This window comes from Roseixanthobacter pseudopolyaromaticivorans (assembly GCF_043195145.2).
Classification (GTDB): domain Bacteria; phylum Pseudomonadota; class Alphaproteobacteria; order Rhizobiales; family Xanthobacteraceae; genus NCEH01.
Genome location: NZ_CM195539.1, coordinates 738065 through 792436, shown reverse-complemented (window position 1 = coordinate 792436; position 54372 = coordinate 738065). Strand labels below are relative to the sequence as shown.

Genomic DNA, 54372 nt, shown 5'->3' with positions numbered 1-54372 from the left:
CGCCTGGACTTCAAGGGCTAGGTCGCCGCGCCGAGACACCGCCGGCGTGCGCCGCGACGCGCTGGGATCAGGCGGCGCGGCTCGGAGGCTCCGGGCAATCGGCCGCCGCCACCTTGCGCCCGCCGTCGCAGGGACCGGCAGACCCGTCGGAGGCCTGCGCCGCCCCCGCACCTTTGCTTGCCGTGTCCAGAGGCGCCGTATCGTGCGCCACCGCGCCGGGATCGCTGGCCGCCGCCCCTCCCCTTCCCTGCTCGCGTGCGCGATCGGCAAGAAGCGCATATTCCATCCGCAACTTTTCGAGCGTCGCCTCGTCAAGGTCCTCCAGATCCAGCAATGCGTTGCGCGGACCCTCGGTGCGGGCGATCAGCTCGTCTAGCTTGATCTGGAGCGCGGCCGTGTCCCGATTCTGGCTGTTCTGGATCAGGAAAACCATCAGGAAGGTGACGATGGTGGTGGAGGTGTTGATGATTAGCTGCCAGGTATCATTGTAGTGGAATAGCGGCCCGGTCGCACCCCAGACAAGGATAATACCGACCGCGCACACGAAGGTGGCGGGCTTGCCGGCATAGCGGGACACCTCCTGCGCCAGACGCGTGAAGAACGGGCGCGGGGCGTGGCCGCGTTCCACCTGGTGCGCATCGGGAAGCCGGGAGCCGGGAGGCAGAGACGAAGCGGGGAAAGAAGATGAGGCGGGCATGGCTATGTTTCCTGTTCCAGGATGGAACGTGCCGCCGTGCTCGAGGTTCCTCACCATGAGCGGTGCAATGGGGACACAACCGGCGTCCCCCCGCCCCAAGCACGCGAAAGGCCGATCCATGACTGTCGCCATGATCCTGCTTCCCCTGTTCGTGGAAGTGGGCCTCACCTTCCTGCTGCTGTTTGCGCTGCTGCCGGTGCGCATGCGCGCGCTTTCCAGCGGCGAGGTCGCTCGCGCCACCGCCGCCGACGATACCAGCGCCTATCCGGTGCACGCCCAGCGCTTCGCCAACGCCTTCTCGAACCAGTTCGAACTTCCGGTGCTGTTTTACGTCATCACCGTGCTCGCCCTGTTCACGCGCAAGGCGGACATCGTGTTCGTCATTCTCGCCTGGGTGTTTGTGCTTTCCCGCATCGCCCATGCCCTGATTTTCACGACCGCAAATCAGCTGACCACCCGCTTCGCCGCTTATGCGGTGGGCGCCATCGCGCTCGCCATCATGTGGGTTCTGTTCGCGCTCGCCATCCTGCTCAATGTGTGAAGCCTGGGTGATTGACAGGACCGCCGCGCCAGCCGAGGAGTGCGGCTCACGCATTTCCTGGATTGTCCTGCGATGGAAGACCCGTCCCGCCATGTCCGTGCCGTCGGCGATCTCGACATCCTGTTCGTCATGGCAACGCAGATGGAATACGGCCCGCATCTGCGCACGCGCATCAATCCCCTGATCACCGGCGTGGGGCCGGTGGAGGCGGCGATGGCGACCACCCATGCGCTCGCCCACCTCGCCGCCGCCGACGCTTTGCCCGATCTGGTGTTCACGCTCGGCTCGGCGGGCGCCCGTGCGCTGGAGCATGCCGGCATCTATCAGGTCTCGCACCTCGCCTATCGCGACATGGACGCGTCCCCGCTCGGCTTCGAGAAGGGGCGCACGCCGTTCCTCGACCTGCCGGCCCTGGTGGAGATCCCCCACCAGATTCCCGGCATCGCGGCCGCCTCGCTCTCCACCGGCGGCGGCATCATTTCCGGCGCGGCTTATGATGCCATTTCCTGCGACATGGTGGACATGGAGACCTTCGCGGTGCTGCGCGCCGCCCAGCGGTTCGGCGTGCCACTGGTGGGCTTGCGCGGCATCAGCGACGGACGCTCCGAATTGTCCCGCTATGAGGATTGGACGGAGTATCTGCACATCATCGACGAGCGGCTCGCCGCCGCCCTCGACCATTTCGAAGCGCAGGTGAAAGCCGGCGCCTTCCTTCTCGACCCAAGGACCTGATTGAATTGATCCCCTCAGCCCGCCTGTCCGCCGCCATCGAGGTGCTCGGCGATATCGCCGTGAAGCGCCGCCCCGCCGGAGACAGCCTCAAGGAATGGGGCCTCACGCACCGCTTCGCCGGCTCCGGCGACCGCGCCGCCATCTCCGGTCTCGTGTTCGACACCTTGCGTCGGCGCGCCTCGGCGGCCCACGTGATGGGTGCGGAGACGCCGCGCGCCCTGGTGCTCGGCACGCTGGCGGTGATGCGCGGCCTCGATCTCGACGCCATTTCGCGCCTGTGCGACGGCGCGCGCTTTGCCCCTGCACCGCTCAGCGCGGAGGAAACCGCCCGCCTCGCCAATCCGAGCCTTGAGACCGCCGCCCCTTGGGTGAAAGGCGACTACGCCCAATGGCTTGATCCCTATCTGAACGTCGTGTTCGGCGCGGATCGGGTCGACGAGGGCCGCGCGCTTGCCTCCCGTGCACCTCTGGACCTGCGGGTCAACACGCTGAAATCCACTCCCGAAGCCGCGCTGGTGGAACTCTCCCATCTCTCGCCCCAGCCCGGCCAGTGGTCCCCGCTCGCGCTGCGCATCATTCTCGATGCCGAAGGCAAGGCCCCGCCCCTCACCTCCGAGGGCGCGTTCGTGAAGGGCGAAGTCGAGGTACAGGATGAGGGCTCGCAGATCGCGGCGATCCTCGCGAGCCCCCTACCCGGCTCGCAGGTGCTGGACCTGTGTGCAGGAGCAGGCGGCAAGACGCTCGAATTCGCCGCCCTCATGGACAATAAGGGCCAGCTCTACGCGCATGATTCCGACATCCGCCGCCTGAAGCCGATCCACGAGCGCCTCGCCCGCGCCGGGGTGCGCAACGTGCAGATCCGCGCGCCGCGCGGGGATGCCGACGTGCTCGCCGACCTCGCCGGTCAGATGGATCTCGTGCTGGTGGACGCCCCCTGCACCGGAACGGGCACCTGGCGCCGCAACCCAGACGCGAAATGGCGCATGCGCCCGGGCGCGCTCGCCGAGCGCACCGCCGAGCAGGCCAAGATCCTGGAACAGGCCACCCGCTACGTGAAGAGCGGCGGGCGCCTCGCCTATGTCACCTGCTCGCTGCTGGACGTGGAAAACGGCGCCCAGATCCGGGCGCTGCTGGAGACGCATCCGGATTTCTCGGTTGTCCCGCCGATGGAGACGGTTCTGGCCCTCGGCAGCCAGGGCCTCGCCTTGCGCACCGCCGCCCTGGAAAGCCCGGAAGGCCTGCTGCTGACGCCGCGCCGAACCGGAACCGACGGGTTCTTCGTGAGCGTCCTGAAGCGCGCATAAGGCACGGCACCGGCTCCGGACGGAACCTTCCCTCTCCCGCAGCGTCCTTAGCGCAGCGGTTGCGCTCGCGCGCCCATCGGAACCCGGGAGATTGCCATGTTCGTTATCCGCCTGCTCGTGGTGCTCATTCTCGCCGTCGGCGGGTATTGGGCCTATTATGTTTTCGCTGCGCCTTCGCCCTATGACCAGATCGGCGTCGCCATCAATTCCCATCTGCCGGAAGAAGCCCGCGCCTATGGCTGCGGCGAGCTGAAAAAGCGTCATACCTCCGCCACCGCCGCCCCCGAAGGCTGCGAAGGCCATTGGGTTTCGATCTGAGGCGCCACGCGCCCTGCGTCCACGACATGCGAGGGCCGCGCCGCACGGTGCGGCTCGGCTTTTGCAATTCGCGACTTTGCCGTTAAAGGAGGGCGCAATCCTCGCCACTCCCGCCGGAAAGCCGCGCCGCCATGAAAGACACCGTCCTCATTATCGATTTCGGCAGTCAGGTCACCCAGCTCATCGCCCGCCGGGTGCGCGAGGAAGGCGTCTATTCCGAAGTGGTGCCGTTCCAGAAGGCGGGCGAAGCGTTCGCGCGCATGAAACCGAAGGCGGTCATCCTCTCTGGCGGCCCCGCCTCCGTGCCCGATGGCGACAGCCCCCGTGCCCCGCAGGAGATCTTCGACGCCGGCATTCCCGTGCTTGGCATCTGCTACGGCCAGATGACCATGGCCGAGCAGCTCGGCGGGGCGGTCGAAAGCGGGCATCATCGCGAATTCGGCCGCGCCACGGTGACGGTCGAACACGATTCCCCGCTCTTCGACGGCATCTGGAACCAGGGCGAAGGCCACACCGTGTGGATGAGCCATGGCGATCGCATCACCGCCCTGCCCCCCGGTTTCGTCGTGAAGGGCACCTCCCCCAACGCCCCGTTCGCCGTCGTCGAGGACGAGGCGCGTCGCTTCTATGGACTGATGTTCCACCCCGAAGTCGTGCACACCCCCGATGGCGCCCGCCTGCTCTCCAATTTCGTGCGCAAGATCACTGGCCTTTCCGGCGATTGGACCATGGGCGCCTTCCGCGAAAGCGCCATCGCCAAGATCCGCGCGCAGGTGGGCGACAAGCGCGTGCTCTGCGGCCTCTCCGGCGGGGTGGATTCGGCGGTCGCGGCGGTGCTCATCCATGAAGCGATCGGCGACCAGCTCACCTGCGTGTTCGTCGACCACGGGCTGATGCGCCTGGGCGAGGCCGAGCAGGTGGTTTCGCTGTTCCGCAACACCTACAACATCCCGCTCGTGCATGTGGATGCCTCCGAGCTGTTCCTACGGGAATTGGCTGGCGTCTCCGATCCAGAAACCAAGCGCAAGACCATCGGCAAGTTGTTCATCGACGTGTTCGATGCCGAGGCCAAGAAGATCGCGGCCGACGGCAAGGGCGCACCCGATTTCCTCGCCCAGGGCACGCTCTACCCCGACGTGATCGAAAGCGTCTCGTTCACCGGCGGCCCTTCGGTGACCATCAAGAGTCACCACAATGTGGGCGGCCTTCCCGAGCGCATGAACATGAAGCTGGTAGAGCCGCTGCGCGACCTGTTCAAGGACGAGGTGCGGGTGCTCGGCCGTGAACTCGGCCTGCCGGAGAGCTTCGTCGGCCGCCATCCCTTCCCCGGCCCCGGCCTCGCGATCCGCTGCCCCGGCGAGATCACCCCGGAGAAGCTGGAGATCCTGCGCAAGGCCGACGCTATCTATCTGGAAGAGATCCGGGCCGCCGGCCTTTACGACGTGATCTGGCAGGCGTTCGCGGTGCTGCTGCCCGTACGCACCGTGGGCGTGATGGGCGACGGGCGGACCTACGACCACGTGCTCGCCCTGCGCGCCGTGACCTCGGTGGACGGCATGACGGCGGATTTCTATCCCTTCGACATGAACTTCCTCGGCCGCGCCGCCACCCGCATCATCAACGAGGTCAAGGGCATCAACCGGGTCGTCTACGACGTCACCAGCAAGCCCCCGGGCACCATCGAGTGGGAGTGAACTAGGGTGGTTTCAGACCATCCCGCGCCGTGCCGGAAATCGCACGGACTCGTTGACTGACAAGGATTATTTTTCCCACTCCGTATCGCTGCGTGTCACCCCAGCCGAGCCACTTTGTTGGTACCGATGTTGGTATGGCGCAGGATGGTCGAAAAACGGGCTTCCGATACCAACAGGGCCTCTTGATGGTATCCGTTCGCCCCCCGACCGGATGCGGATTTATGAGCGAACTCACTGATAAAGAACTGAAAAATCTGAAGCCGAGGGCCAAGCTCTACAAGGTGACGGACCGCGACGGGATGTACGCGGCCGTCACCGCGACCGGGGTCGTCTCGTTCCGGTATCAGTACCGGGTGAGCGGGCGGCAGGAGGTCTTGACCTTCGGCCGTTATAGCGTCGAGGCGGCGCGCAAGCTGACACGGGCGCCCGACGCGCTGGAATACGGCATGGAGGTGTCGCTTGCGGAGGCGAGGTCGCTGATCGAGCGCGCCCGGCGTCAGGTCGAGCGGGGAACCTCAACGCAAGGCGGGTATGCCGCTTGGCGTGGCGTGGTCCCCGGCGTTGGCCCTAGGTGCGATGTGCTGGCGGCGACGGGTGCCACTCCCTCGGTCGATTGAGGGCCGCTCGGTTAAACTCGGCCGGCGCTGGCAATATCCTGCGCGATGGCCTGCAGGCGCTGCTGCAGGCGCGGGGCGACAAAATCGAGGAAGGCGCGCAATTTCAGCGGCTGCTGCTGGTGTGCGGCATGGACCAGATGGACGGGCATCGGCGGCGGCGCCCGATCCGCCAACAGGGGCAAGAGCGCTCCGGCGCGGACGCTGGCCACCGCCTGGTAGGAAAGCAGGCGGGCGATCCCGACACCCGCGACCGCGCCGCCCACCACGCCGTCCGCGGTGTTCACCGAGAAGCGCGGGGTGATCGTCACCTGATGCTCGGTATTCCCTTCGACAAAGGGCCATTCCCGGTAGCGTTGCAGTCCTTCGAACGCGATGCAGTCGTGATTGGCGAGGGCGGCGGGCGTTTCCGGGACGCCCCGCCGTTTCAGATAATCCGGGCTCGCGCAGACGACCCATCGGATGTCGCCGACCCTGCGCGCCATCAGGGCGCTGTCCGGCAGGCGGCCGATCCTGACCGCCACATCCACATGGTTTTCCACGAGATCGATCACGCTGTCGAACAGGACGAGCCGCACGGTCACCTCGGGATAAGCGGCGAGGAAATCGTGGACGATCGGCGCAACATTAAGCGCGCCGAATGCGATCGGCGCGGTGACGAGCAACTCGCCGCGCGGGGCCCGATATTCGCCCGAGGCCGCGCGCTCTGCTTCCGACAATTCCTCAAGCACCCTGCGGGCCGAGGCGACATATGCCGTGCCAGCCTCCGTGAGCAGCAGCTTGCGGCTGGTCCGGACGACGAGTTGCGAACCGAGAAAGCTCTCAAGGTCGGAAACGCGGCGGCTGACCGTGGGCAAGGGAACATTGAGCGAACGGGAGGCCGCAGAGAGGCTTCCGCCATCGACCGCCGCGACCAGGGTGCGCATCGCCTCGAACCGGTCCATCACCCTCTCGCTTTGTGGAAGCCAGGCTTCCGAAGGTAGCACCTGCTAAGCGATTTCGGAAGGGAGTACTCAAATCCTGCGAGAGCGAAACAACTGACCCAGGAGAAAACACGATGTCCCGAATTCCAACCCCCGCTGTGGAGCAGGCACCCGAAAAATCGCAGCCCCTGCTGGCTGCCGTCCAGAAGCAGCTCGGTACGGTGCCGAACCTGTTTCGCATCGTTGCCAACAGCCCGTCGGCGCTGGAAGCCTATCTCGGCATCTCCGGCGCGCTCGGCAAAGGCGCCCTGCCGGCGCCGACCCGCGAGCGGATCGCCCTTGCGATCGCCGAGGTGAACAGCTGCAGCTACTGCCTGTCCGCCCACACTTATATCGCCCGCAACCGCGCCAAGCTCGATGACGCGGAAATCACCGCCAACCGCAACGGGGCCTCAAACGATATGAAGGCGGACGCTGCCGTGCGGTTCGCCGTGAAGCTGGCCCGCGGGCGCGGACAGGCGAGCGATGCCGATATCGCGGCGCTCAAGCAATCGGGATATTCCGATGCGGAGATCGTTGAAATCATTGCGCACGTCGCGCTCAATACTTTCACCAACTACGTCAATGAAGCCTTGAAGACCGAAATCGACTTCCCCGTCGTGACGGCCCGCACAGCCGCCGCCGCCTGATCCTTCCCGCACGTTCAGCAAGAAACGATGAGGGCGCGAAGCCGTGCCCGCAAACCCTTCCTCACGTCCGAAATCCAGGAACATTCCCATGACCGTTCGTTTCAACACCGTCGATGTCGATGGCCTCAAGCTGTTCTATCGTGAAGCCGGCGATGCGCGCCGCCCGACCGTGCTGCTGCTGCACGGCTTCCCGAGCGCGAGCCACATGTTCCGTGACCTGATCCCCGAACTAGCGGGCCATTATCATGTGGTCGCTCCCGACCTGCCGGGCTTCGGTATGACCGAACAACCGGCCCGCGATCAGTTCGCCTATACGTTCGAGAACATCGCAAATGTCATCGCCCGCTTCACGGAAGTGCTCGGGCTCGCCAAATTCGCCATCTATGTCTTCGACTATGGCGCTCCGGTCGGCTTCCGGCTGGCGGTGAAGCACCCCGAGCGGATCACCGCGATCATCACCCAGAACGGCAACACCTATCTCGAAGGCGTGTCGGGCGCTTTCGCCCCGGTGATGGCCTATTGGAACGAGCCCACCCAGGCCAATCGCGACGCCCTGCGCGGCTTCCTGGCGCCCGAGACGACGCTCTTCCAATACACCCACGGCGTCGACGATCCGAGCAAGGTCTCGCCCGACGGCCGCAACCTGGATGACTTCTATCTGGCGCGCCCGGGCAATGACGAGATCCAGCTCGACCTGCTTCTGAATTACCAGACCAACGTCGCCCTCTACGACACGATCCAGGGGTATCTGCGCGAACACCAGCCGCCAGTGCTGGCGGTATGGGGCAAGAACGACCCGTTCTTCATTCCGCCCGGCGCCGAGGCCTTCAAGCGTGACGTGCCTTCGGCGGAAGTGCGCTTCGTCGAGAGCGGACACTTCGCGCTGGAGACCCACGCCGCCGAGATCGGCGCCGCGATGCGTGCCTTTCTTGCCCGGCATGTCGGCTGATCCCTGGCCGGGCGCCGCCTGCTCGTCGGCGCCCGGATCTTGAACCCATGGGACGGCGTCGACCGTCCGGCACCGGAGAACCACCATGACCAACGCCCGCGAGATTGTTCGCAGTTTCTACGAGATGCTTTCGAAAGGTGACGCGCCCGGCGCGCTTAGCCTGATGTCACCCGATATCGAGTGGACGACGATGTGGCACTACAAGGTCGAGGGCCGAGGCCCCGACCGGGTCGCCGAGGGCCTGTTCAAGCCGCTGATGGCGGAATGGTCGCGCTTTTCCCTGGTGCCGACCGAATTCATCACCGAGGGCGAAACCGTCGTGTCTCTCGGAGATTTCACCGGCGTCCACGGCTCGACCGGCAAGACCTCGAACGCCCGCTATGCCCACGTCTGGACCGTTCGTGACGGCAAGATCGCGACCTTTCGCCAGTACATCGACACGTTGGCCATCGCCGAGGCGCGCGTCTGATGGAGCGCGTGGCAATCATCACCGGCGCCAGTCGCGGTATCGGACGCGCAACAGCCGTTCGGCTGGCGCGCGATTTCAGCGCTGTGGCGCTGGTGGCGCGAACGCCGGACGCCTTGGCTGAGACGGCTGAGCGGGTCCAGGCCGCAGGAGCGACGCCGCTTCCTTTGGTCCATGATCTGCGCCAGCCGGATGCGGCTGGAGCCGTTGTCGCAGCGACGCTTCAGCGCTTCGGGCGGATCGACGCCGTCGCCTGCATCGCCGGCGCGGTTTCACCGGCCGACCTGTTTGCGCTGACGGACGAACAATGGAACGACGGAATGGCGCTCAAATTCCATTCCGCACGGCGCCTGACGATCGCGGCATGGGATGCGCTCAAGGCGACGCACGGCTCGGTCGCGATCATGTCGGGGACAACAGCCTCTACGCCCAAGGCATCGCTCGCCGCAGTCGGTACGATCAATGCGGCGATCCTCGCCCTCGCCAAGGCCTTCGCCGATCGGGGGATAAAGGACGGGGTGCAGGTCAATACGATCCTGCCCGGATCGGTCATGACCGACCGCCGCCTGACGATGCTTCATGGCTATGCCGACACGAACGGTCTCTCGATCGATGCAGCCATCGATCGGTTCGCGACGGAGGCGGGCATCGCCCGCTTCGGGCAGCCGGAGGATATCGCCAACGCCATTGCCTTCCTCTTCGCAGCCGAAAGCCATTGGATCACCGGCACGGCGTTCCGGGTCGATGGCGGCGAAACAAAGGAACTTTGACCTTACGGGTTAAGGCCGGGGGGGCGAGGTTGGCCCCTCGGGCTTCGCCGATATTGCAGCAAGGCTCGCTGACGGTGATCGTCAGCGAGCCTTTTCGGTTTCTAAGCGCCCTTCCGGTATGTCACGCCTCGGCAGACTTCGCCGCCATGGTTGCTTTCGCCCACCAAGCCAGTTCGTCCAGGGACGTCTTCGTCGAGGGCAGGAGGTTCGCCTCGATGTCTTCGATGGGCTTGTTTCCGAACGCCGGATGCACGGCGAAGAAATCGCTGCCGCCGATATGGACGGCGGCATGTGTCGAAACCATCTGAAGTTCGATTGCGATCAAGCGCAGATGCTCGATCGCACGCACGCCGCCGAGGCCGCCGTAGCCGATGGCCGTGAACGGCTTGCGGATCCACTCTTTGTAGGCCTGATCGAGCGCATTCTTCAAAACGCCCGTAATCGAATGATTATATTCCGCGGTGACAAAGATGAAGCCATCGAAGCGGGCAATGGTCTGCTGCCAGCGGATGGCCTCCGGGTTCTGGCTCGGCATCCACATGTTGGAGGCGATCTCGTCGAAGAAGGGAAGCGGATGATCGCGCAGATCGACCAATTCGACATCCATGTCGCCACGTGCCTGAGCCTGCTTCAGGATCCATTGCGCGGGCACGTCGGCAAATCTGGTGGGGCGGGTGGAGCCGACGATGACGGCGATCCGGGGCCTGGAATTCATGCTGTCCTCATATATGCTGGTATCTCGGAGTAACCAGATTACGAGGGGTGGCCATGTCCGAACAAGGAGGCACTTTGGCGAAACCAGATGTCCACGGGGATACCGCACAGTGCGAACACATCAGCCGAATGCTCGCGCGGATCAGCGATAAGTGGACCCTCCTGGTGGTGCGCGTGCTGGGGCATGGACCGTGCCGCTTCAACGCATTGCGGCGGGAGGTCGGTGAAATCAGCCAGAAGGTGCTCGCATCGACGCTGCGGGAGCTGGAGGAAAACGGCTTCGTGTCCCGCACGGTTACGCCGGTCAACCCGCCCCAGGTCGAATATGCGCTGACGGATCTGGGGCGCGAGTTCCTGATGCCCGTGCAGGCGCTGGCGGAATGGGTCGTGGCAAACTCCCCGCGCATGGATGCGGCGCGTGCCGCTTATTTGAAACGGCGCGCCGGCAGCTGATCCTTCGCCGGCGCCACGATCATCGGGCATCAGGTGCGCAGCTTCCGTAAAGCGATAGGAAGGGTTTCGAAGGAAGGGCGTTCTGGCGAATAACGGAAAGTCCTACATAGGTCTCGAAGGAGACAACGATGAAGAACAGCGATTTCATAAAGAACCCCGACGCTCTGGCGGCCCTCTCGCCGGAACAGTATCGGGTGACGCAGGAGAACGGCACCGAGCGCCCCTTTGCGAACGCGTATTGGGACAACAAGGAGCCCGGCCTCTACGTGGACGTGGTTTCCGGCGAGCCGCTCTTCGCATCGGTGAACAAGTTCGAGAGTCGCTCGGGCTGGCCGAGCTTCACTCGCCCGGTCGAGGGCGCGAAAATCGTCGAGCATGTCGACGAAAGCCACGGGATGCGCCGCACCGAGGTCCGCTCGGGCCATGGCGACAGCCACCTCGGCCATCTTTTTCCGGATGGTCCGGCGGCCCAGGGCGGCATGCGCTACTGCATCAACTCGGCGTCATTGCGCTTCATTCATCTCAAGGATCTCGAGGCTCAGGGCTATGGTGAATACCGGCGCCTGTTCGAGAACGAAGGAAAGGCTTGAACCATGACAGACAAGACACAACGCGCCGTTCTGGCGGGCGGCTGTTTCTGGGGCATGCAGGATCTGATCCGCAGGCAGCCGGGCGTGGTCGCCACGCGCGTCGGCTATTCGGGCGGCGACGTGCCCAACGCCACCTATCGCAACCATGGCACCCATGCCGAGGCGATCGAGATCGTCTTCGATCCCGACCGGACGACGTATCGCCAGATCCTGGAATTCTTCTTCCAGATCCATGATCCGACCACGAGAAACCGCCAAGGCAACGATATCGGCACCAGCTATCGTTCCGCGATCTTCTATGCGGACGACGCCCAGAAGGCGGTGGCGGAAGACACGATCGCCGATGTCGAGGCTTCCGGGCTCTGGCCCGGCAAGGTCGTCACCGAGCTCTCCCCCCTCGGGGATTTCTGGGAGGCGGAGCCCGAGCATCAGGATTATCTGGAGCGGATCCCGAACGGCTACACTTGCCACTTCATCCGGCCGGGCTGGAAGCTGCCGCGCCGCGTCGATGCGGCGTGAACCATAAGAAACCGCTGGACTAAAAGATGAGACGGCGCCGGAAGCCCGCAGGAGGGCTTCCGGCGCTGCGTGCGCTTTGCGGGCCGCGACACGCCGAGGACCGTCGGAACATCATGGGGAGCGGCGGCAGCGCAGTGCGCTCCGGTCAACGAGCCGCCACCCCTGCCCTACCGGATCGCACCCGAGGGTCCAAACCGCTCCGTCCGTATGTTGCCCGCCATGTGGCCCATCGCGACGAGATGTTCGGCAATCGTTTCGACGAATGCCGCTGGCCCGCATACATAGACGTCGGGATTTCCCGCCGGGGTGAATTGCCGGCGGGTCAGCATCACGCGGCCGATGCGGCCTCGCTCTCCCGTCCACCCGGAAGGAGAAGTGCGGGTCAGGGTGTGGGTGAGCGTGAAGGCGGGGGTCTCTGCGGCCAGCCGGTCGAGTTCGGCGCGATAGATGATCTGCTCGATGCTCCGCGACGAATAGAGCAGCCGGGCAGGCTGCGTCGCGCCGGCCGTGGCGCGGGACCGCAGCATGGACATCAGCGGCACGATGCCGGAGCCGCCCGCGATGAGAAGCAAGCCATAATCATACTCCGCGGACCACGCAAAATAGCTCCCGATCGGTCCGCGGATCTCAATCTGGTCGCCGACCCGCAGTTCCTCGTGGAGGAAGCCAGAAACCTCTCCATCGGGCACGGCGTCGATGGTCAGTTCGACAAGTGGCCCCGAGCCGGCGCCGGAAGCAATCGAGTAACTCCTCTGCGCGACATAGCCGTCCTCGGCGGTGAGCCGCAGGTCGACATGCTGCCCCCCAAGATGCCCGGGCCAGCCGGGCACATCGAAGCTGATCGTCTTGACCGTGGCGGTCTCGTTGCGGATCGCCATCACCGTCGCGACCCGCCATTGTGCGGTCGCCCTTGCCGCGTCGATCATCGATCACCCGCGTAGCGTTGCTCGCGCCAGGGATCGCCGCGACGATGGTAGCCCTGCGATTCCCAGAAGCCGGGCGTGTCCGCCTCGCGAAAGGCGAGGCGCCGCACCCATTTCGCGCTTTTCCAGAAATAGAGGTGCGGCACCAGCAGCCGCGCCGGCCCTCCGTGGGAGGGGAGGAGCGGCAGATCTTCAAAATGGGTCGCGATCATCGCGCGCGCTTCGATCAGATCGGCGACGAGCAGGTTGGTTGTGTACCCGCCATCGCAATGCGCCATGAGGAAGCCGGTCGGCGGGGCCTCCAGCCCGGCGGCGCGCAAGAGGTCGTCGATGGTGACCCCGCGCCAGCGCGTATCGAACTTCGACCATTTGGTGACACAGTGAATATCCGAGGTGATCTCGGTCTGCGGCAGCGCCTCGAACTGCTCCCAGTTCCATTTCCCAAGCAGCGCGCCGCCATGCTGCAGGGCAAGGCTCCAGCGATCGATCTGCGTGTGTGGCGTCGGGCCCGCGGTCAGCACGGGGAACTCCGGCGTCAGGAACTGGCCCGGCGGCAATCGCAGGCGATCGGCGTCTCCGTCCCGGCGCTTGCCTTTAAAGCCTCTCGTTACGAGCACTGTTTGTTCCTCCAGAATAAATCGTCGCAGAAAAACCCTGAGGCCGAAAGGCTCCGGCGGCGGCTGCAAACATCGCTCCGTGCGCCGAAAAATTGCCCCTCCCGCAATATGAGAGGCGACCGCAAATCCGATTCTTCAGTCCATAAGATGTGAGATCTCATCTGCAACATCAGCAGCTGTCTGCCGGAGGAGCTTCAGCGTCTGCACGGTTCTCCGCGCACCGTTCTCTCCAAGGAAGAACATATGGTTGCCCGGCAGCGTCGCGCTCAGCCGCCGGGCAGCGTTCTCGACATGCTCGACCAGCGATGCCCATTTTCCGGGGGAAAGCGCGGCCAGCTTCTCCGACTGCGAGAAGACGAGACCTTCGCAAAGCTGCTGGGTAATGTAGACGCCCCATGTGGAGCGGTCCGTGAGCGCGTGCCGGGCATCGATCGCAGAGGCGTGCGTCATCAAGGCGAGCGGCGGAAAGGCGCGATACTGCGCGGTGCCGATCTCGCGCGCGTCTTCGGCTGGCTCGTGGATGAATACTCCGTTTTTGGAACGCATCGCCGATGCCGCAAGCCCGACCGGAAAATCGCCGGTCATCTCACGGACAAACTCGTCGGCTTCGAGTGCCGAATGGCCGTCCACGACGTTCTGATCCGCGAGGCATCGGAGCAGCCAGTCGAGATAGGCACCCCGGATCGAGGCCAGGCCGCTTGCGGCCGGCTTCAGGTGGTCGAGGCCAGGCAAGGTATTGGGGAGCGCCGATGCGCCCGCCATCGCGACGAAAAGTTCGATCCCCTTTCCTCTGCTTCGCAGCGCCGCATGAAGCGGCTCCGCAATCCGCCCTGCCATGCTCCAGCCGAGCACGATGGCGTTGCCACGCAGACCGTTCCGGTCCACGTAACGGGCGATGATCTCGGCGCTCTGTTCCGCCCAGTCCGTGACCGAAAACTGTGGGAACGGGGCGTCGAACACACCGCTGTTGTCGATGGGATAGGACAGGACCAGCGAGGGAAATCCTTCCTCATGCAGCCAATGGCACAGGAAATCGGCGGCCCGTCCCCCGGGCGGTCCATAAGCGATGCGGCCGAGCACCCCTCCTCCTGTGACGAACACCACGACGGGAAGATCCGGTCGCCCAGGTTCGAACCGCACGAGAGCCGGATAGCCGGCTGCCTCAGTCAACTCCTCGCCCGGAAAGAGCATTGGGGATCTCGTCTGTGCTTGAGCCGGAGCGCGCCATGTCGTGGCCAAGGCTACGCCGAGCATCGCGACTTGACGACGATTAAGGTCGCAGACAACCACGCTCGAAACCTCCATGTCGCGTCCGCCCCCGGCGCCCGTCAGCCCACGTTCTGGCGCGTCGCGTAGCCCGGAGGCAGATCTTCCGGTGCGCAGGCGATCACGCTCTCGTTGTCGCGCCCGCAATCCTCCACGAAGGTGATATCGGCGAACTCATCGACGAGCAGAGTCGGATAGGTCGGCCCCACATCACGATACCGGCGCATAAGACCGACCTTCGGGTTCTGGAAGCCGATGATCTTCTTCGGCTCTTGCTGGATCCAGTGCGGGAAGAAGGTCGCGCCGTGGGCGCGGTTCTCTTTGAGATTGTAAGCGACGCTCACGCAGGTGCCAGTCGGCTCGTGCCAGGAAACCTTGTACACGTCATCGGCAAGGCGGACGATGTGGACCTCCTGGCCCTTGACCCAGCGCCCGCCGACCATACCGCCATGCACGCGATAATCGATGGTGCGGTCATTCTTGAAATACATCTCATACTGCCAGCCGTTGGCATAAGTATAGATGATGTGCTTGCCCACAAAGGCGGCGATCTCCTCTGGGTGGGTGGATTCGAATGCATCGGGCATGATCTTCCTCTCTCCGGCGCAGGGGTGATCCCTGGACGACCGGCTGTTGACGGTTGGTGGATGGGGAAAGCGGACTTGACCTTAAATGAACCCGTATTCGCTCCAGCGACGCTTGACCCGGTCGACGATCTCCGCCGGGTAGCCGTGGCGGAATGAGGCGCGCACCGGCAGGACTTCGCCCCATTCGTCGGGCGGCAGGCCGTTGTAGACGATCTTCCCGGTGCTGCCGGCCACCTTCTCGGTGGTGCGCAGATAGGCGACCAGCGGGTCCTGGGCCTCGCCGTGGAAGACGGCATGGCCGAGCAGCGGGTGGCAGCGCGTGGCGAAGGCCCAGGCCAATTCTTTGAAATTGTTCGGATCGATGTCGTCGCTCAGCACGATCACTTTCGGGACGATGACGCCGGCCTTGGTCGAGAACATGACCTCGCCAATACGCCGACACAGCGCGTGCGTGGCGTCGATGCCGGTGCGGCGGCGCCAGTCGCGCGGAACCGTCACCACCAGCCAGTGCAGCGCGCTCTGCAGCGGGATCCACGCCGTGGTCGCGGCGATCCCGGCTGCCCTGAGATCGTGCAGAATCTGGGCTGAAATCATGGTTCCCCAGACCGTGTGGTTCTCCTCCGCCGGCTCCCCTGCGGCGACCACCGGCAGGATCGCACTGTCGCGATGGCTGATCGCCGAGACATGGTAGACCGGGCCGTCTTCGGCCGGGCCGATCGGGATGTAGCCTGGATACTCCCCCATGGGCCCTTCCTTCGCCGTCTCGCCGAGATGCAAATGGCCTTCGATGAGGATTTCCGCGCTGGCCGGCGCTTCGAGGTCGACGGTTCGGCATCGCACGGTCCGGATCGGCCGACGCATCAGGGCGCCGAGCCGGCCGCTCTCATCCACATTGGCCGGCAGCGGCATGGCGCAAATGAAGGGAATGGACGGCTCGACGCCGAGCGCAAGAGCGAAGGGCATCGGCTTGCCGATGTCGGCCCAGGCCTTGGCCACCATGCCGATATGCTGCTGGGGCGCGACGAGCCCGGTCATGCGCTTGTCGTCGATCACCATGATGCGGGCGATCGACCAGTTGGTCCACGCGCCGTCCGGCGTGCGCGCGACGATGCAGCCGAATGTGTTGAGATAGCGCCCGCCGTCGCCGTCATGCAGCAGCGGCACCGGCAGGCGGTTCAGATCCACATCGCCGCCAGTCGCGATGTTCTCGAAGCAGAGCGCGCTTTCGACGATCTCGGGGTCGATGGCGGGCAGATCCAGGCTGCCGGCGACAGCCTCGGCGATATCGGTCCCGCTTGATGTCGGCGGCAGTTCGAGCGATGTGGCCGCGCGGACCATCTCGAGGCCGCGCTGAGCGCTGGTCGCGGCGGGCGCCCCGAGGATGCGGAAGCCGGAGGGATGGTCGGAAAAGGCGCGGAAGAGCGGCGCGGGGGAGCCCGTCTCCGAGCAGTGTCGGATGATGGCGCCGAGTTCCAGGTTCAGCGAGACGGGAGCCGCAACCTCCTGAATTTCTCCCAGGTTGCGCAGGGCCTCAATATATTGGCGCAGATCAAGCAGCGGCATAACAGGCTCCTAGGCCGCCGCGTGAGTGGTTGGGATGCCGGCAATCGGCGTGCCGCTCCAGCGGCGCACCAGGCCCGCATGCATGTCGCGGAGGCCATAGATCTTGCCGGTGGCACCGCTGGTGCCGACGATCATGTGCCGGCGTGGCGGCCGAGTGACCTGCTGTTGCATGGGCATATCCAGTCCCAGTTCGATGGAACCGAGCCTAACCAGCCGGGCCCGGCGCCTCATCGTCAGAACTGTCTATGCGGGAAACGAAACGACCGGCGGGCCGGCCCAAGCCCCTTCAGCGCAGCTGCGGGACAAGCGCCGCGAGGGTCGCCATGGTGCGCTCGAAGTCACGCAGGTTCTCCGCTTCAGACTTGCCCAGGATCGAGCGAATCTGGCTGCGGACGGTCATGAGCGAGACGCCCCTCCTATGCGCCACCTCCTCGGCGCTGGCGCCGCCGGTGAGCGCGACCGCGACTTCCGCCTCGGCCCGGCTGAAGCCGAACATCTCGCACAGCGTGTCGGCCTGCGGCGCCACCTTGCGATTGAGCGGTCGCAGGATCAACAGGGCGAGAGCCTCCCTTGCGCCGCAAGCGTCCGTTCCCTGCACGTCATCGGCAAGGCCCTGCGGCGCCGGGGCGACCATCAGGGCCACCACCGCGCCATTACGGGAGCTCACGCGCATCGCGCCGCCGGTGCCCCCGGACGTGGCGGAGGCCACGAGCCGGCGGAGCACGCCGGCCTCCTCGCGGGACATGGCGGCAAGGTAGACGCCGCTGCCCGCATAGGGCCCCGAGCGCAGGGAGAACAGACCCGAATCCGGGCCGGCGAGATACTTGCGGGCGAGCTCGTTGATGAAGCGGATCTTCAATCCCGCATCGACGACGCTCACGCCCAGGGGAAGCGCGTCCAGCGCGGCCCGTGTGAGGGCGACGGACTGGTCGCTCCGCCCGAGCCGCTCGCGCAGCTCGATGGCGCGCTGCACGTGCGGCATCAGGGTCTTGAGCAGGCGGACATGGGTTTCGTCGAACGCCCCCGCATCGTCGCCGCGGAACACCAGCACCGGGGTTGCCTCGATGATGCCGGCCATGCCGCCGATCACGTGGCGACGCTCGTGATGCCGGGCGAAGTCATAATAGAACTCGCTGTGCAGGAAGTCGGTCTCGGCCACCAGCTCGGCGCCGAGCTTCGCGTTCCCGAGGTGATAGGCCCGTGCCGTCGCAAAGTCGTAGCGAGCCTTGGCGGCATAAGGGTCGCTTGCGTGGAAATGGGCCGCATAGGCCGTCTCGCTGCCGTCGGCGGGCATCAAGAGGTTGCGCGGCCCGCCAGGTCCACCGAGGTTCAGGAGAGCCCGCCGGGCATCGAAAATCCGGCAGATGCGGTCGCCGACGTCGAGCCAGCTGCCGTCTCCGACGCCGGCCTGATAGATGGCGCCGACGCAATCGGCGAGATCGCGCTCCGTATTTTTCACGCTGCCGAGCCTCGAAGGTAGCAAGATGATGGCAGAGAGCCCGCCTGTATTCAATACACTGCGGGCCCGCCTCCGGACCTTCCACGCGCTTCCGAGCGCGGCGGAACGCGGGCTGCCCGGCGCAGGCGGAAAAGGCGGCGGCCATCACCAGTTCTGTCGATGCGGCCCGCACCAGGCGAAACTAGGGTCCGGCCTCATGGATCACAGCCGCGCGGCTCAGCACCGCCGGAACCCTTCCAGAGGCGATCATGACGAAGACCCGCGACCTGACCTGCGCTCTGCTCCGCCGGCACTGCGTCACCGCCATCTTCGGCAGTCCTGGATCGAACGATGTGTCCTTCCTGGAGGACTTAACGTTCGATGTGCCAAGCTCAAGTATATGGTATTGAATAACCATCTTGCAGTTCGGTTGCTCGTAGGAGCGCGCGACCACCAGGTCTGTCCGCTTTCCGATCACGCCAATAGTCAGAGCTTACTTTAAAGGGGACCGGTGCCATGGATGCCGCCTTTCTCGACCTGACGGTTCCGGCGAGTCAAACGGCTGCACGCACGGCCGAGACGGCCGAGGATGACGGAACATTCATCGCGGACCTTGAGGACATCGTCGGGCGCGCGCATGTCCTGACCGGTCCCGAAGCGACGCGGCGCTTTCGCACCGGCATCCGCTTCGGCAGCGGCCCGGTGGTCGCCGTGGTGCGCCCGGGATCGCTGGTCGAGCAGTGGCGCGTCCTCAAGGCCTGCGTCACGGCGGACAAGATCGTCATCATGCAATCGGCCAATACTGGCGTGACCGGCGGCTCCACCCCAGACGGGGACGACTACGATCGCGGCGTGGTGCTCATCAACACCATGCGCATCGAGGGCCTCCACCTCATCAATGATGGCACGCAGGTGGTTTGCCTGCCGGGCACCACCCTGTTCCATCTGGAGAAGGCGCTGGACAAGATCGGCCGCGCACCGCACTCGGTGATCGGTTCGTCGTGCATCGGCGCGTCGGTGTTCGGTGGCGTCTGCAACAATTCCGGCGGCGCCCTGATCCATCGCGGCCCGGCCTTCACCCAGCTCGCTTTGTTCGCGCGGCTGGATGAGGCGGGCGGACTGCATCTCGTCAATCACCTGGGCATCGCGCTGGGCAACGACCCGGAGACGATCCTTCGGCGGATCGAAAGCGGCGACTTCACCGCCGCCGACATCGTCAACGACCCCGCCCGCGCCGCTTCCGACCATGAGTATGCGGACCACGTGCGCGACATCGCGGCGGCGACCCCATCCCGCTTCAATGCCGATCCGCGCCGGCTGTTCGAGGCCTCAGGCAGCGCCGGCAAGGTGATGCTCATGGCCGTGCGGCTCGACACTTTTCCGAAGGAGAAGGAAGAGGTCGTCTTCTACATCGGCTCGAACGACACCGGCGAACTCGAAGGCATTCGCCGCCACATCCTCCAAAGTTTCAAGACCCTGCCCATCGAAGGCGAGTACATGCATCGGGACTCCTTCAATTGCGCAGAGGTCTACGGCAAGGACACCTTCGTGGTGATCCATTATCTCGGCACTGACATGATCCCGCGCCTCTACGCTCTAGAGGCGGCGTTCGACAATATCTGCCGGCGCTTCAGCTTCCTGCCGAAGAATCTCAGCGCCAAGCTGCTACAGGCCTTGAGCCACCTCTTCCCGAAGCATCTGCCAAAGCGCATGACCGACTATCGCGACCGCTTCGCGCATTATCTGCTGTTGAAGATGGGAGATGAGGGGATCGCGGAAGCGCGCGTTTATCTGAAGTCGATCTTTCCTTCGAAGACGGGAGATTACTTCGAATGCACGCCCGACGAGGGCGACAAGGCCTTCCTGCATCGCTTCGCCGCCGCCGGCGCTGCGATCCGCTATCGCGCGGTGCATGACAGGGAAGTGGAAGACATCGTGGCGCTGGACATCGCGCTGCGCCGCAACGACGAGAACTGGTTCGAGACGCTGCCGGCGGAGATCGAGGAGCATCTGATCCGCAAGCTCTATTGCGGGCACTTCTTCTGCCACGTCTTCCACCAGGACTACATCGTGGCGAAGGGCAGCAATTGCGAGGAGATCGAGCACGCCATGTGGAAGCTGCTCGATGGCCGGGGCGCCGAATATCCCGCCGAGCACAATGTGGGGCACCTCTACTTTGCAAAGCCCGCAATGGTTGACCATTTCAAGGCGCTCGACCCCTGCAACGCGTTCAATCCGGGGATCGGGCGCACCACGAAATGCGCCCATTGGGTGCCGCGCGGACAAGCACCAGGAAGGCCCGAGCTGCATTGCGACGGCTGAAGATGACGCCCCCCCGCGCGGGGCGTATTCCCAGAATAAACGGCATGCTCTTCTTGGAGGAAACGATGACGACCCGGACCGGTGGTGAGCTTATCCAGGATTTCATCGAGGCGTATGACATTCCCTTCGTCTTCGGCAATCCGGGGACAACGGAGACCACCTTCCTCGCGGCGGTGGCCGCGTCGAAGGCCACCTATGTGCTGTCGCTGCATGAATCGAGCGCGGTCGGCATCGCTGCCGGCTATGCGCTGATCACCGGCAAGCCGTCCATCGTCAGCCTGCACACCTACCCGGGCCTTGCCAACGGCATGTTCAACATGCGCAACGCGCTCATGTCCGGGGTGCCGTTGCTGGTGATCAACGGGCAGCAGGATTCCCGCTTCCTCATCCACAATCCGGTGCTGGGCGCACCCAATGTGCAACTGGCGGAGACCGCCACCAAATACGCTTACGAGGTGACCCGCACGGACGATCTCGCCGTCGCCCTGCAGCGTTGCTACCTGCATGCGCGGCTCCAGCCGACCGGTCCGGTGTTCCTCTCCATCCCCATGAACTTCATGCTGGAGGAGACCGCGCACACCGCGTTCAAGAAGACCCGCATTATCGAAGATGCGGTGCCGCGCGCCATCGGCGAGGTCGCGGGCGCGCTCAAGGCGGTGCCGGCAGGCAAGCTCGCCATCGTCGCCGATTATGCCGTGGGCGCGGCGCACGGCATCGACGCCGTCAGCCGCATCGCGAGCGCGCTCGGCGCCGACATCTATGCCGCCCCCTTCCACGTGCAGGGCACGGTTGATCCCCTGCATCCCAACTTCCGCGGCCAGCTTCCGCCGACCACGAAGGCGATCAACCAGACGCTGGGCCGCTACCACACCGTGCTGCTGATCGGCGAGAAGGTGGATAGCTTCACCTATGACGGCCTCCAGGCGCTGCCGGCGGACTTGCAGGTCATTCAGATCGCCCCGGCGCCGAGCCAGCTGGGCTTCGACTTTCCCTGCGATATGGCCGTGCTCGGCGACATCCATGCGACTCTGGACGCGCTTGCGTCGGCGCTCGGCGCCGACACGGCGCAAGCAACCGCGCGGACGATCGACGGCGCAGCTCTGGATGCGAAATATCCCGCTACGGGAGCGCACGCGAGCGATGCGCTGATCCTGGCGGTGCTGCGCCATCTCGACCGCTCCACGCACGTCATCACGGAAGGCTCGTCCGAGGACGCCATCGTGCAGGACATGGCGGTGAGCCTCGGCTTCCGGAACGTGCATTTCTCGCCGCGCGGCGGCGGACTGGGCTGGGCCATGCCGCTCGGCGTCGGCATCGGGCTGGCGAGCGGCAAGCACGCCGCCTGCTTCGTGGGCGACGGCGGAAGCTTGTTCTCGATCCACGCCCTGTGGACGGCGGCGAAATATTCCATCCCATCCATCTTCATCTGCTTCGTGAACAACGAATACCGGCTGCTGAAGGACCTGTGGTGCAACGTGATGGGAACCACCATCGCCACCACCCATTTCGTTGGCCTGGATTTCACTGATCCGAACGTGGACATGCGCAAGATCGCCGAGGGCTTCGGCGCGCGCGTCGAGACGATCGACGACCTTCAAGCGGTCGGCGGTGTCCTCTCCCGCGCGCTGGCCCATCAAGGCCCAAGCTTCCTGATCATCGATCGCGAGCCGTGAGCATCGCCGCCACCGCCCCGGGTCGCCTTGGCCCCGGCGGAGCCAACCGCAGCAGATTGGAGGAACGCCCATGTCGGGGGATTTCGAACGAGAGCTGACGAAGCGGGTCTGGAGCGACGATGCATTCGCCGCGCAAGCGGAGCGCGACCCCGTCGCGGCGCTCGGATCCATGGGCGTCGCGGTGCCGGCCGGCGTAAAGGTGAAGATCGTGGTGCAGCGGCGCGACCGGGTCTACTTCACCATCCCGCCCGCGCGTGCGCCCAACGCGCCACCCCCGTCGGCGCCGCTCAACCAGATGGACCTGTGGTCCAGCCAGGGGCTTTTCATCTGGCTCGTACCCGTCGCTGCCAAATTCAAGCTGCTGGCCCTGCGCAATGCGGCCCGCACCGGGGGAGATCAGCCGTGAGCAATGCCGATTTCGTCGAGAAGAATTACGAGCGCATCGCCGCCGATCCCGACTATCGCGCGAAGCTCCTCGGCGATCCTGTCGGGGTGGTCTGCGCCGAGTTCGGATACACGCCGGGCCCGGATTTCAAGATCGAGATCATCGAGCAGGCGGAAGACACCATCGTCATCATGGTTCCGCCGAAGCCCGAGGCCGGCGCGGACCTGGCGCAGGCGCTTATCGCGGTGACGGAGCGGGTCTTCGACCTGCTCTTTTCGTCCGGCATCGGCGGCTTCTTCATTCCGGACGACAAGCAGAAATGGGTGGTGCGCGAGATGCGGCTGGCCGCGCAGAAGAAGACCGGCCTCGACATCTCGCAATTGTAGGACGCGCGCGCCGCGCCTTGGCAGGACGAACCGAGACGGGGGGAGAACGCACATGATTTCCAAAAACGGAAGGCCGGGCTTCTGGAACAATCTCATCGCGCCGAAGGGCGGTCTGTTCGGCGCGCAGCTCGCCGGCTGGACGCCCGGCCCCGCCGCGAAGTCGGGGCTCGGCTGCCGTGTCCTCGCGGACCAGATGATCGAGGTCGCGCCCGCCGCCGCGCTCGCGGCCGATGTCTATGTGCCGAAGGCTCCCGGCCGCTTTCCCGCAGTCATCTGCTTTGGGGCCTATTCCAAGGAATTACAGGCCGCCGGCGTGCCTGCGGGCAACAACGAGACCGGCAGCCCGCCGGTCTTCACCGACCGCGGCTATGTGCATGTCATCGTGACCCGCCGCGGCATGGGCCGCTCGGACGGGGCCGACGCCGTCTATCTCAACGACACGGACGTCGAAGACCACGCCAAGGTGATCCAATGGGCCGCAGCGCAGCCTTGGTGCGACGGACAGGTGGTGCTGTTCGGCACCTCTTATTACGGGCTGACCCAGCCGCAGGTGGCGCGCGTGTCGCCGCCGGCGCTGAAGGGCTTCTTCACCAACGAGATGTGCACGGACTATTTCCGCCACATCGCCATGTTCGGCGGCACGCCGCAGCCGGATTTCTTCGCGCTCTGGATGGGGGCGAACTTCACGCCCCTGCAATTCCGGCTGCACGTGCCGCCGCTTCTGCGCGCGGTGGTCAGCCACATCACCAACTCGCCCCTGAAGCACCTGTGGTGGCCGCAGCTGAAGAAGCGCATGACGCGGATCATGAAGGCCTTCCAGCGGATGACGCCGACCCCTGCGACGCGGTCGCTGTTCGCCGGCCTCATGCTCGACGGCAAGACCCGGGCGACGAGCGTCCTACCTACGGGGCCGTCGGGTGCGCTGGGGGAGATCAAGGTGCCGTTCGTGGTGGTGCAAAATGCCGGCTACCTCAACCTGCACCAGTTCGGCGCCTACGATCTGTTCCAGAATGCCGGCACGCCGAAGGATCGGCGCTGGCTCATCATTGGCCCTGCGACCTATGAGCTGCCGGTCTATGCGTGGCAGCTGGAGGCGCTCGCCTTCTTCGATCACCTCGTCTACGGCGCGGACAATGGCTATGCCGCGCAGCCGCGGGTGCGCTACTGGACCGAAGGGGCCAAGGACTATCGCAACGCGCCCGACTGGCCGCTACCCGGCAGCACGGCACTGCGCCTTTACCCCGCCTCCAATGGCGCCGACGCCGCAACCCATCGCCTCGACCGCGCGCCGGGCGAAGGCGGGACAAACCGATGGGCGGCGGTGCCCCTCGGCGCCATCGTGACGGCGGGCTTCGACGAGGTGGAGAGCCAGCGCCTCAGCTTCGACATGCCGGTGGAGGCGGAAATGGAGCTGACCGGGCCCGTGACTCTGAGCCTCTCCTTCAGCTGCAACGAGATCGACTCCTACGTGGTCGCCCGCACCGGCATCGTCTCGGCGGACGGCGGCTACCAGATCCTCTCCATGGGCGCGATCCGCCCCGCCTGCCGCAGGATCGACGCCGCGCGCTCCACCGAAACGGAAATCGCCATCGACATCGACACGCCCGAACCGCTGGTGCCGGGCGTGCCGGTGACGCTGCGCTTCAGCCTTACGCCGCAGCCCGTGGTGCTGAAGCCCGGCGAGCGGCTCCGCCTCGACATCGCCAGCCGCACCGACCTCCTGCGCAGCGATGTGAGCCACGGGCACGCGCAATTCGACATGCAGGTGCCGCCCTATTACGCGCGCAACACCCTGCATTACGGGCCGGACACCTACATCGAGCTCGCTCGGGCAGGCGAGGCTGGAAGCGACCTTCATGTCTGAAGCCACCCCCGCGCTCGTATCCACGGCGCTGAGCCGATACGAACTGCTGGCTGATCCCCAGCTGAACAAGGGCACCGGCGCCGCTAAGGAATCATGGGTCGGCCCGCCCCGCGGGCCGTGTTTCGGGTCTATCGAGGGTTGGGTGGGCCCACTTCAATCCGTGGGCTGGTCGTTTCGGTTGACGGGCGGTCCGAGGAACTCCACATGCCACTTCTGCCCGAAGGCATTGAGCGCCGCCTGGTCGGGGATGCCGTCATGCATCACGCCGGCAAGCTCGGTGAAGAAGGCCGCCGCATCGAGGGCCGGGGCCATCAGGATGTACTGGCGCGCGGGCTTGTCGGTGACATTGCAGAAGCCGTGCTCGATCCCGCCGGGGATGCTGACCACGTCCCCCGCCTCGGCATAGAAGCGCCGGCCATCCGCCTCATAGAGATATCGGCCCTCGATGACGCGGAAGATCTCTGCTTCGCGGTGGCGATGCCGGGGGGGACCCGCGCCGGGGGCGTTGATGGTCTCGATGAAGCAGAACTCGCCCGAGCTCGCCGCCGGCGGCATGCGCACGAACAGATCGAGCCCGATGGCGGGAATCTTGATGGGTGCTTCGGTTCCTTTCGAGTGAAGGAACGAGATCGGCATGGGAACCTCCTTCAGACCTGCGATTGGCGGCACGATCGTGTGCTGATCCTAGTTTTCTTCCTCGAACAGCCAGATCTCGGCGGTGGGCTGAGGCAGGCCATCGGCGCCTTCGCGCAGCCCAAGGAAGGCGGGGATGCGCCGCTGCTGCGCCGGCGTGAGAGACGCGACGAGAGGCTTCAGCGCGGCCGTCACGGTCTTCAAGTCCCGCGCCCGCAGCGCCTCGGCATCGGCGATGCGGTCCAGGATCTCGACGAAATTATCCGGTGGCGGCGCCTTGGCCCGCTCGGCCCGGCGCTCGGCGGACAATTTCGCCACCGCGCGGATGGCGGCCTCCACCGGCGGCCAGAGCTTTTGCTGTTCGGGATTGAGGGTTATCACGGTCTTCAGCGCGAGAAGGCGCGCTTCGAGCACGGCCTGGGCATCTGCCGCGCTGTAGAGCTCAACGGCGGGAGGCTCCGGCGGCGCGCCGGCGGGCGGGGGCGTCTGGGCCCGCGCGGCCGGAGCGGCGATGAGAATCGCGCCCGTCAGGGCGGCCATAAGGGTGCGGTTCATGCTCAGATCTTTCTTATCATAGGATCTCAGGGGGAGACGGCGTTTGCCGTCACTGCCATCCGCCGCCGGGCAGCCGGCCGTGATAGGGGGTGTCGCGGCAATGGCCCCAGGGCCCATGCCAATAGCCGGGCGGGCAGCCGTTGCCGAAATAGCCGTAGGTGGGGGGCAGGTCGTAGACCCACCCGCCGCCCGGCACGCGGCCGGTATAGGGAGTGTGGCGGCAATGGCCCCACGGCCCGCGCCACCATCCAGGGCCGCAGCCCTGGGCGACCAAGGTGACGGCGGCGGCCGCTGGCACAGAGGACGGGGCAAGGGGCATTGCCGAAGCCGGCAACGCTACCAGCGCGCCGAGCCACAGGCCGGAAAGCAGTCTGAAGATGTGTCGCATGGGATGACTCGCAGTGTGACGTCCCGGACGGTCGTGCAAGCCCGGCCCCTGCCGTGCTGCCCGGCATTTGTTGGTCCGGATGCCCCTGGATTATCCCGCCCCCACCGGGGGCGCATCGACAGAAGTGGTGATGCTCCATTTTGCCTACGGCGCTCCGCCCACTAAACGGTAGCGACCTTCGGCGCCGCCGCTCACGCCGGCGGACCCACCGCCTCGCGCCCTTCCGCCCTTAGGCCAGTAATGCCGGCCTCAGAAGGCGGCATTCGGCGGCTGAGCGCCGGGGCCCTGGCGCCCGTTGCGTTCCGGACACGGGAGGGACCGCGCACCATCGAGATGGCCGCGCCGTTTTCGGTCACCGGGCCGGAAAGCTATCTGCTCGGGGTGCAGCTCGGGCTGGGGCTCGCGCAGCTGCCTCGCTTCCATGTCGAAAGCGATCTTGCGAGCGGCGGTCCTCCGGCCCAGGGAACATGCGCTGGAATGAGTATGCGGATGTCTATTGCGGAGCGCCGACGGTGTCGGCCATGCGCGCGCCTCTCGCCCCCATGGGCAGGGGCGGGCCGGTGGTCGTGTCGACGGCCGTCTGGTGCTCGATTTCCGCATTGAGCTCGGCGCCGAGCAGGATCACGCTGATCGACAGCCACATCCACGTCATGAAGCCGACCACGGCGCCGAGCGAGCCATAGGTTTGATTGTAGGTGCCGAAGCGGCTGACATACCAGGAGAAGCCGGCAGAGACGATGAGCCAGAGAACGGCGGCGACGATGCTGCCCAGGCTGACCCATTTCCAGCGCGCCCGCGCCCGGCACGGGCCGTATCGGTAGATGACCGTGATGACCGCCGCGACGATGACGGCGAGGGCCGGCCAGCGCAGGAGCGAAATCAGCCACTCCGTTCCGGTTTCGAGATAGACCACCTTCAGCAGCATCGGCAGTGCCACCACCGAAGCCGTCGCAATGCCCGCGAACAGAATGGCCGTGAAGGTGAAGCCGAGGGTGAGAAGCGTCAGCGTGATGAAGGACCGTCGCTCCTCCTCCTGATAGGCCACGTTCAGCGCTTCGATCAGCGCCTTGGTGCCGGCATTCGCGCTCCAGAGCGCGATGACGAGGCTGAAGGCGAAGCCGAGGCTCAAGGTGGAGGACCCCTGCGCGATCACCCGCAACGCCTGGTTCCGCATCACCTCGATGGCGCCCGAGGGAAGCACCCAGGAGGCGGCCTCCAGCTGGTCCTGAAGGACGGAGGTGTCGAGCACCAGCCCATAAAGCGAGATCAAGGCGCTGATCGAAGGAAACACGGCGAGCAGGGCATAAAAAGTGACGCCGGCGGCGACGCTCAGCACGCGATCGGCGAAGAATTCCTTCAAGGTGCGCAGGATGATGTCGCGCCAGCCGCGCAGGGGAATCTGCGTCGGAGCGGTCGCGGTGCGCCCGCGCCCGGCTTCAAACCTCCAGGCCCGCGTGGCCGCTGTCTCGCCGCTCCGCGCGCGCGCTCCGGACTCTCCCTGGCTTTGTCCCCTTCCCCACCTTGGCGCCAAAATGACGGCTCCGGCGATCGCGGCCCAGAACACGAGGTTCCCAGCCGTTCGCCGCCAATGCGTCCGCTCCATCCCAACTCCCTCCGGTCCTCTCACACAACAAGGGCGGGGGGAGAACGGTTTCCTCTCTTGCCTGGTCAGAGCTGATTTCTTCGCATTTGGCCGGCGCCGCCCCGGATTGGCGGCATGAGGCCAACGTGCGCGTGCGGCGGCCTTCGCCTGGCGCGGCGGATCCCAGACGGGCGCCAGGGCGTTAAGGGCGAACGGTTTGTGAACTTCCCCCCTCCCCTTTGCCCGGCCCGGACGGGACCGCGGCCGCGCGCGCGGCAGATCCGCTTTCTCACCTACAATGTGCGCCGCTGCCCGCGACACACCGTCCTCGCGAAGGCGCGCGGGCGCCTGAAAACGCCCCGCGCCTTGCGAATTGCATATGCGCGAGGGTGCGCAAGGCACCCGCGCGCGCGTGCCGAAACGGCTGATTAAGCCGCCTTCGCCTTTTGATTGGCGGCCGATTTGGCGAGCATGCTCAGCGTCTCGTCGGTCTTCTTCTCTTCGCCCAGGGTCTGCGCGAAAAGGGCGGCGGCATCCTTGAAGCCGAGTTCTTCCGACCAGCGCTTGAGCGTGCCGTAGCGCGTCATCTCATAGTGCTCCACGGCCTGCGCCGCAGACACGAGCCCGGCGTCGAGCGCGGGCGTGCCCTTGTACTCGTCGAGGATCTCTTCGCCTTCCTCGAGGATGCCTTCGATGGCCGGGCAGGTTTTTCCCTGCGGACGCTTGCCGAGGATTTCGAACACCTGCTGCAGGCGTTCCACATGCACCTCGGTTTCGTCGCGATGCTTCTCGAACGCCGCCTTCAGTTCCGGCAACTGCGCGCCGCGCGCCATCTTGGGCAGTGCCTTCAGGATTTTCCGCTCGGCGTAATAAATATCCTTCAGTGTATCGTGGAACAAGGATTCAAGATTTTTCTCAGCCATTTTCATTCTCCTCAGGTCTTTATTCTACAAGACGCGTATGCGTGACAGATCATCCCTCAGAAGTACTCTGAAAGAATGAGCCCTTCATTTTTCCGCGCCGGCACCTTGGAACAGATCACACCGCCACAAGTTACTCCGGCGACACAGAAGCGGAAGGGAAGCGCCCGATGAGACATTCGTCGGGCACGCCAAGAGGGCATACGTAATTGGTGGACGATCTCAGGATCCAAAAAGGCGATGAGATCGTCCCACGAGTAACGTCCTCTGCGAGAGGCGGTTCCAATATTGCCTTCTGCGATTTCAACCGGCGAAGCCGGCCTTGTTAAGGTCAAGTCTGGCCTGAGGCTCGCTGGATTAACTCAAAGCTACGCAGCCACATTTCACGGAGCAGGTCAGATGGCCAGGAAATCGACCAAGGCAACACCCGGCGCGCAGGCCGAGGCAACACTTCACGACCAGACGTTGCTGCGCGGCCAAGGTGGCGAGCTCCACCAGATCGCGACGGGCGATACGCCGACGCTTACGACGGCGCAGGGCGGACCCGTCGCGGACGACCAGAACACCCTCAAGATCGGCGCGCGCGGCCCGGCCCTGATGGAGGATTTCCACTTCCGGGAGAAGATCTTCCACTTCGATCACGAGCGCATTCCCGAGCGCGTCGTGCATGCCCGCGGCTATGGCGCGCACGGCTATTTCGAGACCTATGACTCGCTCGCCAAATACACCCGCGCCGACCTGTTCCAGCGCCCGGGCGAGAAGACGCCGGCATTCGTGCGGTTTTCCACCGTCGCCGGCTCCAAGGGCTCGTTCGATCTCGCGCGCGACGTGCGCGGTTTTGCGGTGAAGATCTATACGCAGGAAGGCAATTGGGACCTCGTGGGGAACAATATCCCGGTGTTTTTCATCCAGGACGCCATCAAGTTTCCCGATGTCATCCACGCGGTGAAGCCCGAGCCGGACCGCGCCTTCCCTCAGGCTCAGTCCGCCCACGACAATTTCTGGGACTTCATCTCGCTGACGCCGGAATCCATGCACATGATCATGTGGGTCATGTCGGATCGCGCGATCCCGCGCTCGTTCCGCTTCATGGAAGGGTTCGGCGTCCACACGTTCCGCTTCCTCAATGCCCAGGACGAATCCACCTTCGTCAAATTCCTCTGGAAACCGAAGCTCGGCCTGCAGTCGGTGGTGTGGAACGAGGCGGTCAAGATCAACGGCGCCGATCCGGACTTCCATCGCCGCGACCTTTGGGATGCGATCCAGTCCGGCAATTTTCCGGAATGGGAATTGCGGGTGCAAGTGTTCGACCAGGCGTTCGCCGACAGCTTCGACTTCGACGTGCTCGACCCCACCAAGCTCATTCCCGAGGAAATACTGAAGCCCATTCCCGTCGGCCGGCTGGTGCTTGACCGCATGCCGGATAATTTCTTCGCCGAGACCGAGCAGGTCGCGTTCATGACCCAGAACGTGCCGCCGGGCATCGACTTTTCCAACGACCCCCTGCTTCAGGGCCGTAACTTTTCCTATCTCGATACCCAGTTGAAGCGGCTTGGCGGCCCGAATTTCACGCATCTGCCAGTCAACGCGCCCAAATGCCCGTTCGCCCATTTCCAGCAGGACGGGCACATGGCGATGCGCAATCCCGTGGGCAGGGCGAACTACCAGCCGAATTCCTGGGGCGCCGGGCCGCGTGAGGACCCCGTGCGCGGGTTCCGTTCGTTCCGCGAGGATCTCGAAGGCCCGAAGGTCCGGCTGCGGCCGGAAAGCTTCGCCGATCACTACAGCCAGGCGCGGCAATTCTTCAACAGCCAGACGGCCACCGAGCAGAAGCACATCGCCATGGCGCTGACCTTCGAGCTCAGCAAATGCGATAACCCCCTGATCCGCGAGCGGATGGTGGCGCATCTGTTGAATATCGACGAGGCGCTCGGCGCCACTGTGGCCGACAAGCTCGGCATGAAGGAACTGCCCGAGCCGGCGGAGGCGGCCATCGCCCCGCGCGACGACCTGCCCCCATCGCCCGCCCTCAGCATCATCCAGAACGGCCCGCCCAGCTTCGCCGGCCGCAAGGTCGGGGTGCTGGTCAGCAATGGCTGCGACGGCAAGTTGTTGAAGAGGCTGCAGGCCGCCATCGAGAAGGAGGGGGCAACCCTGGAGCTGATCGCCCCGAAGGTGGGCGGCGTGGAAACCGCCGACGGCACAATGATCCCGGCCAAGCACATGATCGACGGCGGCCCGTCGGTGCTCTTCGATGCCGTGGTTCTGCTGCTTTCGGAAGAAGGGGCGGAGCGGCTCACCCGCGAAGCGGCGGCGCGCGACTTCGTGGCGGATGCCTTTGCCCATTGCAAGTTCATCGGCTTCACCGCGTCGGCCGCGCCGCTTCTTGCGAAGGCCGGGGTGGCACGCGATGCCGACGAGGGGCTTATCCCCCTCGATGGGGCGGCGTCGATGGCGAAATTCATCGAAAGCTGCCGCACCTTGCGCCTGTGGGCCCGCGAAACGGCCGTCAAGCTCTGAGCAGGGTGAAGTGGAACCCGAGAAGCGGGCGGCCTGAGGCGCGCCCGTCTCTTTACGGAACTGCGTCGGCCGCGTTGAGCGCCGCGCAGGTGTCAGCGGACCTGGCGCGGTCCGCAGCAGGGGAATCGACCGGCCCGGAGATCAGATCCCCGGGCATGACGATATCCGACAGTCCGGCGATGCCGGGATTGCACCCGGCGCCGCGCTCGCGCCACTGAACCGTATCTTCCCGCGTCCCCATGATGTCGGCGCGCGCCATCTGCGGGAGCGCGCCGAGGATGAGGAGGGCCAGGAGGCCGGTAGGGATCATGAACTTCATGGGAACGATGCGGTGCTTGCGCCCGTTCAGTTCACATCCGGATCGAAAGCCGGGCCCGACTGCGCGTTGAAGGCGGGGGCGTTGGGCGCCTCGGCCCGGGCGGCGTGCACGGCCTTGTGGTGTTCAGCCGGCATCGGCAGCAGGCTCTCCTGGCGCGACACGGCATATTGCTGCTCGTTCTCGGGGCCGATGTACGGGTCGGCGAAGGCGTTGGAAGCGGCCATCACGACCAGGGTGGAAGCAATGGTAAGGGTCTTGGTGAAGGTGTTCATCGTGGTCACTCCTGTTTGAGTGAAGGCATAATATAATTCGCCAGACCCCGGATGAATTGCACCTAGGTTTCTTCTCATGTCTTGTAGTTTATATTCGCAGATACCTTCGTATAGGGCCGGACCGGAAGGCCTTGATGCGCCCGCGCGCGCCCCGCTCCTGCGCCGGTCAGGACCCCCGCCGCGTGGTGATGATGTCTGCCCCTACGTGGCCGCAAGACTGCCCATGGGGAAGCATATCGCGCGCGCTTTTCCGCGTCTTCGGCGCGCTCATCAGGCAAAAGCAAACCAGCGTATGATTCAATTCTCAGGCATTTCACGCCATGTTGCTTTCAGAGCGAGCCGCCCGGCCGAGGCCGGACGATTCTGGCGAAAGGATTAATCGTGTGCCAAACAACCCCATGATTACCATCGTCGATGACGATGACGCGGTGCGAACCGCCATAGAAAACCTCGTACGATCGCTCGGCCTGCGCACCAGCACCTTCGCATCGGCGGACGCGTTTCTGAACTCCGACCGGGTGCGCGATACGGACTGCATCATCACCGATGTGCAGATGCCCGGCATGTCGGGCGTGGAGCTGCAATCCCATCTGCGCGGGCAAGGCAATCGCGTGCCGGTGATTTTCGTCACCGCCTTTCCCGAGGATCGCATTCGCAAGCAGGCAATGGCGGCGGGGGCCATCGGCTTTCTGAGTAAGCCGTTCGACGGCAATGCGATGATCGCCTGCATCGACCAGGCGCTGGCGATGGCGTGATGGAACGCCATCGGCACGCCGGCCTGGCACATGGCCGTGCGGAGGCGCCCCCTGCCCCGTGCTCCCCTTTTGCTTTTCCCATGCCGCGGCGCCTGACAGGCGCCGATTTCATGTGTGCCACGGAAAATCCGGAGCGCCGGAGAACATACCAACGTATGCCTCTCGCCCTCTAAGGCATAATTCAAAGCAACGGGCGAATACTATCGAAGGCGATCCGACAGCGGCATCTTCTGTCCATCGAAACCCACTACGGACATACGTCGATGAACACCCTGACCAAGACCCTTTCCGCCGCCCTGATCGGCCTGCTCGGCGCGACTGGCATCGCTTCCGCCCAGCCGGCCTCCTACGCCGCAGCCGCCGCAGCGCACGAGCGCCAGGTGAGCGAGCCCCAGCAGGACGCCTCGCAGGCCGCGACCGCCACCTACAGCACGGACGCCTATTCGCTCCAGCGCGGCACGGCGCAGGATCACGACCCCCATTGGGGCCCGGCGCAGGACGCCGACCAGTATTGATGCTAAGTCGCCCTTAAGGCAAAGCAGACGTGCAAGACCGGGACAGGGTGCATCCTGTCCCGGTCTTTCCGAACATCAAACGCAGGGGGCCGCCTTGGACGAGGTGGAGGCAAAGCCGCAGCCGAGAAAATGGTTCATGATGGCGATGGCGACGTCGCTTGCGACGGCGATCTTCATCATCGATACGATATCGCCGCTCGATATGGCGATCGCTGTGCTTTACGTGATCGTGGTGCTGTTCTCGGCCACTTACCTGGAGCGGCGCGGCCTGCTGCTGGCGGGCGCGGCCTGCATCGGCCTCACGGTGCTGAGCTTCACCATCATGCACAGCGAGAACTACAATCTCTCCTCCACCATGCGGGGGGTGGTCAGCGTTGCCGCGATCACCGTCACGACCCTGCTCTCGCTGAAGAACCAGCACGCGACGCGCGCTTTGCGCGAGCAGGCGGATCTGCTGGACCTGACCCACGACGCGATCTTCGTCCGCACCGTCGATGATATCATCACCTATTGGAATCACGGCGCGGAGGAGCTGTACGGCTGGACCCGCGCGCAAGCGGTCGGCCAGCGCGCCAGCGCGCTGCTGCACACGGTGTTTCCCGAGCCGCAGCAGGACATCTTCGAGCAGTTCCAGCGCGCGGGCCGGTGGGAAGGCGAACTCGTCCACACCACGCGCGAGGGCGCTTCCGTCGTGGTCATGAGCCGCTGGTCGCTGCAGCGCGACGAGCGCGGGCGGCCGCTGGCCGCCATGGAAACAAACAGCGACATCACCGAGCGCAAGCGCGCCGAGGACGCCCTTCACCAATCCCAGGCGGAACTCGCCCACGTCACCCGCATCACCACCATGGGCGAGCTGACCGCATCCATCGCCCACGAGATCAACCAGCCGCTGGCGGCGGTGGTGACCAATGGCGAAGCCTGCCTGCGCTGGCTCGACCGGGCGATCCCCGATCTCGGGGAGGCCAAGTCCGCCGTGGAGCAGATGATCCGCAACGGCCGGCGCGCCAGCGACGTGGTCGCCCGCTTGCGCGCCCTCGCGCGCCGCGGGGAAGCGGACCGCGTGCCGGTGGACGTCAACGAAGCGATGAACGACGCGCTGCTGCTGGTGGAGCGCGAGCTTTCCAACCATCGCGTGACGCTCGATCTCTCCCTGGACCGGGGCGTGCCCCGCGTTCTCGGAGACCGGGTGCAATTGCAGCAGGTGGTCATCAATCTCGCGCTCAACGCCATCCAGGCCATGGAGGCGGTTCCGGCCGCGCGCCGGCGCCTGCGGGTGGAGACGCGCCGGCTCGAGGGTGCGTCCCCCAACGCGGTGCAGATCCGCATCTCGGATACCGGCCCCGGCGTGGAGCCGCAAAATATTCCATTGCTGTTCAATGCGTTCTACAGCACCAAGAGCGATGGCATGGGCATGGGCCTATCCATCTCGCGCTCGATCATCGAGGCGCATAACGGTCTTGTCGCCGCCACCCTCAACGCGGGCGGTGGCATGTGTTTCAGCGTCACGCTGCCCATGCATGAGGAAACCTGCTCGTGAGCATTCGCCCGGCCTCAAGCGCAACCGCGTCGTCCAGCGAGCCCCTGGTCATCGTCATCGACGACGATGCCGACCTGCGAACCGCCCTGTCCAGCCTGTTCCGCTCGGTCGGGCTGCGGGTGGAACTGTTCGGCTCGGCGGCGGAGCTGCTTGCGGCAAAGCTTCCCGATGTGCCGCGCTGCCTGGTGCTGGATATCCGCCTGCCGGGTGTCAGCGGGCTCGATTTCCAGGCGCAGCTGGCGAAATCCGCGACCGACATGCCCATCATCTTCATGACCGGCCACGGCGACATTCCCATGTCGGTCCGCGCGATGAAGGCAGGCGCCGTGGACTTCCTCACGAAGCCGTTCCGCGACCAGGACATGCTCGACGCCGTCACCACCGCACTCGATGCCGACCGCGCCCGGCGCGAGGCGCACAAGGCGGTCTCGGTGGTGGAGCAATCCTATGCGACGCTCACCGCGCGCGAGAAGCAGATCATGGCCCTCGTCACCTCCGGCCTCATGAACAAGCAGGTCGCCGCCGAAGTCGGCCTCAGCGAGATCACCGTGAAGATCCACCGAGGCCACGTGATGCGGAAGATGGAAGCGAAATCGCTGGCCGACCTGGTGCGCATGGCGCAGACCCTCGGCCTTTCCACAGACGGCAAGTAGCGCCTGCGCGCTCGCCCGGGGGCGGCGCGGCGCGGCGCTTGCACAAGCACAAGTCTTGAGGGCGCAACAGCGGAGGTTCGCCGGAATACTGAGGCGCGCCGCCATGAACGAGCGCGGGTCGCCCGAGGCGGCGCTCAGGTCCCAGCGCGATGGGCGCAGCGCCAGCGATACGGCGTTTCTCCGACGAACCGGCGGAACACGGTGGTGAAGTGCGCCTGGGTCTGGAAGCCCACGCCGAGGGCGATCTGAACCACGCTTTCGCCTGTCTCCAGCAGCAGGCCCCTCGCCCGCGCGATGCGGCGGGCCAGCAGATATTCGTGGGGCCGCTGGCCGGTGGTGGCGCGAAACTGTGCCGCAAAATGCATGCGGCTCAAGCCGGCGGCACCGGCCATGTCGGCCAGGGTGACGGGCTCGGCGAGATGGGTCTCGACATAAGCCACCACGCGCTTCAGCCGCCATTGCGGCAGGCCGCAGCGCTGGCGCGCGGGGACGGCGGGAAGCCCGGCGTCCTCCCGCTTGAGAGCCTCAACGAGATCTCCCACAGGCACGCGGGCGGCGGAGGGCTCGAAAGACGCGTGAACGTGAAGCGACATGGCCTGGACCCCCGGCGTTGAAGCAGCCCTCTGATGCCGGCCGGCGGTGTGCGTTCGGATGCCGTCGCGCCCGAGGGGCCGAAGACAGCCGGGCGATCTTTGAGCCAGCCGGTATGCATCGCTTGGCGACCGGAAAAGGATAGAAGATCGGGCGGCACGCTCCAGTCTACATGGGTTTCGCAGGCCCGATGGTGAGTTTAACCCGCACATACCTTGGTATAGTGCCGCCCTCTGCTTCCAGCCGCGCGCGGGGCGGCGGGCGGTGCCGCTGCCCGTGGCGCGGCCGCGTTCTTGACACAGCGCAAGGCGCCGGGATCGCAAACGGCCGGATGCTGCCGCCCCACATAAACCGCGCCCGGAACATCCCTCGGGCGTGCCGGCAGCGCCGGGGGCGAGAATGCCACAAGCGATCGGGGCCTTGCGATGAACAACCCGCATGCGATGCACATCCTGCCCCTGTCGCAGGTCTATCAGCTGATCGAGCCGGGGCCGGTGGTTCTGCTCACGACCAGCCACAAAGGGCATGCGAATGTCATGACCATGTCGTGGCACATGATGGTGGATTTCAATCCGCCCTTGATCGCCTGCATCGTCAGCAGCGGCGATTTCAGCTTCGCGGCATTGCGGGCGACCAAGGCGTGCGTCATCGCCATTCCAACCGTGGATCTGGCCGCCAAGGTGGTCGCGGTGGGCAATTGCTCCGGACGCGAGACGGACAAGTTCGCCGCCTGCGGCCTCACCCCCCTGCCCGCCGCCCAGGTCGCGGCGCCGCTGGTGGGGGAATGCTTTGCGAACCTCGAATGTGTCGTGCGGGATACCCGGCTGGTGAACGCCTATAACCTTTTCATATTGGAAGTGGTGAAGGCATGGCACGATCCGGCGCAAACGGCGCCCAAGACCATCCATCACCACGGCTACGGCACATTCCAGGTGGATGGCGACACGATCACCCTTCCCTCCCGGATGCCCTGATCGGCGTCTCGCGCTCGCCCAACGCAGCCGGAAGCGGCACACCGGCGCGTGCCGGCATTCATCGCCCGAACTTCGGGCGAAATGCCGGTTTCGTCCGCCGAAAAGCCGCGGCGAAGCGCCAGCAAACCGCTGTTCGTCTACGCTAAGCTATTGTTTCACGTGAAACATTTTTGAGATTTTGCGCACCGCCTAGCGCTGCATGCCCCATTTGCGCACCGTGCGATTTTGCAGGAAGCGGAACACCACTTCCACCAGCAGGCCGATGAGGATGACCGTCACCAGGCCGGCGAACACGCGGTCGGTCAGAAGCTCGTTTCGGTTGCGATAAATGAACCAGCCAAGCCCGCCGGAGCGCGAGGAAACGCCGAACACCAGCTCCGCCGCGATCAAGGTGCGCCAGGCGAACGCCCAGGCGATCTTGAGGCCGGACAGAAGCGAGGGCAGCGCCGCCGGGATCAGGATGAGGGCCACATAGGCCGGTCCCTTCAGCCCGTAATTGCGGCCGACGAGACGCTGGGTCTCTGGCACCTGCTCGAACCCGGTGAGGGCGGCAAGCGCGAACGGCCACAGCACCGCGTGGACAAGCACCAGAAGAAGGCTCGCCTCCCCGAGGCCAAGCCACAGCATGGCGAGCGGCAGAAGCGCGATCGCCGGCAGCGGGTTGAACATGGCCGTGAGCGTCAGCAGCACCTCCTTGACGAAGGGCACGGCGGTGGCGGCGGAAACCAGCACCAGTGCGAGCGCGATGGCGATCACATAGCCCTTCAGCAGAACCGCGATGGAGGCGAGCGCGGAGCGCGCGAGATCCTCATGGGTCAGGGAATCGACGAAGGCCGCGAAGGTCTGGGTGAAGGTGGGAAACAGCAGCGGATTGTTCTGGATGCTCGCCGCCACCTGCCAGATCAGGACCAGGCCGGCCAGGATCACGGCCCGCCGCACCGCCGCGATGCGCCAGATTCGCGCGGCCAGGGAGGGCGTGCGCACCAGCGGCGGGCGAGCGGCACGCGGGCTTTCGGCGGCGGCCAACAGGCGGGCGTGATTGCCGAAATCGGCTTCAGACATGGCGCCCTCCGTCGGCGAACAGCAATGCGTGCACCCGCGCCACCATCGCCTCGAAGGCGGGAGAGCCGCGCTCGGCAAGGCCGAGATCGCTGGTGTCGTAGGTCGCGATGGTGCGGCCGGGATGGGCGGCGAGCAGGTGCAGCCGCGTGCCGATCAGCACCGCCTCGTCGATGGCGTGGGTGACGAAGACCAACGTAAAGCGATGCTCCTCCGCCAGCGCCAGGAGATCCTCCTGGAGGGTGCGGCGCGTCAGGGCATCGAGCGCCGCGAACGGCTCGTCCATCAGCAGCACGTCGGGCTGGGTGGCGAGCGCGCGCGCGATAGCGGCGCGCTGCTTCATGCCGCCGGACAGCGTGTGGGGATAGGCATCGAGCGCACGGGCAAGCCCCACCTTCACCAGGGCATGCTCGGCCCGCTCGCGCGCCTCCCGCGCGCCAAGCTTGCCGGCGACGCGCAGGGGAAAGGCGACGTTGTCGCGCACGCTCTTCCAGGGCAGCAGCTGGTCGAATTCCTGGAACACCACGATGCGGTCCGGCCCCGGCCCGGTCACCTCGCGCCCGCGCATCTGCACCGAGCCGGACGCCGGTTTCACGAAGCCGGCCAGCACCTTGAGGATGGAGGACTTGCCGCAGCCCGACGGGCCGAGCAGCACCAGCCGCTCGCCTTCCGTTACGCGGAACTCCACATCCTCCACGGCGCGCACCCGCCCGGCATCGCTGACATAATCGATGGTGAGCTGGTGCGCCTCAAGCACCGGCGCCGGCTGCGCCAGATGGACCGCGTGCGAGGCGGTTTGGGCGAAGGGCGCGACGGGGAGAGATATAGCCATCTCTCAGCTCCCGGACGCCGTGTGCAGCTCTTCGAAGGTGAAGTCCTTCCAGCTCGTCGGCTTGGCCTTGATGGCGCCGATGCGATTGAGGAAATCCGCGAACTTGCCGGTTCCCAGGGGCACCAGGGTGTATTGCACCTCGGGATCGGAGAGCACCTCCGCGACGAAGGCCGGATCCAGCTTGGATTGTTCCTGCTTCACATAGATCTGGGCCGCCTCGGCCTTGTTGGCCTCCACCCAGCGGGTCGCCTCCTCGAACGCGTCGAAGAAGGCCTTGTAGGTCTTCGGATTTTCGGTGCGGAACTTGACCGTGCTGTAAGCGACCGTCGGCGTCGCCGGCCCGCCCAGCACGTCGTAGGAGGAAAATACCTTGTGGATCTTCGGATCCTTCAGCGCTTGGTTCTGGAACGGGGCGTTGGAGAGATATCCGGTGATTTCCGTCCCCCCGGCGATCAGCGCCGCAGTGGCGTCGGGATGGGGCAGCGTCACCATCAGATCGTCCAGCTTCTTGGCATTGCCGGGGCCGAAGGCCTGCTCCGCCGCCATCTGGAGAATGCGCGCCTGAACCGAGACGCCGGCCACCGGCATCGCGATCTTGTCCTTGGCCGTGAGGTCCTTGATGGTCTTCACGTTGGGATTGCTGGTGAGCAGGTAATTGGGCTGCGCGCCGAACGCGCCGATGATCTTCACCTCCTGCGGCGTTCCCCGGGTGCGATCCCACAGGGTGAGGAAGGGGCCAATGCCGGCGGAGGCGACATCGATATTGCCCGCCAGCAGCGCGTCATTCACCGCCGAGCCGCCCGAGAGGCGGGTCCAATCCACCGTGATGTCGATGCCCAGCGCCTTGCCGTGCTTCTCGATCAGGCCCTTTTCGCGCAACACGTGAAACGGCGTGTAGAGGGTACCGAACTGCTGGGCGATGCGCAGCGTCCCTTCGGCGCGGGCCGGCAGCGCGGCGACGGCCGCGCCCATCAGCAAGCCGGCGGCGGCAAGACGCGCGAAGGCGCTCGGTTTGGTCATGTCATTCTCCTGATGTGTGTCGACGCCGGCCCGGCTCAGGAAACGGCGGAAATCCGCCGCTCCGCGATATGGGACCCGACGGCAAATTCGTTGACGATGTCGCCGGAAACCTTGCGGCGGCGGCCGTCGATGCCGAGCTCGGGGAACAGCAGCTCCGCCACCCGATAGGCTTCCTCCAGGTGCGGATAGCCCGAGCCGATGAAGGTCTCGATGCCGATCGCCTGGTATTCGCGCAGGCGCGCTGCAACGCTTTTCGGATCACCCACGAGAGCGGTACCGGCACCGCGCCGAACGAGGCCGATGCCGGCCCAGAGGTTCGGCGCGATCTCCAGCCGGTCGCGGCGGCCGCCGTGCAGCGCCGCCATGCGGGCCTGCCCGACCGAATCCATCTCGCTCGCAAAACGCTTCTGCGCGGCGGCGATCTGCTCGTCCGAAATGCGCGAGATCAGCTTGTCGGCCGCCGCCCAGGCCTCGTCCTCGCTCTCCCGCACGATGAAGTGCAGGCGCATGCCGAATTTCAATTTGCGCCCGCGCTTGGCCGCGCGCGCCTTCACGTCGGCGATCTTCTCGGCGAGCAGGTGAACCGGCTCGCCCCAGCTGAGATAGACGTCCACATGATCCCCCGCGACCGCGTGGCCGGCGTCGGAGGAGCCGCCGAAATAGAGCGGCGGGTGGGGCTGCTGCACCAACGGAAAATCGAGCCGGCCATGCTCGACACGATAATATTTGCCGGAGAAATCCACCGCCCGCCCCGACATCAGCTCGCGCCAGATGGTGAGAAACTCGTCCGCCTGCCGGTAGCGCTCATCGTGGGAGAGGAAGACGCCGTCGGCCGCCAGTTCGGCGGGATGCCGCCGACCACCACATTCAGCAGCAGCCGCCCGTCGCTCAGCCGATCGAGCGCGGCGGTCTGGCGTGCGGCGAAGGCGGGAGAGGTGACGCCGGGGCGCAGCGCCACCAGGAATTTCAAACGTTCGGTGGCGGTGGCGAGACCGGCGGCGGTGATCCAGCTGTCCTCGCAGCTCTGCCCCGTGGGCAGCAGCACGCCTTTGAAACCGAGGCGGTCCACCGCCTGCGCGACCTCTCGAAAATAGGCAAATTCCGGCGGGCGCTGACGCGTCTCCGACCCGAGATAGGCTCCATCCCCGTGCGTCGGGATGAACCAGAAGAAATTGAGAGCGTCGCCACTCTGGAAAGCGGTGCCCATGGGACCTCCGTGATGCTTCCAGACAGGGTGGCGTGATGATCTACATTATGTCAATTGATTTTATATACATTACGCTCGTGAATTTGTGGAATTGGCCCTGAGCGTCGTAAGAAAGGCGTCGCACGCGGCTGACCGAAAGCCGCGTCGGCGGATCAGGAGGGTGGGAACCGAAGCCAGGGGCTGGCAGCTGACGCTCGCCATCTGAGGTTGAAGCTCAAGTACGGAGCGCGGCACCACGCCAAGACATCCGCCTGCCGCGATGCAGGCGAGGATGGCGTGGTAGGAGCGCAGCTCCAGCGGCCGCAATTCACGCTCGCCCAACCCGGAACGGGCGAGCCAAGTCTCGACGATCCGACGATAGGTGCATCCCGCCTCCAGCGCTGCGAGCCGGTTTACGGCAACATCATCCGCCGTGCGCACCGGGGGATGGCGAGCCGGGAGCACCAGCATCAGCTCTTCCTCGAACACCGGGATGCAATCCAATTCCGCGATCAGCGTCGGGTCGTGCCCCTCCTCCCCGGGCATCCGAGCCACCAGGGCACAATCAAGACGATGCTCGAGCACATCGGCCACCAGGGCCCGGCTGGTGCCCGTCTTCAATTCCAGGTCCACCTCCGGCCAGGTGCGATGGAAGTCGGCGAGCGGGGCCGGCAGGCGGCTCGCCGCCGTGCTCTCCATGGTGCCGATCCTGAGCCGACCCGTGGGAAGGTCGGGGGTCAGCGCGGCGCGCGCCTCGGCGCCGAGCGAGAGAATGCGCCGCGCAAAATCGAGATAGGTCCCGCCCTCGGCAGTGAGATCCATGCGCTTGCCCGCGCGCAGGAACAGAGCGGTGCCGAGATCATCCTCCAGCTGGCGCAGGCGGGTCGTCACGTTGGAGGGCACGCGCCCGAGCCGCTCAGCGGCCCGCGTCACGCTGCGCGCCTCGGCCACCGCCACAAAGATCTCAAGGGTTGAAAAATCCAAGGCCGACGATCCGCTTGATCTGATTTTGAGAATGATTTATGAATTATATTCTCATTTGAGGAACGAAGGGTCAATGCCGTCCCGACCCTCGTTGATCTCATCGCGGTTCCGGCGCCAGTGCGCCGCCCCTTGCTTCAAGAGGCCAATTGCCATGTCCCAATGGCCCGACAGACGCATCCTCGATCTCTTCGGCATAGAGCTTCCGATCCTGCTGGCGCCCATGGCCGGCCCAGGCTCGCCCGAATTGGCCGTCGCCGTGGGGACCGCAGGCGGACTTGCGGCACTGCCGTGCGCACTCCTCACGCCGGACCAATTGCGCGCCAATCTCGCAGCGGTGCGTCCCGGCCTTGCGGGGCGTCCGCTCAACCTGAACTTCTTCTGCCACACGCCGCCGCAGCCAGACCCCGAGCGCGCCCTGCGCTGGCGGGCGCGCCTTGCGCCTTATTATCTGGAACGGGGGCTCGACCCCGAAGGGCCGATCCCGGCCGGCGGGCGCGCGCCCTTCGATGACGCTTTCTGCACCATCGTCGAGGCCGAGCGCCCGAAGGTGGTGAGTTTCCATTTCGGCCTGCCCGAGGCCCATCTGCTGGCGCGCGTGAAGGCCACCGGCGCAAAGGTCATCTCCTCCGCCACCTGCGTCGCCGAAGCGGTCTGGCTGGAACAGCACGGGTGTGATGCCATTATCGCCATGGGCCTGGAGGCCGGCGGCCATCGCGGGCACTTTCTCAGCGACGATCTGAATCACCAATCTGGAACCTTCGCTTTGGTGCCGCAGGTGGTGGATGCGGTTTCGGTCCCGGTTATCGCGGCTGGTGGCATTGCCGACGCGCGCGGCATCGGCGCGGCCCTGGCGCTCGGCGCGGCGGCGGTGCAGATCGGCACCGCCTATCTCTTCAGCCCCGAGGCGAACGTGCTGCCGGTCCATCGGGCCGCCCTCGATGCGGCCGACGACCAGAGCACCGCCCTCACCAACCTGTTCACCGGCCGGCCCGCGCGCGGCGTCATGAACCGGATCATGCGGGAGATCGGCCCGCTCAACCCCGATGCCCCGAGCTTCCCGCTCGCCGGAGGCGCGCTCGCGCCGCTGCGCGTCGGGGCAGAAGCGGAGGGTTCCGACGCCTTCACCAATCTGTGGTCCGGCCAGGCCGCGCGTCTCGCCCGGCACCTGCCGGCGGGCGAACTCACCCGTCGGCTCGCGGCGGAGACCCTGGAAAAGCTCGCGCGCTGAAGCGACGACGCGGGTCGCGCAATCCTCGGTCATTATCCACGTAGGGCAGCGGATGGCTTGGACGATACAGGTCTCAACGCACGCCCAGTGACGCTTACCCCAGCGGCGGACGCATCATTCCACTTGGCGGAACAATCAATTGCAAAGCTATGGGATTATCGTTCTGATCGAGTGAGATCATCTTTCCCTCATGGACGCCGGCCATCGGCGCCCCACACGAGGATGATCCCATGTCTCACGCGTCCGCCCCCCGCATTCCCACTCCTGCGACCATCGAGGATGCCCCCGCCGCCGCCCAGCCGTTGCTGAACGCCGTAAAGGCCCAGCTCGGCAGCGTGCCGAACCTGTTCCGGCTCGTGGCCAACAGCCCGGCCGCGCTGGAAGGCTATCTCGGACTCAATGCCGCCCTCGGCAAGGGACGGCTGCCTGCGGCGACGCGCGAGCGCATCGCCCTCGCCATCGCCGAGATCAACGGCTGCGATTATTGCCTCTCGGCTCACACCTATCTCGGCCAAGCGCGCGCCAAGCTGGATGCGGCCGAGATTGCCGCCAACCGCAACGGCACCTCCAACGATCCCAAAGCCGATGCGGCGGTGCGCTTCGCCGCCAGCGTGGCGCGCCAGCGCGGTCACGTGGACGCCAGCGAAGTCGCGGCGGTGAAGGCCGCCGGCTATGACGACGGCCAGGTGATCGAGATCGTGCTTCACGTCGCGCTCAACACCTGGACCAATTACATCAACGAAGTCGCGAAGACCGAGATCGACTTCCCGGTCGTCACCGCCCGCAAGGCGGCCTGAGCTGTACCGGTCCCTCGCCGGAACCCACCGTAGGGGGATCGTCGGCAACCTGCAGGAGGCATCTATGACCTCACCTTCACCCGTTCCAAGCGACGTCGCCTTCTCCCCGGCCGTGAAGGCGATCCAGACTCGAAAGGGATCGCGCACCGGCTATCGCCGGATGGAAGAAAGCGGCGGCTGGCGCGACGTGATCACGCCGGACCTCGCGGCCTTTGTTACGGCGCAGACCAGCGTGTTCCTGGCCACTGCCAGCGCCGACGGCCAGCCCTATATCCAGCACAGGGGTGGTCCCGCCGGCTTCCTGCGCGTGCTGGACGCGCACACCATCGCGTTCGCCGATTTCAAGGGCAACCGGCAATACATCACGCTCGGAAACCTCAGCGAGAACCCGGCCGCTTACATCTTTATGATCGATTATGCGAACCGTCGGCGCATCAAGATGTGGGGCACGGCGCGGGCGGTGGAGGACGATCCCGCCCTGCTGGGGGCCCTGCGCGTCGAGGGCTACAAGGGCGTGCCGGAGCAGGCGCTGATTTTCACGCTCAAGGCCTGGGACATGAACTGCCCGCAGCACATTCCCCAGCGCTTCGAGGCCGCCGATGTCGCGGCCGCGCTGGAGGCGCGCGACCAGCGGATCGCCGAGCTGGAAGCGCAGTTGGCGCGTTTCCAGAATGCCCCGACGCAAGGCCCGGCGCAAACGTAAGACCGCACCGCGCCTCGGCGGTGCGGGCCACGCCCGCGCATGCCGCGCCGCAACGGTTCAGCACATCCGTGATATTCACTTCCAAGGACGCGATGCGCGTTGCGCGACCGGCGGGCCGGATGATTTGATCCGGCCGGTGTTTGCGCCCGGCGACCCGAATGGGACCGCCGGAAGAAGCGGACGATATCTGCCACGGCCGCGCACCCGAAAAATCAAGGGAGAGAAATGATCATGAACGCCCCAAAAAGGGCCATTGCCTGTCTCGTCGCGGCCTTCTGCATTGCCTTTTCCAGCGCCCCGCGCGCGGAAACCTCCACGGTGCGCATCGGCCTTCAATATGGCTTGGTCTATCTCCCCATCGTGGTGGCGGCGCACGAACAGCTGTTCGATAAGCAGGCCAAGGCGCTGGGATTGCCCGGCCTCGAGGTGACGCTGAACCGCTTCTCCGGTTCCGCGGCCATGAATGATGCGCTGTTCTCCAGCAGCATCGATTTCGGCGCGTTCGGCATCGCCGGTGCGCTGATCGCATGGGACAAGACGCGCGGGCGCCAGCAGGTGAAGAGCCTCGGCGGCCTCTCCGTGGTCACCTACACGCTGTTCACCAATCGGCCGGAAATCAAGTCTTTCAAGGACTTTACCCCGGATGCGAAGATCGCGGTGCCCGCGTTCAATTCCCCGCAGGCGATCCTGCTGCGCGTGGCTGCCGAGCGCGACCTCGGGGACAAGGGCAAGGCCGACGCGCTCATGGCGAGCCTGCCTCATCCCGACGCGACGGCGGCCCTGCTCGCGGGCCAAGCGATCGGCGGCTATTTCGCGACTCCGCCCTTCTCCCAGATCCTCGAGCGCGACCCGAAAATCCGCAAGATTCTGGTTTCCGCTGATCTGTTCGGCGGCAAGGAAGCCACAGCCGCCACGCTGGCGGGCATGCAATCCTTCGTCGATGCCAATCCCAAGGTGGCGCAGGCGCTGCTCGCGGGGCTGGACGAGGCCTGCAAGCTGATCCGCGCCGATCCGAAGAAGGCCGCGGACATCTACCTGAAGTCCGAGACTGTCCAGCTTGCCCAGGCGGAAGCGGAGAAGATCATCACCGACGGCTCGATCATCTACCAGACCGAGCCGCAGGGCGTGATGACCTATGCGAAATACATGGTGGACCAGGGGATGATGAAGAAGATGCCGGAGAAATGGCAGGATGTCTTCTTCCCATTCATCGGCGAACGCATCGGAAACTGATCAAAGCACGGGAAGAAAAAAGGGCGCCTGCGGGCGCCCTTTTGATGCATTCCGGAGGCTGGCGGCAAAGGACCGCCCCAATTTGCCCCACAGGCCTCAGTCCGAGACAAGGTAGCGCTCGATGGTGTCACGCAAGAGTGCGATGATTTCATGCTCGCGCCGCTCGATGTCTTCCAGGACACCGGAAACCGCGATCACCATGGGACGATTGCGGCGCTCAATGCCGTCGGGCAGCGGCATGGCGAGAGCGCCCGCGCCGGGCGACACCAGCGCACGGGAGAAGAAATAGCCGGCGCGCCGCGCTTCGTGCACATGGTCCAATGCAGCGCGATAATCGATGCGCGGCCGGTCGCTCGGCGCCTCCGCATTGGTGCGGGCGACGAGGGCGCGCACCTCTTCATCCGGAGACCGCATCAATAGCGCAAAGCCAGTGCCGGACCACGCCAGCAGACGGCGCGAGCCCTGGGGCACGTGGTAGCGGATCGGCGTCGTCGCCTGCACCACGTGAATGTATTGCGAATAGATGCCGTTGCGCACGGCGAGGATGATGGTGTCGCGGCTTTCCCGCGAGACTTCCTCCATCAGGCGCAGCAATCGGCCGTTGTGCACCGGCCCCTCATTCAGCCACGTGCCCAGAAGCGCCACGCGGGCGGTGGGCAGGAAGGTGCGCCGCACCCGGTCGTAATCGAGATAGCCAAGCTGCGCCAAGCTCTTGAGCAGGGCCGAGGTGGACGATTGGGGAAACTGCAGATGCGCGGCGATTTCAGTGACGCGCGCGTCACGCTGGATCTCGTCGAAATATTCCAGGATGCGGAGCACGCGTTCGGCGGATTTCACGACCGGACTGTCGGCCATGTCGCCGACCGCCGTGACCGGGCGAACCCCCTCGTCTTCTACGAAGATGTTGGTTTTTGCAGGCTTCCGCATGGCCGCTCCCGTTCGGTTCGCGGCTCAACTGATCACATATCTGATGATTTTTCCATATATGTGTAATGCGCTTGCCGCAGGCCCCGCTCGAATGCTTTTCTCCCCTCAACAACACCGCGCCCCGCAAAGCCACGGGGATAAGTAGAGTGATGAGGGAGCGCCGCGGATATGCAAAGTTTTCGATTCGGCTTTGACCATCTTCCGGCGGAAGCCGAGCAGGTCCGGCAGGATGTTGGCGCCTTTCTGCAAGCAGAGCGGGAGGCCGGCCTGTTCGTTCCGCATCGTTGTTCCTGGAGCACGTTCGACCCCGCCTTCTCCAAGCGCGCGGCCGCAGCCGGATTTGTCGGCGTGACCTTGCCAAAAGCCTATGGCGGGCAGGAGCGCTCCAGCCTGGTGCGCTTCGTCATCACCGAAGAGATGCTGGCCGCCGGCGCCCCCTGTGGCGCCCATTGGATCGCGGATCGGCAATCCGCCCCGCAGATCCTGCGCCATGGCAGCGAATACGCGAAAACTCTCATCGTGCCGCGCATCTGCGCCGGCGAATGCTATTTCGGCATCGGCATGAGCGAGCCGGATTCCGGCTCCGACCTTGCCGCGGTGCGCACCCGCGCCACCCGCACCGAGGGCGGCTTCGTGCTCAACGGCTCGAAGATCTGGACCACCAACGCCCACCGCGCCCATTATCTCCTCGCCCTGGTGCGCACCGGCGATGCCGGGCCCGATCGTCACGGCGGCCTCACCCAGTTCATCATCGATATGGCGGCGCCCGGCATCGAGGTGCGGCCGATCTACGATCTTTCCGGCCATCACGAATTCAACGAGGTGTTCTTCACCGACCATGTGGTGCCCGACGCGCTGATGGTGGGCGAAGAGGGCCAGGGCTGGGACATGGTCACCCAGGAGCTCGCCTTCGAGCGTTCCGGGCCGGACCGCTTCATGTCCGACTACCGCTTGCTCGTGGAACTGGTGGACCGCATCGGCCAAGAGCCCGACCGCCAGCAGGCGGTGGAGACCGGGCGCCTCGTCGCCCATATGGCCGCGCTCATGAACATGTCGGCGTCAGTCGCCGCTCTGCTCGGGCGCAACGAAATGCCAAATGTGGAAGCGGCCCTGGTGAAGGATGTCGGCACCGCCTTCGAGCGCGACATTCCCGAAGTGGCCCGCCGCCTGATGCCGGTGGAATCCAGCCTCGATGCGCAGGACGATCCGTTCGCCGAGACGCTGGCGGACGTGATGCTGCGGGCCCCCTCCTTCACGCTGCGCGGCGGCACGCGGGAAATCCTGCGCAGCGTCACCGCGCGCGGCCTCGGACTGCGCTGAGACACCCCATGCTCGATATCAACACCGCCCCCGCCGCGTCCGAAGAGGACGATTTCGCCGCCATCCTGCTGGAGCAGACGGACCGTCTGCTCACCCACCACGTCACACCCGCCTGCCTGAAGGCGGCCGACGAAGGCGCCTTTCCGCTCGCCGCTTGGGAGGCGGTGAGCGAAGCCGGTCTCCCTCTCGCTCTGGTGTCGGAAGAGGCCGGCGGCGCGGGCCTTTCCGCCGTCACCGCCGGCCAGATCATCCGCCGTTCGGCCTATCACGCCTTGCCGGCGCCGCTCGCCGAAACGCTGATGGCCCAAGCGCTCTGGACGCTCGCGGGAGGCGCGGCGGTGGACGGCATCGTCACGCTCACCACCGGCGCCGGCCTTGCGCTTTCTTCCACGGAAAAAGGCGCCGTGCTGAGCGGGTCGCTGTCCTCCGTCCCCTGGGGCGCGCAGGCAAGCTTCATCCTGCTCGCCGCCCATGACGGCGACGGCGCCGCCCGTCTCGTGCTGCTGCCCCAGGCCAACCCGCCGGTCCGCACCCGGCGGAACGTGGCGAACGAGCCGCGCGACAGCCTCACGCTCGAAAATGTGCCGGTGAGCCCCGGCAGCATCCGCCCCTTGCCCGCGAACCTTGCGGATGCGGACGGGCTGATGGTGTTCGGAGCCTTCATCCGCGCCCAGCAGATGGTGGGCGCGATGGAGCGCTGCCTTGACCTCGCGCTCACTTATGCCAACGAGCGCAAGCAGTTCGGCAAGCCCATCGGGCGGTTCCAGGCGGTGCAGCACATGCTTGCGGAGGCTGCCGGCCAATGCGCGGCGGCGGGCGCGGCGGCACAATTGGCGGCCTCGGCCTGGGGCGGGGCGCATTTTCCGTTCGCGGTGGCGGTGGCAAAGGCGCGGTGCGGGGAAGCCGCCGGCAAGGTGGCGGAAATCTGCCACCAGGTGCACGGCGCCATGGGCTTCACCCACGAGCACCCGCTGCATTTCTTCACGCGCCGGCTGTGGGCCTGGCGCGATGAATTCGGCCGCGAGGCCCATTGGCAGGAACGTATCGGCCGCGCGGTGTGCGGCAAGGGGGGGGACGCGCTGTGGCCCACGCTGGTGGCCCTGCGCCCCTGCAGCGCGCAGGATTGAGGAGAGCAAGACCCGTGTCTTCATTTGAGAAAAGCGGCCCGCTCGCCGGCGTGCGCATCATCGATCTGACCAACGTCATCATGGGGCCCTTCGCCACCCATATCCTCGCCGATCTCGGTGCGGACGTGGTGAAGGTGGAATCCCCGGAAGGCGACACCTTCCGCAGCTACAAGCCCTCACGCACGCCCGGCATGGCGGGCAACTTCCTGCACCTCAACCGCAATAAGCGCTCGCTCGTGCTCGATTTGAAGCGGCCCGAGGCGCGCGCCGCGCTCGGCCGGCTGATCGCGGGGGCGGACGTGTTCGTCCATTCCATGCGGCCCAAGGCCATCGCGCGCCTCGGCTATGAATATGAAGCGGTGAAGGCGCTTAACCCTGACATCGTCTATTGCGGCGCCTACGGCTTCAGCGCCAAGGGCCGCTATGCCGACAAGGCCGCCTATGACGACCTGATCCAGGCCGGCTCCGGCCTTTCGGCGCTTCAGGCGGCGATGCACGGGACGCCGGGCTATCTGCCCACCGTGCTGTGCGACAAGATCGCCGGCCAGGCCATCGCCTCGTCCATCATGGCGGCCCTGCTCCAGCGCGCCAATGGCGGCGGGGGGCAGGCGATCGAGGTGCCCATGTTCGAGACCATGGTGGAGTTCAATCTGGTGGAGCACATGGTGGGCGCGGCGTTCGAACCGCCGCTCGGCCCGCCCGGCTTCAACCGGGTGATCTCCCCGCGCCGCAAGCCCTACGCCACCAAGGACGGTCACGCCTGCATCCTGCCCTATTCGGACCGCAACTGGCGCGACTTCTTCGATTTTACCGGCCGCACCGAGTTCAAGGACGACCCGCGCTTCGCCACGCTGGGCGAGCGGGTGCAGAATATCGACGTGCTCTATGCCGCCGTGGAACAGGAAGCGGTGCGCTTCACCACCGCGGAATGGGAAGCCTTCTGCGACCGGGTTTCGATCCCCTGTATGCCTGTGAACGGGCTCGATGATTTGCTGGAGGATTCCTATCTCCAGGAGGTGGGCTTCTTCACCATCGAGGAGCATCCGAGCGAGGGCGCCTATCGCTCCATGCGCCAACCGGTCTCGTTCAGCGCGGCGCCGTTCCGCATCCGCCACCATGCCCCGCGCCTCGGCGAGCACGGCGCGGAAATCCTCGCCGAGGTCGGGCTCTCGGCCGAGGAAATCCAAGCACTGACGCGGGCTGAGACGGACCAGGAATTGGAGCGGATCTCGTGAGCGACCATCTCAAATTCACCGTCAGCGACGGCGTCGGCACCATTCTTCTCGACCGCCCCGAGCGGATGAACGCCTTCACCTTCGACATGATCGCCGCCTGGACCGACGCGCTCCAGCACTGCCGCACCGATCCCGCCGTGAAGGTGGTGCTGGTGACCGGAGCCGGCAGCGCGTTTTGCTCCGGCGGCGACATCGTGGAGATGGGCGACCGGCTCCAGCAGGGGCCGGCGCAGCGCAAGGACGAATTGTTCGAGAAGATCCAGCGCATTCCCCTGACGCTGGAGGATCTGGACAAGCCGGTAATCGCGGCCGTGAACGGGGTGGCCACCGGCGCGGGCATGGACCTCGCGCTCATGTGCGACCTGCGCTATGCCGCGAAAAGCGCGCGCTTCGCGGAAACCTATGTGAAGGTCGGCCTCGTGCCCGGCGCCGGCGGCGCGCATTTCCTGCCCCGCCTCGTGGGCACCGCGAAGGCGCTGGAATTGTTCTTCACCGGCGATTTCATCGACGCCGAGGAAGCCGAGCGCATCGGCATCGTCAACAAGGTGTTCGACGATGCGGCGCTGGTGAACGAGGTGGAGACGATTGCCCGCCGCATCGCCCGCGCCCCGCAGCTGACCCTGCGCATGATCAAGCGTGCGGTCTACCAGGGCATGCGCAACGATCTGCGCACCAATCTCGATCTGATTTCTTCCCATTATGCGGTGATCACCTCCACCGACGATCATAAGAAGGCGGTGGAACGCTTCATCGCCGCCAAAGCCAAGGCCTGATCCGCGCTGGCCGGCCAAGCCTGCCCAAGACATTGAAAAGCAATAAAAAGATCGACCCTCAGAGGAGTCACATGAAACACATGCCCACGCCGCAGTATCCCGACGCCAAGATCAAGCCGCTGCTCGAAGTGGACGGCGTGACGCTGCAGTACAAGACGCGCGACCATCTGGTGACGGCAACGTCCCAGGTGAGCTTCGAGATCTTCCCCGGCGACCGCTTCGTCCTGCTCGGGCCCTCGGGCTGTGGGAAATCCACCTTGCTCAAGGCCATCGCCGGCTTCCTGCGCCCCACCCAGGGCGCGATCCGCCTGAAGGGTCAGGAGATCACGCGCCCCGGTCCGGACCGCATGATGGTGTTCCAGGAATTTGACCAGCTCATGCCGTGGAAGACCGTGCGGCAGAACGTGGCGTTCCCGCTGCGCGCCAACGGCATGTCGGCGGGCGAAGCTGACATCCGCGCCCTGGACGTGCTGGAGAAGGTGAACCTCACCAAGTTCGCGGACGCCTACCCCCACATGCTCTCGGGCGGCATGAAGCAGCGCGTGGCCATCGCCCGCGCCATGGGCATGCGGCCCGACATGCTGCTGATGGACGAGCCCTATGCGGCCCTCGACGCGCTGACCCGCCGCAAGATGCAGCAGGAATTGCTGGATCTGTGGGACGACGTGCGCTTCACCGTGGTGTTCGTGACCCATTCCATCGAGGAGGCGGTGCTGATCGGCAACCGCATCCTCGTGCTCTCGCCGCATCCCGGGCAGGTGAAGGCGGAGCTGAACTCGCATCATTTCGACGCCAGCCACCAGGGCGGCGCCGAGTTCCAGACCCTCTGCGGGCGCATCCACACCATGCTGTTCGATGAGGCCCAGCCGGCTCACTGAGCCAATGGCCGCCGAACCCATCCCGAGGAGGAAATCCATGTCGCAGACCGCGATGAAGCTGGAGCCGGTAATCCGGCCCGAATATGTCCGCACCACCCTGCCGCCGGTGACGACCGGCGCGGTGGAAGCGCCCCTGCCGTTCTTCCAGCGCATGTTCGCCCACGCCATCGTGCGGCGCGCGCTTATCCTCGTGGCGCTTGCCATCGTATGGGAGCTTTATGGCCGCTGGCTCGATAATCCGCTGATCTTCCCGAGCTTCAGCGAGACCCTGCAATCCCTGTGGGACAATACGATCAACGGACGCATCCCCCAGCGGCTCGGCGTATCCATGCGCATCCTGGTGATGGGCTACGCGCTGGGCATCGCGCTCGCGGCCATCTTCACCACGCTCGCGGTCTCCACCCGCCTCGGCACCGATCTGCTCTCCACGCTGACCGCCATGTTCAATCCCATGCCGGCCATCGCTTTGCTGCCGCTGGCGCTCTTGTGGTTCGGCCTTGGCGTGCCGAGCCTGATCTTCGTGATCGTGCATTCGGTGCTGTGGGCGGTGGCCCTGAATGCCCATGCGGGATTCCTGGCGGTGTCGGAAACCCAGCGCATGGCGGGGCAGACCTTCGGCCTGCGCGGCTTGCGCTTCGTGGTGCAGATCCTCATCCCCGCGGCATTTCCCTCCATCCTGTCGGGCCTGAAGATCGGCTGGGCGTTCGCTTGGCGCACGCTGATCGCGGCCGAGCTGGTGTTCGGCGTCTCGGCCGGCCAGGGCGGCCTCGGCTGGTTCATCTTCGAGAACCGCAATCTGCTGGAGACCGCCGGGGTGTTCGCCGGATTGATGACGGTGATGATCGTGGGCCTGTTCATCGAGGGGGTCATCTTCCAGACCATCGAGCGCTACACTGTGCGCCGCTGGGGCATGCAGCGCTGAGTCCGGCCGAATGAAGCGGAGTTGAGAGTATGGATCTGGCGCACCACGTCGCCGGCAAGGGCGTCGTCGTCACCGGCGCCTCTTCGGGCCTCGGCGAGCATTTCGCGCGGCTGCTGGCGGGCGCAGGGGCGCGTGTGATCGCCGCCGCCCGGCGCACGGACCGGCTCGCGGCGCTGGCGGAAGAGGCGAAGGCCAAGGGATGGAGCATCACCCCGCTCGCCCTCGACGTGACCGACGACGACGCCATCGCGCCCTTCTTCGGTGAGGTGCAGCGCACGCTCGGCCGGCTGGACGTGCTGATCAACAATGCCGGGGTCGCCGACACCACGCCGGCGCTGGACCTGACCCCGGACACGTTCGACAAGGTGGTGGACACGAACTTGCGCGGGGCCTTCTTCGTCGCCCAGGGCGCGGCCCGCGCCATGAAGGAGAGCGGCGGGGGCAGCATCGTCAACATCGCCTCCATCCTGGCGCTGCGGGTGGCGGGGAATGTCGCGCCCTACGCCATCGCCAAGGCGGGGCTCGCGCAAATGACCCAGGCGCTGGCGCTCGAATGGGCGCGCTACGGCATCCGCGTCAACGCGCTCGCGCCCGGCTATCTGGAAACTGAGCTGAACGCGGATTTCTTCGCCTCCCCCGCCGGCCAGGCGTTGATCAAGCGCATCCCCCAACGCCGGCTTTCCCGCCTCACCGATCTTGACGCGCCCCTGCTGCTGCTGGCGGGCGATGCCGCGCCGACGCTGACGGGCGTGGTCCTGCCGGTGGACGGCGGGCATCTCGTTTCCTCCCTCTAATTCCCTCAGGGCTCCGATGGACTTCACCCTCCCCCCGCATATCGAGGCCGTCCGCGCCCGCACGCGCGCCTTCGTGGCCGACCACATCCTGCCCCTTGAGGCAGACCGGGCGAATTACGATGCCCATGACAACATCGCCGAGC

At 65.7% G+C, this 54372-nt stretch carries 59 protein-coding genes and 1 pseudogene (1 of these 60 running past the window's edge); 36 read left to right on the top strand and 24 right to left on the bottom strand.

The genetic code is table 11. The features are described from left to right. Nucleotides 1-67: 67 nt before the first annotated feature. On the bottom strand, nt 68-697 hold the full coding sequence (locus tag V5F68_RS03730) for a low affinity iron permease family protein (protein WP_394014398.1): 630 nt from the start codon (nt 695-697) through the stop codon (nt 68-70). Nucleotides 698-815: 118 nt separating this feature from the next. Between V5F68_RS03730 and V5F68_RS03725 the strand changes: the two genes are divergently transcribed. From V5F68_RS03725 to V5F68_RS03700, 6 genes are all read left to right on the top strand, one after another. Then, a complete protein-coding gene (locus V5F68_RS03725; protein ID WP_394014399.1) occupies nt 816-1238 on the top strand; it encodes an MAPEG family protein in 423 nt (140 codons plus the stop codon). A gap of 72 nt (nt 1239-1310) precedes the next feature. Continuing rightward, complete coding sequence (locus V5F68_RS03720) at nt 1311-1970, top strand: 5'-methylthioadenosine/S-adenosylhomocysteine nucleosidase (protein ID WP_348846973.1); 660 nt, start codon at nt 1311-1313, stop codon at nt 1968-1970. Nucleotides 1971-1975: 5 nt separating this feature from the next. Further along, on the top strand, nt 1976-3274 hold the full coding sequence (locus tag V5F68_RS03715; RefSeq protein ID WP_394014400.1) for an RsmB/NOP family class I SAM-dependent RNA methyltransferase: 1299 nt from the start codon (nt 1976-1978) through the stop codon (nt 3272-3274). A gap of 96 nt (nt 3275-3370) precedes the next feature. Beyond that, on the top strand, nt 3371-3592 hold the full coding sequence (locus V5F68_RS03710; protein ID WP_348846975.1) for a hypothetical protein: 222 nt from the start codon (nt 3371-3373) through the stop codon (nt 3590-3592). Between the two features lie 131 nt (nt 3593-3723). Beyond that, nucleotides 3724-5286, top strand: a complete 1563-nt coding sequence (guaA, locus tag V5F68_RS03705; protein WP_394014401.1) for a glutamine-hydrolyzing GMP synthase — start codon at nt 3724-3726, stop codon at nt 5284-5286. Between the two features lie 221 nt (nt 5287-5507). After that, nucleotides 5508-5903: an Arm DNA-binding domain-containing protein gene (locus tag V5F68_RS03700; RefSeq protein WP_394014402.1), complete on the top strand. Its 396-nt coding sequence runs from the start codon at nt 5508-5510 to the stop codon at nt 5901-5903. Nucleotides 5904-5914: 11 nt separating this feature from the next. Here V5F68_RS03700 and V5F68_RS03695 read toward each other — a convergent pair whose 3' ends face one another. After that, nucleotides 5915-6844, bottom strand: a complete 930-nt coding sequence (locus V5F68_RS03695; RefSeq protein ID WP_394014403.1) for a LysR family transcriptional regulator — start codon at nt 6842-6844, stop codon at nt 5915-5917. Nucleotides 6845-6957: 113 nt separating this feature from the next. Between V5F68_RS03695 and V5F68_RS03690 the strand changes: the two genes are divergently transcribed. The 4 genes from V5F68_RS03690 to V5F68_RS03675 all read left to right on the top strand — a co-directional run bounded on the left by V5F68_RS03690 (nt 6958) and on the right by V5F68_RS03675 (nt 9697). Beyond that, complete coding sequence (locus V5F68_RS03690) at nt 6958-7512, top strand: carboxymuconolactone decarboxylase family protein (protein ID WP_394014404.1); 555 nt, start codon at nt 6958-6960, stop codon at nt 7510-7512. Between the two features lie 88 nt (nt 7513-7600). Beyond that, nucleotides 7601-8461, top strand: a complete 861-nt coding sequence (locus V5F68_RS03685) for an alpha/beta fold hydrolase (RefSeq protein WP_394014405.1) — start codon at nt 7601-7603, stop codon at nt 8459-8461. A gap of 85 nt (nt 8462-8546) precedes the next feature. Next, a complete protein-coding gene (locus tag V5F68_RS03680; protein ID WP_394014406.1) occupies nt 8547-8930 on the top strand; it encodes a nuclear transport factor 2 family protein in 384 nt (127 codons plus the stop codon). Then, nucleotides 8930-9697 (top strand): SDR family oxidoreductase, encoded by a 768-nt coding sequence (locus V5F68_RS03675; protein WP_394014407.1) that lies wholly within the window; start codon nt 8930-8932, stop codon nt 9695-9697. The genes V5F68_RS03680 and V5F68_RS03675 overlap by 1 nt, the downstream gene beginning before the upstream one ends. A 121-nt stretch (nt 9698-9818) precedes the next feature. Here V5F68_RS03675 and V5F68_RS03670 read toward each other — a convergent pair whose 3' ends face one another. Further along, nucleotides 9819-10412, bottom strand: coding sequence for an NADPH-dependent FMN reductase (locus V5F68_RS03670; RefSeq protein ID WP_394014408.1), 594 nt, complete (start codon nt 10410-10412; stop codon nt 9819-9821). 53 nt (nt 10413-10465) lie between these two features. Here V5F68_RS03670 and V5F68_RS03665 point away from each other — a divergent pair, with 53 nt between their 5' ends. From V5F68_RS03665 to msrA, 3 genes are all read left to right on the top strand, one after another. Then, entirely contained in the window at nt 10466-10864 is a 399-nt protein-coding gene (locus V5F68_RS03665) for a winged helix-turn-helix transcriptional regulator (protein ID WP_394014409.1), read from the top strand. Nucleotides 10865-10992: 128 nt separating this feature from the next. Continuing rightward, a complete protein-coding gene (gene msrB / locus V5F68_RS03660) occupies nt 10993-11454 on the top strand; it encodes a peptide-methionine (R)-S-oxide reductase MsrB (protein ID WP_394014410.1) in 462 nt (153 codons plus the stop codon). A 3-nt stretch (nt 11455-11457) separates the two neighbouring features. Next, nucleotides 11458-11973, top strand: a complete 516-nt coding sequence (gene msrA, locus V5F68_RS03655; protein ID WP_394014411.1) for a peptide-methionine (S)-S-oxide reductase MsrA — start codon at nt 11458-11460, stop codon at nt 11971-11973. 167 nt (nt 11974-12140) lie between these two features. Here the strand turns inward: msrA and V5F68_RS03650 are convergent, their stop codons facing one another. From V5F68_RS03650 to V5F68_RS03620, 7 genes are all read right to left on the bottom strand, one after another. Next, nucleotides 12141-12899: a ferredoxin reductase gene (locus V5F68_RS03650; protein WP_394014412.1), complete on the bottom strand. Its 759-nt coding sequence runs from the start codon at nt 12897-12899 to the stop codon at nt 12141-12143. Continuing rightward, nucleotides 12896-13513, bottom strand: a complete 618-nt coding sequence (locus V5F68_RS03645) for a sulfite oxidase-like oxidoreductase (RefSeq protein ID WP_394014797.1) — start codon at nt 13511-13513, stop codon at nt 12896-12898. The genes V5F68_RS03650 and V5F68_RS03645 overlap by 4 nt, the downstream gene beginning before the upstream one ends. A gap of 135 nt (nt 13514-13648) precedes the next feature. Then, nucleotides 13649-14704, bottom strand: a complete 1056-nt coding sequence (locus V5F68_RS03640; RefSeq protein WP_394014413.1) for a hypothetical protein — start codon at nt 14702-14704, stop codon at nt 13649-13651. Nucleotides 14705-14841: 137 nt separating this feature from the next. Then, a complete protein-coding gene (locus V5F68_RS03635; protein WP_394014414.1) occupies nt 14842-15366 on the bottom strand; it encodes a phenolic acid decarboxylase in 525 nt (174 codons plus the stop codon). Between the two features lie 81 nt (nt 15367-15447). Next, on the bottom strand, nt 15448-16929 hold the full coding sequence (locus V5F68_RS03630) for a UbiD family decarboxylase (RefSeq protein WP_394014415.1): 1482 nt from the start codon (nt 16927-16929) through the stop codon (nt 15448-15450). Nucleotides 16930-16938: 9 nt separating this feature from the next. After that, on the bottom strand, nt 16939-17100 hold the full coding sequence (locus V5F68_RS03625; RefSeq protein WP_394014416.1) for a hypothetical protein: 162 nt from the start codon (nt 17098-17100) through the stop codon (nt 16939-16941). 115 nt (nt 17101-17215) lie between these two features. Further along, nucleotides 17216-18388 (bottom strand): helix-turn-helix transcriptional regulator, encoded by a 1173-nt coding sequence (locus V5F68_RS03620; RefSeq protein ID WP_394014417.1) that lies wholly within the window; start codon nt 18386-18388, stop codon nt 17216-17218. 495 nt (nt 18389-18883) lie between these two features. Between V5F68_RS03620 and dld the strand changes: the two genes are divergently transcribed. The 5 genes from dld to V5F68_RS03595 all read left to right on the top strand — a co-directional run bounded on the left by dld (nt 18884) and on the right by V5F68_RS03595 (nt 24997). Then, nucleotides 18884-20689 (top strand): D-lactate dehydrogenase, encoded by a 1806-nt coding sequence (gene dld / locus V5F68_RS03615; protein ID WP_394014418.1) that lies wholly within the window; start codon nt 18884-18886, stop codon nt 20687-20689. 65 nt (nt 20690-20754) lie between these two features. Next, nucleotides 20755-22362 (top strand): thiamine pyrophosphate-binding protein, encoded by a 1608-nt coding sequence (locus tag V5F68_RS03610; protein ID WP_394014419.1) that lies wholly within the window; start codon nt 20755-20757, stop codon nt 22360-22362. Between the two features lie 70 nt (nt 22363-22432). Further along, entirely contained in the window at nt 22433-22768 is a 336-nt protein-coding gene (locus V5F68_RS03605; protein WP_394014420.1) for a hypothetical protein, read from the top strand. Continuing rightward, entirely contained in the window at nt 22765-23133 is a 369-nt protein-coding gene (locus V5F68_RS03600) for a hypothetical protein (protein ID WP_394014421.1), read from the top strand. The genes V5F68_RS03605 and V5F68_RS03600 overlap by 4 nt, the downstream gene beginning before the upstream one ends. Before the next feature lie 52 nt (nt 23134-23185). After that, entirely contained in the window at nt 23186-24997 is a 1812-nt protein-coding gene (locus V5F68_RS03595; RefSeq protein ID WP_394014422.1) for a CocE/NonD family hydrolase, read from the top strand. Nucleotides 24998-25150: 153 nt separating this feature from the next. On the opposite strand, the gene V5F68_RS03590 is transcribed toward V5F68_RS03595, so the two are convergent. The 5 genes from V5F68_RS03590 to V5F68_RS03570 all read right to left on the bottom strand — a co-directional run bounded on the left by V5F68_RS03590 (nt 25151) and on the right by V5F68_RS03570 (nt 29078). Beyond that, nucleotides 25151-25633 (bottom strand): cupin domain-containing protein, encoded by a 483-nt coding sequence (locus V5F68_RS03590; protein WP_394014423.1) that lies wholly within the window; start codon nt 25631-25633, stop codon nt 25151-25153. Nucleotides 25634-25681: 48 nt separating this feature from the next. Continuing rightward, entirely contained in the window at nt 25682-26185 is a 504-nt protein-coding gene (locus tag V5F68_RS03585; RefSeq protein WP_394014424.1) for a Spy/CpxP family protein refolding chaperone, read from the bottom strand. 49 nt (nt 26186-26234) lie between these two features. Then, nucleotides 26235-26573: a GCG_CRPN prefix-to-repeats domain-containing protein gene (locus V5F68_RS03580; protein ID WP_394014425.1), complete on the bottom strand. Its 339-nt coding sequence runs from the start codon at nt 26571-26573 to the stop codon at nt 26235-26237. Between the two features lie 493 nt (nt 26574-27066). Then, a complete protein-coding gene (locus V5F68_RS03575) occupies nt 27067-28176 on the bottom strand; it encodes a YihY/virulence factor BrkB family protein (RefSeq protein ID WP_394014426.1) in 1110 nt (369 codons plus the stop codon). A gap of 407 nt (nt 28177-28583) precedes the next feature. Then, entirely contained in the window at nt 28584-29078 is a 495-nt protein-coding gene (locus tag V5F68_RS03570) for a YciE/YciF ferroxidase family protein (RefSeq protein ID WP_394014427.1), read from the bottom strand. A 396-nt stretch (nt 29079-29474) separates the two neighbouring features. Here V5F68_RS03570 and katE point away from each other — a divergent pair, with 396 nt between their 5' ends. Continuing rightward, nucleotides 29475-31595 carry a catalase gene (gene katE / locus V5F68_RS03565; RefSeq protein ID WP_394014428.1) on the top strand — a complete coding sequence of 707 codons (2121 nt, stop codon included), beginning with the start codon at nt 29475-29477 and terminating at the stop codon, nt 31593-31595. 52 nt (nt 31596-31647) lie between these two features. Here katE and V5F68_RS03560 read toward each other — a convergent pair whose 3' ends face one another. Both V5F68_RS03560 and V5F68_RS03555 read right to left on the bottom strand, forming a co-directional pair. Beyond that, complete coding sequence (locus tag V5F68_RS03560; protein WP_394014429.1) at nt 31648-31914, bottom strand: hypothetical protein; 267 nt, start codon at nt 31912-31914, stop codon at nt 31648-31650. A gap of 26 nt (nt 31915-31940) precedes the next feature. Further along, nucleotides 31941-32186, bottom strand: a complete 246-nt coding sequence (locus V5F68_RS03555) for a hypothetical protein (protein ID WP_394014430.1) — start codon at nt 32184-32186, stop codon at nt 31941-31943. A gap of 398 nt (nt 32187-32584) precedes the next feature. Between V5F68_RS03555 and V5F68_RS03550 the strand changes: the two genes are divergently transcribed. The 4 genes from V5F68_RS03550 to V5F68_RS03535 all read left to right on the top strand — a co-directional run bounded on the left by V5F68_RS03550 (nt 32585) and on the right by V5F68_RS03535 (nt 35646). Beyond that, nucleotides 32585-32941, top strand: a complete 357-nt coding sequence (locus V5F68_RS03550) for a response regulator transcription factor (RefSeq protein ID WP_394014431.1) — start codon at nt 32585-32587, stop codon at nt 32939-32941. Nucleotides 32942-33204: 263 nt separating this feature from the next. Further along, complete coding sequence (locus V5F68_RS03545; protein WP_394014432.1) at nt 33205-33456, top strand: hypothetical protein; 252 nt, start codon at nt 33205-33207, stop codon at nt 33454-33456. Nucleotides 33457-33592: 136 nt separating this feature from the next. Beyond that, nucleotides 33593-34993, top strand: coding sequence for a sensor histidine kinase (locus V5F68_RS03540; RefSeq protein ID WP_394014433.1), 1401 nt, complete (start codon nt 33593-33595; stop codon nt 34991-34993). Beyond that, the gene (locus V5F68_RS03535; protein ID WP_394014434.1) at nt 34990-35646 is read left to right on the top strand and encodes a response regulator transcription factor; all 657 of its coding nucleotides are present in this window, start codon (nt 34990-34992) and stop codon (nt 35644-35646) included. The genes V5F68_RS03540 and V5F68_RS03535 overlap by 4 nt, the downstream gene beginning before the upstream one ends. A gap of 134 nt (nt 35647-35780) precedes the next feature. Here the strand turns inward: V5F68_RS03535 and V5F68_RS03530 are convergent, their stop codons facing one another. Beyond that, nucleotides 35781-36239 carry a helix-turn-helix domain-containing protein gene (locus V5F68_RS03530; RefSeq protein ID WP_394014435.1) on the bottom strand — a complete coding sequence of 153 codons (459 nt, stop codon included), beginning with the start codon at nt 36237-36239 and terminating at the stop codon, nt 35781-35783. 441 nt (nt 36240-36680) lie between these two features. On the opposite strand from V5F68_RS03530, the gene V5F68_RS03525 reads away from it, so the two are divergent. Continuing rightward, nucleotides 36681-37211, top strand: a complete 531-nt coding sequence (locus V5F68_RS03525) for a flavin reductase family protein (protein ID WP_394014798.1) — start codon at nt 36681-36683, stop codon at nt 37209-37211. Nucleotides 37212-37400: 189 nt separating this feature from the next. Here V5F68_RS03525 and V5F68_RS03520 read toward each other — a convergent pair whose 3' ends face one another. The 5 genes and pseudogenes from V5F68_RS03520 to V5F68_RS03500 all read right to left on the bottom strand — a co-directional run bounded on the left by V5F68_RS03520 (nt 37401) and on the right by V5F68_RS03500 (nt 42292). Continuing rightward, a complete protein-coding gene (locus tag V5F68_RS03520) occupies nt 37401-38273 on the bottom strand; it encodes an ABC transporter permease (RefSeq protein ID WP_394014436.1) in 873 nt (290 codons plus the stop codon). After that, nucleotides 38266-39102, bottom strand: a complete 837-nt coding sequence (locus V5F68_RS03515; protein WP_394014437.1) for an ABC transporter ATP-binding protein — start codon at nt 39100-39102, stop codon at nt 38266-38268. Before V5F68_RS03515 ends, V5F68_RS03520 begins: the two co-directional genes overlap by 8 nt. Before the next feature lie 3 nt (nt 39103-39105). Next, nucleotides 39106-40122, bottom strand: coding sequence for an ABC transporter substrate-binding protein (locus V5F68_RS03510; protein WP_394014438.1), 1017 nt, complete (start codon nt 40120-40122; stop codon nt 39106-39108). Between the two features lie 35 nt (nt 40123-40157). Then, nucleotides 40158-41329 (bottom strand): annotated as a pseudogene (ssuD, locus tag V5F68_RS03505) (FMNH2-dependent alkanesulfonate monooxygenase). 69 nt (nt 41330-41398) lie between these two features. Beyond that, nucleotides 41399-42292 carry a LysR family transcriptional regulator gene (locus tag V5F68_RS03500; protein ID WP_394014439.1) on the bottom strand — a complete coding sequence of 298 codons (894 nt, stop codon included), beginning with the start codon at nt 42290-42292 and terminating at the stop codon, nt 41399-41401. Between the two features lie 151 nt (nt 42293-42443). On the opposite strand from V5F68_RS03500, the gene V5F68_RS03495 reads away from it, so the two are divergent. The 4 genes from V5F68_RS03495 to V5F68_RS03480 all read left to right on the top strand — a co-directional run bounded on the left by V5F68_RS03495 (nt 42444) and on the right by V5F68_RS03480 (nt 46253). Then, nucleotides 42444-43520, top strand: coding sequence for an NAD(P)H-dependent flavin oxidoreductase (locus V5F68_RS03495; protein WP_394014440.1), 1077 nt, complete (start codon nt 42444-42446; stop codon nt 43518-43520). A gap of 230 nt (nt 43521-43750) precedes the next feature. Then, the gene (locus V5F68_RS03490) at nt 43751-44317 is read left to right on the top strand and encodes a carboxymuconolactone decarboxylase family protein (protein WP_394014441.1); all 567 of its coding nucleotides are present in this window, start codon (nt 43751-43753) and stop codon (nt 44315-44317) included. Nucleotides 44318-44381: 64 nt separating this feature from the next. Next, nucleotides 44382-45020 (top strand): pyridoxamine 5'-phosphate oxidase family protein, encoded by a 639-nt coding sequence (locus V5F68_RS03485; RefSeq protein WP_394014442.1) that lies wholly within the window; start codon nt 44382-44384, stop codon nt 45018-45020. Nucleotides 45021-45251: 231 nt separating this feature from the next. Beyond that, the gene (locus V5F68_RS03480; RefSeq protein WP_394014443.1) at nt 45252-46253 is read left to right on the top strand and encodes an ABC transporter substrate-binding protein; all 1002 of its coding nucleotides are present in this window, start codon (nt 45252-45254) and stop codon (nt 46251-46253) included. 96 nt (nt 46254-46349) lie between these two features. On the opposite strand, the gene V5F68_RS03475 is transcribed toward V5F68_RS03480, so the two are convergent. Further along, nucleotides 46350-47180: an IclR family transcriptional regulator gene (locus tag V5F68_RS03475; RefSeq protein ID WP_394014444.1), complete on the bottom strand. Its 831-nt coding sequence runs from the start codon at nt 47178-47180 to the stop codon at nt 46350-46352. Nucleotides 47181-47348: 168 nt separating this feature from the next. Between V5F68_RS03475 and V5F68_RS03470 the strand changes: the two genes are divergently transcribed. The 8 genes from V5F68_RS03470 to V5F68_RS03435 form a co-directional block, all read left to right on the top strand. Next, on the top strand, nt 47349-48500 hold the full coding sequence (locus tag V5F68_RS03470; protein WP_394014445.1) for an acyl-CoA dehydrogenase family protein: 1152 nt from the start codon (nt 47349-47351) through the stop codon (nt 48498-48500). An 8-nt stretch (nt 48501-48508) separates the two neighbouring features. Beyond that, entirely contained in the window at nt 48509-49627 is a 1119-nt protein-coding gene (locus V5F68_RS03465; RefSeq protein WP_394014446.1) for an acyl-CoA dehydrogenase family protein, read from the top strand. A 14-nt stretch (nt 49628-49641) separates the two neighbouring features. Next, nucleotides 49642-50862: a CaiB/BaiF CoA transferase family protein gene (locus tag V5F68_RS03460; RefSeq protein WP_394014447.1), complete on the top strand. Its 1221-nt coding sequence runs from the start codon at nt 49642-49644 to the stop codon at nt 50860-50862. Beyond that, nucleotides 50859-51635: an enoyl-CoA hydratase/isomerase family protein gene (locus tag V5F68_RS03455; protein ID WP_394014448.1), complete on the top strand. Its 777-nt coding sequence runs from the start codon at nt 50859-50861 to the stop codon at nt 51633-51635. Before V5F68_RS03460 ends, V5F68_RS03455 begins: the two co-directional genes overlap by 4 nt. Before the next feature lie 71 nt (nt 51636-51706). Further along, on the top strand, nt 51707-52513 hold the full coding sequence (locus tag V5F68_RS03450) for an ABC transporter ATP-binding protein (protein ID WP_394014449.1): 807 nt from the start codon (nt 51707-51709) through the stop codon (nt 52511-52513). Between the two features lie 37 nt (nt 52514-52550). Next, nucleotides 52551-53435 (top strand): ABC transporter permease, encoded by an 885-nt coding sequence (locus tag V5F68_RS03445; protein WP_394014450.1) that lies wholly within the window; start codon nt 52551-52553, stop codon nt 53433-53435. A gap of 29 nt (nt 53436-53464) precedes the next feature. Continuing rightward, nucleotides 53465-54229, top strand: a complete 765-nt coding sequence (locus V5F68_RS03440; RefSeq protein WP_394014451.1) for an SDR family NAD(P)-dependent oxidoreductase — start codon at nt 53465-53467, stop codon at nt 54227-54229. Nucleotides 54230-54245: 16 nt separating this feature from the next. Next, nucleotides 54246-54372 carry the start of an acyl-CoA dehydrogenase family protein gene (locus V5F68_RS03435; RefSeq protein WP_394014452.1) on the top strand. The gene runs 1085 nt beyond the window's last position, so the window shows 127 of its 1212 coding nt (coding positions 1-127); it begins with the start codon at nt 54246-54248; its stop codon lies beyond the right edge, outside the window.

What these genes read in the sequence shown, in the direction of transcription:
- V5F68_RS03590 (WP_394014423.1), bottom strand. Translation starts at nt 25,633, where the DNA reads ATGCCGATCTCGTTCCTTCACTCGAAAGGAACCGAAGCACCCATCAAG.
- V5F68_RS03555 (WP_394014430.1), bottom strand. Translation starts at nt 32,186, where the DNA reads ATGAACACCTTCACCAAGACCCTTACCATTGCTTCCACCCTGGTCGTG.
- V5F68_RS03720 (WP_348846973.1), top strand. Translation starts at nt 1,311, where the DNA reads ATGGAAGACCCGTCCCGCCATGTCCGTGCCGTCGGCGATCTCGACATC.
- V5F68_RS03725 (WP_394014399.1), top strand. Translation starts at nt 816, where the DNA reads ATGACTGTCGCCATGATCCTGCTTCCCCTGTTCGTGGAAGTGGGCCTC.
- V5F68_RS03470 (WP_394014445.1), top strand. Translation starts at nt 47,349, where the DNA reads ATGCAAAGTTTTCGATTCGGCTTTGACCATCTTCCGGCGGAAGCCGAG.
- V5F68_RS03440 (WP_394014451.1), top strand. Translation starts at nt 53,465, where the DNA reads ATGGATCTGGCGCACCACGTCGCCGGCAAGGGCGTCGTCGTCACCGGC.
- V5F68_RS03630 (WP_394014415.1), bottom strand. Translation starts at nt 16,929, where the DNA reads ATGCCGCTGCTTGATCTGCGCCAATATATTGAGGCCCTGCGCAACCTG.
- V5F68_RS03730 (WP_394014398.1), bottom strand. Translation starts at nt 697, where the DNA reads ATGCCCGCCTCATCTTCTTTCCCCGCTTCGTCTCTGCCTCCCGGCTCC.
- V5F68_RS03665 (WP_394014409.1), top strand. Translation starts at nt 10,466, where the DNA reads ATGTCCGAACAAGGAGGCACTTTGGCGAAACCAGATGTCCACGGGGAT.
- guaA (WP_394014401.1), top strand. Translation starts at nt 3,724, where the DNA reads ATGAAAGACACCGTCCTCATTATCGATTTCGGCAGTCAGGTCACCCAG.
- V5F68_RS03550 (WP_394014431.1), top strand. Translation starts at nt 32,585, where the DNA reads ATGATTACCATCGTCGATGACGATGACGCGGTGCGAACCGCCATAGAA.
- V5F68_RS03445 (WP_394014450.1), top strand. Translation starts at nt 52,551, where the DNA reads ATGTCGCAGACCGCGATGAAGCTGGAGCCGGTAATCCGGCCCGAATAT.
- V5F68_RS03560 (WP_394014429.1), bottom strand. Translation starts at nt 31,914, where the DNA reads ATGAAGTTCATGATCCCTACCGGCCTCCTGGCCCTCCTCATCCTCGGC.
- V5F68_RS03610 (WP_394014419.1), top strand. Translation starts at nt 20,755, where the DNA reads ATGACGACCCGGACCGGTGGTGAGCTTATCCAGGATTTCATCGAGGCG.
- V5F68_RS03650 (WP_394014412.1), bottom strand. Translation starts at nt 12,899, where the DNA reads ATGATCGACGCGGCAAGGGCGACCGCACAATGGCGGGTCGCGACGGTG.
- V5F68_RS03700 (WP_394014402.1), top strand. Translation starts at nt 5,508, where the DNA reads ATGAGCGAACTCACTGATAAAGAACTGAAAAATCTGAAGCCGAGGGCC.
- V5F68_RS03530 (WP_394014435.1), bottom strand. Translation starts at nt 36,239, where the DNA reads ATGTCGCTTCACGTTCACGCGTCTTTCGAGCCCTCCGCCGCCCGCGTG.
- V5F68_RS03575 (WP_394014426.1), bottom strand. Translation starts at nt 28,176, where the DNA reads ATGGAGCGGACGCATTGGCGGCGAACGGCTGGGAACCTCGTGTTCTGG.
- V5F68_RS03605 (WP_394014420.1), top strand. Translation starts at nt 22,433, where the DNA reads ATGTCGGGGGATTTCGAACGAGAGCTGACGAAGCGGGTCTGGAGCGAC.
- V5F68_RS03635 (WP_394014414.1), bottom strand. Translation starts at nt 15,366, where the DNA reads ATGCCCGATGCATTCGAATCCACCCACCCAGAGGAGATCGCCGCCTTT.
- dld (WP_394014418.1), top strand. Translation starts at nt 18,884, where the DNA reads ATGGATGCCGCCTTTCTCGACCTGACGGTTCCGGCGAGTCAAACGGCT.
- V5F68_RS03685 (WP_394014405.1), top strand. Translation starts at nt 7,601, where the DNA reads ATGACCGTTCGTTTCAACACCGTCGATGTCGATGGCCTCAAGCTGTTC.
- katE (WP_394014428.1), top strand. Translation starts at nt 29,475, where the DNA reads ATGGCCAGGAAATCGACCAAGGCAACACCCGGCGCGCAGGCCGAGGCA.
- V5F68_RS03520 (WP_394014436.1), bottom strand. Translation starts at nt 38,273, where the DNA reads ATGTCTGAAGCCGATTTCGGCAATCACGCCCGCCTGTTGGCCGCCGCC.
- V5F68_RS03490 (WP_394014441.1), top strand. Translation starts at nt 43,751, where the DNA reads ATGTCTCACGCGTCCGCCCCCCGCATTCCCACTCCTGCGACCATCGAG.
- V5F68_RS03690 (WP_394014404.1), top strand. Translation starts at nt 6,958, where the DNA reads ATGTCCCGAATTCCAACCCCCGCTGTGGAGCAGGCACCCGAAAAATCG.
- V5F68_RS03710 (WP_348846975.1), top strand. Translation starts at nt 3,371, where the DNA reads ATGTTCGTTATCCGCCTGCTCGTGGTGCTCATTCTCGCCGTCGGCGGG.
- V5F68_RS03570 (WP_394014427.1), bottom strand. Translation starts at nt 29,078, where the DNA reads ATGGCTGAGAAAAATCTTGAATCCTTGTTCCACGATACACTGAAGGAT.
- V5F68_RS03680 (WP_394014406.1), top strand. Translation starts at nt 8,547, where the DNA reads ATGACCAACGCCCGCGAGATTGTTCGCAGTTTCTACGAGATGCTTTCG.
- V5F68_RS03480 (WP_394014443.1), top strand. Translation starts at nt 45,252, where the DNA reads ATGAACGCCCCAAAAAGGGCCATTGCCTGTCTCGTCGCGGCCTTCTGC.
- V5F68_RS03540 (WP_394014433.1), top strand. Translation starts at nt 33,593, where the DNA reads ATGATGGCGATGGCGACGTCGCTTGCGACGGCGATCTTCATCATCGAT.
- V5F68_RS03670 (WP_394014408.1), bottom strand. Translation starts at nt 10,412, where the DNA reads ATGAATTCCAGGCCCCGGATCGCCGTCATCGTCGGCTCCACCCGCCCC.
- V5F68_RS03510 (WP_394014438.1), bottom strand. Translation starts at nt 40,122, where the DNA reads ATGACCAAACCGAGCGCCTTCGCGCGTCTTGCCGCCGCCGGCTTGCTG.
- msrA (WP_394014411.1), top strand. Translation starts at nt 11,458, where the DNA reads ATGACAGACAAGACACAACGCGCCGTTCTGGCGGGCGGCTGTTTCTGG.
- V5F68_RS03595 (WP_394014422.1), top strand. Translation starts at nt 23,186, where the DNA reads ATGATTTCCAAAAACGGAAGGCCGGGCTTCTGGAACAATCTCATCGCG.
- V5F68_RS03485 (WP_394014442.1), top strand. Translation starts at nt 44,382, where the DNA reads ATGACCTCACCTTCACCCGTTCCAAGCGACGTCGCCTTCTCCCCGGCC.
- V5F68_RS03525 (WP_394014798.1), top strand. Translation starts at nt 36,681, where the DNA reads ATGCACATCCTGCCCCTGTCGCAGGTCTATCAGCTGATCGAGCCGGGG.
- V5F68_RS03495 (WP_394014440.1), top strand. Translation starts at nt 42,444, where the DNA reads ATGTCCCAATGGCCCGACAGACGCATCCTCGATCTCTTCGGCATAGAG.
- V5F68_RS03675 (WP_394014407.1), top strand. Translation starts at nt 8,930, where the DNA reads ATGGAGCGCGTGGCAATCATCACCGGCGCCAGTCGCGGTATCGGACGC.
- msrB (WP_394014410.1), top strand. Translation starts at nt 10,993, where the DNA reads ATGAAGAACAGCGATTTCATAAAGAACCCCGACGCTCTGGCGGCCCTC.
- V5F68_RS03695 (WP_394014403.1), bottom strand. Translation starts at nt 6,844, where the DNA reads ATGGACCGGTTCGAGGCGATGCGCACCCTGGTCGCGGCGGTCGATGGC.
- V5F68_RS03465 (WP_394014446.1), top strand. Translation starts at nt 48,509, where the DNA reads ATGCTCGATATCAACACCGCCCCCGCCGCGTCCGAAGAGGACGATTTC.
- V5F68_RS03585 (WP_394014424.1), bottom strand. Translation starts at nt 26,185, where the DNA reads ATGAACCGCACCCTTATGGCCGCCCTGACGGGCGCGATTCTCATCGCC.
- V5F68_RS03640 (WP_394014413.1), bottom strand. Translation starts at nt 14,704, where the DNA reads ATGCTCTTTCCGGGCGAGGAGTTGACTGAGGCAGCCGGCTATCCGGCT.
- V5F68_RS03580 (WP_394014425.1), bottom strand. Translation starts at nt 26,573, where the DNA reads ATGCGACACATCTTCAGACTGCTTTCCGGCCTGTGGCTCGGCGCGCTG.
- V5F68_RS03450 (WP_394014449.1), top strand. Translation starts at nt 51,707, where the DNA reads ATGAAACACATGCCCACGCCGCAGTATCCCGACGCCAAGATCAAGCCG.
- V5F68_RS03475 (WP_394014444.1), bottom strand. Translation starts at nt 47,180, where the DNA reads ATGCGGAAGCCTGCAAAAACCAACATCTTCGTAGAAGACGAGGGGGTT.
- V5F68_RS03515 (WP_394014437.1), bottom strand. Translation starts at nt 39,102, where the DNA reads ATGGCTATATCTCTCCCCGTCGCGCCCTTCGCCCAAACCGCCTCGCAC.
- V5F68_RS03625 (WP_394014416.1), bottom strand. Translation starts at nt 17,100, where the DNA reads ATGCAACAGCAGGTCACTCGGCCGCCACGCCGGCACATGATCGTCGGC.
- V5F68_RS03545 (WP_394014432.1), top strand. Translation starts at nt 33,205, where the DNA reads ATGAACACCCTGACCAAGACCCTTTCCGCCGCCCTGATCGGCCTGCTC.